The organism is Rhodoferax sp. (genome assembly GCF_013297935.1).
GTDB lineage: Bacteria > Pseudomonadota > Gammaproteobacteria > Burkholderiales > Burkholderiaceae_C > Allorhodoferax.
Genome location: NZ_JAAFIX010000006.1, coordinates 1 through 53,113 on the forward strand (window position 1 = coordinate 1; position 53,113 = coordinate 53,113).

At 62.4% G+C, this 53,113-nt stretch carries 64 protein-coding genes and 1 riboswitch (1 of these 65 cut by a window edge); of the genes, 29 read left to right on the forward strand and 35 right to left on the reverse strand.

The genetic code is table 11. The features are described 5' to 3' along the window. On the reverse strand, window positions 1-225 hold a 225-nt coding region (locus QZW03_RS09960; RefSeq protein WP_296509853.1), incomplete at its 3' end, for a tripartite tricarboxylate transporter TctB family protein. 149 nt (window positions 226-374) lie between these two features. Further along, the gene (locus QZW03_RS09965; protein ID WP_296509854.1) at window positions 375-1,400 is read right to left on the reverse strand and encodes a TRAP transporter substrate-binding protein; all 1,026 of its coding nucleotides are present in this window, start codon (window positions 1,398-1,400) and stop codon (window positions 375-377) included. 40 nt (window positions 1,401-1,440) lie between these two features. On the opposite strand from QZW03_RS09965, the gene QZW03_RS09970 reads away from it, so the two are divergent. The 8 genes from QZW03_RS09970 (at window position 1,441) to QZW03_RS10005 (ending at window position 9,131) form a co-directional block, all read left to right on the forward strand. Next, window positions 1,441-3,366 (forward strand): ATP-binding protein, encoded by a 1,926-nt coding sequence (locus QZW03_RS09970; RefSeq protein WP_296509855.1) that lies wholly within the window; start codon window positions 1,441-1,443, stop codon window positions 3,364-3,366. A gap of 20 nt (window positions 3,367-3,386) precedes the next feature. Further along, complete coding sequence (locus QZW03_RS09975) at window positions 3,387-4,028, forward strand: response regulator (RefSeq protein WP_296509856.1); 642 nt, start codon at window positions 3,387-3,389, stop codon at window positions 4,026-4,028. A 149-nt stretch (window positions 4,029-4,177) separates the two neighbouring features. Beyond that, window positions 4,178-4,996, forward strand: a complete 819-nt coding sequence (locus QZW03_RS09980) for an ABC transporter ATP-binding protein (RefSeq protein WP_296509857.1) — start codon at window positions 4,178-4,180, stop codon at window positions 4,994-4,996. Continuing rightward, window positions 4,983-5,876 (forward strand): ABC transporter permease, encoded by an 894-nt coding sequence (locus QZW03_RS09985; protein ID WP_296509858.1) that lies wholly within the window; start codon window positions 4,983-4,985, stop codon window positions 5,874-5,876. Before QZW03_RS09980 ends, QZW03_RS09985 begins: the two co-directional genes overlap by 14 nt. Then, window positions 5,873-6,766 carry an ABC transporter permease gene (locus QZW03_RS09990; protein WP_296509859.1) on the forward strand — a complete coding sequence of 298 codons (894 nt, stop codon included), beginning with the start codon at window positions 5,873-5,875 and terminating at the stop codon, window positions 6,764-6,766. Before QZW03_RS09985 ends, QZW03_RS09990 begins: the two co-directional genes overlap by 4 nt. 52 nt (window positions 6,767-6,818) lie before the next feature. Beyond that, window positions 6,819-7,823, forward strand: coding sequence for an ABC transporter substrate-binding protein (locus tag QZW03_RS09995; RefSeq protein WP_296509860.1), 1,005 nt, complete (start codon window positions 6,819-6,821; stop codon window positions 7,821-7,823). 100 nt (window positions 7,824-7,923) lie between these two features. Further along, window positions 7,924-8,550 (forward strand): TetR/AcrR family transcriptional regulator, encoded by a 627-nt coding sequence (locus QZW03_RS10000; protein ID WP_296509861.1) that lies wholly within the window; start codon window positions 7,924-7,926, stop codon window positions 8,548-8,550. Window positions 8,551-8,714: 164 nt separating this feature from the next. Next, complete coding sequence (locus QZW03_RS10005) at window positions 8,715-9,131, forward strand: hypothetical protein (protein WP_296509862.1); 417 nt, start codon at window positions 8,715-8,717, stop codon at window positions 9,129-9,131. On the opposite strand, the gene QZW03_RS10010 is transcribed toward QZW03_RS10005, so the two are convergent. Continuing rightward, window positions 9,128-10,060, reverse strand: a complete 933-nt coding sequence (locus QZW03_RS10010) for a LysR family transcriptional regulator (protein WP_296510075.1) — start codon at window positions 10,058-10,060, stop codon at window positions 9,128-9,130. The genes QZW03_RS10005 and QZW03_RS10010 overlap by 4 nt on opposite strands. A 109-nt stretch (window positions 10,061-10,169) precedes the next feature. Here QZW03_RS10010 and QZW03_RS10015 point away from each other — a divergent pair, with 109 nt between their 5' ends. Together QZW03_RS10015 and QZW03_RS10020 are read left to right on the forward strand one after the other, a co-directional pair. Next, window positions 10,170-11,006 carry a pirin family protein gene (locus QZW03_RS10015; RefSeq protein ID WP_296509863.1) on the forward strand — a complete coding sequence of 279 codons (837 nt, stop codon included), beginning with the start codon at window positions 10,170-10,172 and terminating at the stop codon, window positions 11,004-11,006. A gap of 97 nt (window positions 11,007-11,103) precedes the next feature. Continuing rightward, on the forward strand, window positions 11,104-11,748 hold the full coding sequence (locus tag QZW03_RS10020) for an NAD(P)-binding domain-containing protein (protein ID WP_296509864.1): 645 nt from the start codon (window positions 11,104-11,106) through the stop codon (window positions 11,746-11,748). Between the two features lie 109 nt (window positions 11,749-11,857). Here the strand turns inward: QZW03_RS10020 and QZW03_RS10025 are convergent, their stop codons facing one another. From QZW03_RS10025 to nhaR, 7 genes are all read right to left on the reverse strand, one after another. Beyond that, the gene (locus QZW03_RS10025) at window positions 11,858-12,949 is read right to left on the reverse strand and encodes a sulfate ABC transporter ATP-binding protein (protein ID WP_296509865.1); all 1,092 of its coding nucleotides are present in this window, start codon (window positions 12,947-12,949) and stop codon (window positions 11,858-11,860) included. Beyond that, window positions 12,946-13,833, reverse strand: coding sequence for a sulfate ABC transporter permease subunit CysW (cysW, locus tag QZW03_RS10030; RefSeq protein ID WP_296509866.1), 888 nt, complete (start codon window positions 13,831-13,833; stop codon window positions 12,946-12,948). The genes QZW03_RS10025 and cysW overlap by 4 nt, the downstream gene beginning before the upstream one ends. Before the next feature lie 2 nt (window positions 13,834-13,835). Then, complete coding sequence (gene cysT, locus QZW03_RS10035) at window positions 13,836-14,693, reverse strand: sulfate ABC transporter permease subunit CysT (RefSeq protein ID WP_296509867.1); 858 nt, start codon at window positions 14,691-14,693, stop codon at window positions 13,836-13,838. Beyond that, entirely contained in the window at window positions 14,694-15,695 is a 1,002-nt protein-coding gene (locus tag QZW03_RS10040; RefSeq protein ID WP_296509868.1) for a sulfate ABC transporter substrate-binding protein, read from the reverse strand. 158 nt (window positions 15,696-15,853) lie between these two features. Further along, complete coding sequence (locus QZW03_RS10045; protein ID WP_296509869.1) at window positions 15,854-16,741, reverse strand: MipA/OmpV family protein; 888 nt, start codon at window positions 16,739-16,741, stop codon at window positions 15,854-15,856. A 47-nt stretch (window positions 16,742-16,788) separates the two neighbouring features. Then, window positions 16,789-17,256 (reverse strand): hypothetical protein, encoded by a 468-nt coding sequence (locus tag QZW03_RS10050; protein WP_296509870.1) that lies wholly within the window; start codon window positions 17,254-17,256, stop codon window positions 16,789-16,791. 64 nt (window positions 17,257-17,320) lie between these two features. Further along, on the reverse strand, window positions 17,321-18,214 hold the full coding sequence (nhaR, locus tag QZW03_RS10055; protein WP_296509871.1) for a transcriptional activator NhaR: 894 nt from the start codon (window positions 18,212-18,214) through the stop codon (window positions 17,321-17,323). Between the two features lie 136 nt (window positions 18,215-18,350). On the opposite strand from nhaR, the gene QZW03_RS10060 reads away from it, so the two are divergent. Next, window positions 18,351-18,881, forward strand: a complete 531-nt coding sequence (locus QZW03_RS10060) for an Rrf2 family transcriptional regulator (RefSeq protein ID WP_296509872.1) — start codon at window positions 18,351-18,353, stop codon at window positions 18,879-18,881. 62 nt (window positions 18,882-18,943) lie between these two features. On the opposite strand, the gene QZW03_RS10065 is transcribed toward QZW03_RS10060, so the two are convergent. The 4 genes from QZW03_RS10065 to QZW03_RS10080 are packed head-to-tail and all read right to left on the reverse strand — an operon-like array spanning window position 18,944 to window position 20,517. Further along, window positions 18,944-19,288, reverse strand: coding sequence for a TIGR01244 family sulfur transferase (locus QZW03_RS10065; protein ID WP_296509873.1), 345 nt, complete (start codon window positions 19,286-19,288; stop codon window positions 18,944-18,946). Between the two features lies 1 nt (window position 19,289). Continuing rightward, a complete protein-coding gene (locus QZW03_RS10070) occupies window positions 19,290-19,733 on the reverse strand; it encodes a YeeE/YedE family protein (RefSeq protein ID WP_296509874.1) in 444 nt (147 codons plus the stop codon). Between the two features lie 14 nt (window positions 19,734-19,747). Then, on the reverse strand, window positions 19,748-20,179 hold the full coding sequence (locus QZW03_RS10075; RefSeq protein WP_296509875.1) for a YeeE/YedE thiosulfate transporter family protein: 432 nt from the start codon (window positions 20,177-20,179) through the stop codon (window positions 19,748-19,750). Then, window positions 20,176-20,517 carry a metalloregulator ArsR/SmtB family transcription factor gene (locus tag QZW03_RS10080; protein WP_296509876.1) on the reverse strand — a complete coding sequence of 114 codons (342 nt, stop codon included), beginning with the start codon at window positions 20,515-20,517 and terminating at the stop codon, window positions 20,176-20,178. The genes QZW03_RS10075 and QZW03_RS10080 overlap by 4 nt, the downstream gene beginning before the upstream one ends. A gap of 100 nt (window positions 20,518-20,617) precedes the next feature. Between QZW03_RS10080 and QZW03_RS10085 the strand changes: the two genes are divergently transcribed. Further along, entirely contained in the window at window positions 20,618-21,481 is an 864-nt protein-coding gene (locus tag QZW03_RS10085) for an MBL fold metallo-hydrolase (protein ID WP_296509877.1), read from the forward strand. Window positions 21,482-21,486: 5 nt separating this feature from the next. Here QZW03_RS10085 and QZW03_RS10090 read toward each other — a convergent pair whose 3' ends face one another. The 8 genes from QZW03_RS10090 to cydP form a co-directional block, all read right to left on the reverse strand. Next, window positions 21,487-21,981, reverse strand: coding sequence for a Dps family protein (locus QZW03_RS10090; RefSeq protein ID WP_296509878.1), 495 nt, complete (start codon window positions 21,979-21,981; stop codon window positions 21,487-21,489). Window positions 21,982-22,022: 41 nt separating this feature from the next. Continuing rightward, window positions 22,023-22,379 (reverse strand): rhodanese-like domain-containing protein, encoded by a 357-nt coding sequence (locus QZW03_RS10095; protein WP_296509879.1) that lies wholly within the window; start codon window positions 22,377-22,379, stop codon window positions 22,023-22,025. Further along, window positions 22,376-23,035 carry a hypothetical protein gene (locus QZW03_RS10100; RefSeq protein WP_296509880.1) on the reverse strand — a complete coding sequence of 220 codons (660 nt, stop codon included), beginning with the start codon at window positions 23,033-23,035 and terminating at the stop codon, window positions 22,376-22,378. The genes QZW03_RS10095 and QZW03_RS10100 overlap by 4 nt, the downstream gene beginning before the upstream one ends. Before the next feature lies 1 nt (window position 23,036). Continuing rightward, window positions 23,037-23,330, reverse strand: a complete 294-nt coding sequence (locus QZW03_RS10105; RefSeq protein ID WP_296509881.1) for a cyd operon YbgE family protein — start codon at window positions 23,328-23,330, stop codon at window positions 23,037-23,039. Then, window positions 23,327-23,446 (reverse strand): cytochrome bd-I oxidase subunit CydX, encoded by a 120-nt coding sequence (cydX, locus tag QZW03_RS10110; RefSeq protein ID WP_296509882.1) that lies wholly within the window; start codon window positions 23,444-23,446, stop codon window positions 23,327-23,329. The genes QZW03_RS10105 and cydX overlap by 4 nt, the downstream gene beginning before the upstream one ends. Before the next feature lie 63 nt (window positions 23,447-23,509). Next, window positions 23,510-24,646, reverse strand: coding sequence for a cytochrome d ubiquinol oxidase subunit II (cydB, locus tag QZW03_RS10115; protein ID WP_296509883.1), 1,137 nt, complete (start codon window positions 24,644-24,646; stop codon window positions 23,510-23,512). An 11-nt stretch (window positions 24,647-24,657) separates the two neighbouring features. Further along, window positions 24,658-26,229 carry a cytochrome ubiquinol oxidase subunit I gene (locus QZW03_RS10120; RefSeq protein WP_296509884.1) on the reverse strand — a complete coding sequence of 524 codons (1,572 nt, stop codon included), beginning with the start codon at window positions 26,227-26,229 and terminating at the stop codon, window positions 24,658-24,660. Then, entirely contained in the window at window positions 26,226-26,408 is a 183-nt protein-coding gene (cydP, locus tag QZW03_RS10125; RefSeq protein ID WP_296509885.1) for a cytochrome oxidase putative small subunit CydP, read from the reverse strand. Before cydP ends, QZW03_RS10120 begins: the two co-directional genes overlap by 4 nt. A 204-nt stretch (window positions 26,409-26,612) precedes the next feature. Between cydP and QZW03_RS10130 the strand changes: the two genes are divergently transcribed. The 4 genes from QZW03_RS10130 to QZW03_RS10145 all read left to right on the forward strand — a co-directional run bounded on the left by QZW03_RS10130 (window position 26,613) and on the right by QZW03_RS10145 (window position 30,624). After that, entirely contained in the window at window positions 26,613-27,896 is a 1,284-nt protein-coding gene (locus QZW03_RS10130; RefSeq protein ID WP_296510076.1) for a sigma-54-dependent Fis family transcriptional regulator, read from the forward strand. Window positions 27,897-27,963: 67 nt separating this feature from the next. Continuing rightward, on the forward strand, window positions 27,964-28,107 hold the full coding sequence (locus QZW03_RS10135) for a hypothetical protein (RefSeq protein WP_296509886.1): 144 nt from the start codon (window positions 27,964-27,966) through the stop codon (window positions 28,105-28,107). A gap of 6 nt (window positions 28,108-28,113) precedes the next feature. Beyond that, entirely contained in the window at window positions 28,114-28,806 is a 693-nt protein-coding gene (locus QZW03_RS10140; protein WP_296509887.1) for a phosphate/phosphite/phosphonate ABC transporter substrate-binding protein, read from the forward strand. An 18-nt stretch (window positions 28,807-28,824) separates the two neighbouring features. Then, window positions 28,825-30,624, forward strand: a complete 1,800-nt coding sequence (locus QZW03_RS10145; RefSeq protein ID WP_296509888.1) for a HAMP domain-containing sensor histidine kinase — start codon at window positions 28,825-28,827, stop codon at window positions 30,622-30,624. A 9-nt stretch (window positions 30,625-30,633) separates the two neighbouring features. On the opposite strand, the gene QZW03_RS10150 is transcribed toward QZW03_RS10145, so the two are convergent. Together QZW03_RS10150 and ccoG are read right to left on the reverse strand one after the other, a co-directional pair. Then, a complete protein-coding gene (locus tag QZW03_RS10150; protein WP_296509889.1) occupies window positions 30,634-30,894 on the reverse strand; it encodes a hypothetical protein in 261 nt (86 codons plus the stop codon). A gap of 9 nt (window positions 30,895-30,903) precedes the next feature. Next, a complete protein-coding gene (ccoG, locus tag QZW03_RS10155) occupies window positions 30,904-32,373 on the reverse strand; it encodes a cytochrome c oxidase accessory protein CcoG (RefSeq protein WP_296509890.1) in 1,470 nt (489 codons plus the stop codon). Between the two features lie 257 nt (window positions 32,374-32,630). Here ccoG and QZW03_RS10160 point away from each other — a divergent pair, with 257 nt between their 5' ends. The 7 genes from QZW03_RS10160 (at window position 32,631) to QZW03_RS10190 (ending at window position 40,609) form a co-directional block, all read left to right on the forward strand. Then, window positions 32,631-33,728 carry an efflux RND transporter periplasmic adaptor subunit gene (locus tag QZW03_RS10160; protein WP_296509891.1) on the forward strand — a complete coding sequence of 366 codons (1,098 nt, stop codon included), beginning with the start codon at window positions 32,631-32,633 and terminating at the stop codon, window positions 33,726-33,728. A gap of 26 nt (window positions 33,729-33,754) precedes the next feature. Next, complete coding sequence (locus QZW03_RS10165; RefSeq protein WP_296509892.1) at window positions 33,755-37,060, forward strand: efflux RND transporter permease subunit; 3,306 nt, start codon at window positions 33,755-33,757, stop codon at window positions 37,058-37,060. Window positions 37,061-37,085: 25 nt separating this feature from the next. Then, a complete protein-coding gene (locus QZW03_RS10170; protein ID WP_296509893.1) occupies window positions 37,086-38,384 on the forward strand; it encodes an FAD/NAD(P)-binding oxidoreductase in 1,299 nt (432 codons plus the stop codon). A 32-nt stretch (window positions 38,385-38,416) separates the two neighbouring features. Beyond that, the gene (locus QZW03_RS10175; RefSeq protein WP_296509894.1) at window positions 38,417-38,641 is read left to right on the forward strand and encodes a DUF2892 domain-containing protein; all 225 of its coding nucleotides are present in this window, start codon (window positions 38,417-38,419) and stop codon (window positions 38,639-38,641) included. Between the two features lie 72 nt (window positions 38,642-38,713). Continuing rightward, entirely contained in the window at window positions 38,714-39,007 is a 294-nt protein-coding gene (locus QZW03_RS10180) for a metal-sensing transcriptional repressor (protein WP_296509895.1), read from the forward strand. Between the two features lie 94 nt (window positions 39,008-39,101). Continuing rightward, window positions 39,102-40,361 carry a TolC family outer membrane protein gene (locus tag QZW03_RS10185; protein ID WP_296510077.1) on the forward strand — a complete coding sequence of 420 codons (1,260 nt, stop codon included), beginning with the start codon at window positions 39,102-39,104 and terminating at the stop codon, window positions 40,359-40,361. Continuing rightward, entirely contained in the window at window positions 40,358-40,609 is a 252-nt protein-coding gene (locus QZW03_RS10190; RefSeq protein WP_296509896.1) for a hypothetical protein, read from the forward strand. The genes QZW03_RS10185 and QZW03_RS10190 overlap by 4 nt, the downstream gene beginning before the upstream one ends. 25 nt (window positions 40,610-40,634) lie before the next feature. Here QZW03_RS10190 and QZW03_RS10195 read toward each other — a convergent pair whose 3' ends face one another. The 9 genes from QZW03_RS10195 to QZW03_RS10235 form a co-directional block, all read right to left on the reverse strand. Continuing rightward, window positions 40,635-40,943 carry a copper-binding protein gene (locus tag QZW03_RS10195; protein ID WP_296509897.1) on the reverse strand — a complete coding sequence of 103 codons (309 nt, stop codon included), beginning with the start codon at window positions 40,941-40,943 and terminating at the stop codon, window positions 40,635-40,637. 12 nt (window positions 40,944-40,955) lie between these two features. Continuing rightward, a complete protein-coding gene (locus QZW03_RS10200; protein ID WP_296510078.1) occupies window positions 40,956-41,411 on the reverse strand; it encodes a DUF411 domain-containing protein in 456 nt (151 codons plus the stop codon). Then, window positions 41,411-41,887 (reverse strand): cupredoxin family protein, encoded by a 477-nt coding sequence (locus tag QZW03_RS10205; RefSeq protein ID WP_296509898.1) that lies wholly within the window; start codon window positions 41,885-41,887, stop codon window positions 41,411-41,413. The genes QZW03_RS10200 and QZW03_RS10205 overlap by 1 nt, the downstream gene beginning before the upstream one ends. A 31-nt stretch (window positions 41,888-41,918) precedes the next feature. Continuing rightward, entirely contained in the window at window positions 41,919-43,331 is a 1,413-nt protein-coding gene (locus tag QZW03_RS10210) for a copper oxidase (protein WP_296509899.1), read from the reverse strand. 24 nt (window positions 43,332-43,355) lie between these two features. Further along, the gene (locus QZW03_RS10215; protein ID WP_296509900.1) at window positions 43,356-44,537 is read right to left on the reverse strand and encodes a hypothetical protein; all 1,182 of its coding nucleotides are present in this window, start codon (window positions 44,535-44,537) and stop codon (window positions 43,356-43,358) included. Then, the gene (locus QZW03_RS10220; RefSeq protein WP_296509901.1) at window positions 44,534-44,860 is read right to left on the reverse strand and encodes a hypothetical protein; all 327 of its coding nucleotides are present in this window, start codon (window positions 44,858-44,860) and stop codon (window positions 44,534-44,536) included. Before QZW03_RS10220 ends, QZW03_RS10215 begins: the two co-directional genes overlap by 4 nt. A 92-nt stretch (window positions 44,861-44,952) precedes the next feature. After that, on the reverse strand, window positions 44,953-45,381 hold the full coding sequence (locus QZW03_RS10225; RefSeq protein ID WP_296509902.1) for a hypothetical protein: 429 nt from the start codon (window positions 45,379-45,381) through the stop codon (window positions 44,953-44,955). Window positions 45,382-45,493: 112 nt separating this feature from the next. Continuing rightward, window positions 45,494-45,757 carry a hypothetical protein gene (locus QZW03_RS10230; RefSeq protein WP_296509903.1) on the reverse strand — a complete coding sequence of 88 codons (264 nt, stop codon included), beginning with the start codon at window positions 45,755-45,757 and terminating at the stop codon, window positions 45,494-45,496. Window positions 45,758-45,761: 4 nt separating this feature from the next. Further along, window positions 45,762-45,980 carry a hypothetical protein gene (locus QZW03_RS10235; protein ID WP_296509904.1) on the reverse strand — a complete coding sequence of 73 codons (219 nt, stop codon included), beginning with the start codon at window positions 45,978-45,980 and terminating at the stop codon, window positions 45,762-45,764. 61 nt (window positions 45,981-46,041) lie between these two features. On the opposite strand from QZW03_RS10235, the gene QZW03_RS10240 reads away from it, so the two are divergent. Beyond that, window positions 46,042-46,932, forward strand: coding sequence for a DMT family transporter (locus QZW03_RS10240; RefSeq protein ID WP_296509905.1), 891 nt, complete (start codon window positions 46,042-46,044; stop codon window positions 46,930-46,932). Window positions 46,933-47,001: 69 nt separating this feature from the next. Here the strand turns inward: QZW03_RS10240 and QZW03_RS10245 are convergent, their stop codons facing one another. Both QZW03_RS10245 and QZW03_RS10250 read right to left on the reverse strand, forming a co-directional pair. Beyond that, window positions 47,002-48,054 carry a sulfate ABC transporter substrate-binding protein gene (locus QZW03_RS10245; RefSeq protein ID WP_296509906.1) on the reverse strand — a complete coding sequence of 351 codons (1,053 nt, stop codon included), beginning with the start codon at window positions 48,052-48,054 and terminating at the stop codon, window positions 47,002-47,004. A 104-nt stretch (window positions 48,055-48,158) separates the two neighbouring features. Next, the gene (locus QZW03_RS10250; RefSeq protein WP_296509907.1) at window positions 48,159-48,956 is read right to left on the reverse strand and encodes a helix-turn-helix transcriptional regulator; all 798 of its coding nucleotides are present in this window, start codon (window positions 48,954-48,956) and stop codon (window positions 48,159-48,161) included. Between the two features lie 94 nt (window positions 48,957-49,050). Between QZW03_RS10250 and QZW03_RS10255 the strand changes: the two genes are divergently transcribed. The 5 genes from QZW03_RS10255 to QZW03_RS10275 form a co-directional block, all read left to right on the forward strand. Next, entirely contained in the window at window positions 49,051-49,992 is a 942-nt protein-coding gene (locus tag QZW03_RS10255) for a DMT family transporter (protein WP_296509908.1), read from the forward strand. A gap of 100 nt (window positions 49,993-50,092) precedes the next feature. Then, window positions 50,093-50,210: riboswitch (guanidine-I (ykkC/yxkD leader) on the forward strand. Window positions 50,211-50,265: 55 nt separating this feature from the next. Beyond that, window positions 50,266-51,273, forward strand: coding sequence for an ABC transporter substrate-binding protein (locus QZW03_RS10260; protein ID WP_296509909.1), 1,008 nt, complete (start codon window positions 50,266-50,268; stop codon window positions 51,271-51,273). A gap of 10 nt (window positions 51,274-51,283) precedes the next feature. Further along, window positions 51,284-52,063 (forward strand): ABC transporter permease, encoded by a 780-nt coding sequence (locus tag QZW03_RS10265; protein ID WP_296509910.1) that lies wholly within the window; start codon window positions 51,284-51,286, stop codon window positions 52,061-52,063. Between the two features lie 8 nt (window positions 52,064-52,071). Further along, window positions 52,072-52,902: an ABC transporter ATP-binding protein gene (locus tag QZW03_RS10270; RefSeq protein ID WP_296510079.1), complete on the forward strand. Its 831-nt coding sequence runs from the start codon at window positions 52,072-52,074 to the stop codon at window positions 52,900-52,902. Beyond that, window positions 52,899-53,113: the beginning of an urea amidolyase associated protein UAAP1 gene (locus tag QZW03_RS10275; protein ID WP_296509911.1), read on the forward strand. Its footprint extends 520 nt past the window's final position; the window shows 215 of its 735 coding nt (coding positions 1-215); its start codon is at window positions 52,899-52,901; the stop codon falls past the right edge of the window. The genes QZW03_RS10270 and QZW03_RS10275 overlap by 4 nt, the downstream gene beginning before the upstream one ends.

Genomic DNA, 53,113 nt, shown 5'->3' on the forward strand with positions numbered 1-53,113 from the left:
GAAGCGGCCAATCTTGTCGCCATCTTCGGTTTCCACCACCATCGAGGTGAAGGTGATGGCAACGCCCAGGATGGCGAGCAATACACCCAGCACCAGGGGGAAGTAGCCCGGGCCCATGCGGGCTCCGGTGCCTACTGCGTAGTCGCTGGCGCCCAGCGCGAAACTTCCGCCCACGATGGTGAACATCAGGCCGGAGTAGAAGTCTTTTTGACTTTGGATTTTCAAGAAATGCCCCTCGTTTTTGTTACGACGTGAGGGAGTCGGTGGGGCATGAAAACCCCGCATCCGGACTCCGCGGGGCGAAGGTTATCGACAGGCGCTCCCACCGGTAACTGTGGCCTTCAACAGCTCGGGAAAACCCTTCGGTAAAAACCCTAGGAGGTCTTTTGGAGTGCGTTGTGCACTGTCCGGAGCCAGTCGTGGCCGATACGGGCGGCCAGTTCGCCATGCACCGGGAGGGCTGCGTTTTTCAGAAGACGTGTCTGCGCAGCCGTCGGGCTGTTCAGGTGTGCCGCCCCGGTAAGGTGCAGGGCAGCGAGTGCCTTGTCGTTCTGGGCGTCGGCGATTTCGTTGCCGAACACCAGCGCGTCTTCGAGCGCACCTTGCAGGAGGCGGCGGTCCGCAGCGGGCAGGCTCTCCCAAAAGCGCTGGTGGGTCACTACCGCATAGCCCAGGTAACCATGAGCGGTGAGACTCAGGTCGCTTTGCACGGCCTGCATTCCCTGGGTCCAGAAGTTGGACACCGGGTTTTCGGTTCCGTCCACCACGCCCCTCTCCAGGGCTCTGCGGGTTTCGCTGAAGGGCAGGGTCACCGGCCAGGCGCCCCATGCGCGCATTTGCTGTGCAATGACGCGGGAGGCCTGCACCCGTATCCGCAGGCCGACAAAATCCCGGGGCTCCAACAGCGGGCGGTTGGCGCTCATGTGCTTGAAGCCATTGTCAAAAAACCCCAGTCCGGTGAGCCGCTGCCGCTGCAGACTTTGCAGGAGCGTCTGGCCCACGCGACCGCGTGTCAGGCGGCGAACGGCCTCCAGGCTGTCAAACAAAAACGGCAAGTCGAACAGTTCAAACTCCGGAAACCCGATAGGGCCGAACTTCGACAGAGACGGAGCCACCATGTCGACGGCACCCAGTTGCAGGGCTTGCATTTCGTCGTGATCGCCATAGAGCTGCCCTTGCGGATACACCTGCACCCGGATACGGCCCTGGCTGCGCTCTTCCGTCAGTGTGCGGAACCGCTCCAGCGCCATTCCTTTGGGGGTGTCGCGGGCCACCACGTGGGACAGCCGGACTGTGGTGGAAGGTGCTCCCCATGTTCGCGCAGCGAGAGGTACCAGCCCGCCTGCAGCCAGCTGCAAACAGCGGCGGCGTGTCGGGGCGGGAGTGGAGGGCGGGGGCATGGCCGCTATTATGCGAGTGCCCCCCGACTCCCCTCGTCCCATGCCAGAGCGCAACCCCCCTCCTGCCGAGAATTTTGCTGCCCTGCGCGAAGGCGGCGCATTGGCTGCCCATCGCAGCCTGTGGCCCGGTGCCTGGCTCCTGGGCTTTTTGGCGCTGGTAGTGGGGTCTGTGATTGCGTTGGTGCTGTATCTCCAGCATTTCGAGGCCGAGGAGGACACCCGCCGCCAGGCCGCAGATGCACAGTGGCTGGAGCAGAGCGTGCAGTTTCACTTTCGCCGTCTTGAAGAGGATCTGCGGGTCGCCGCGCGGCAGTCGGCCGATGTGCAGGGCGGCCTCTTGTGGCGTGAGCCCGGCGTCTTGCTGGCGCAAGGTTGGGTCGGTGCGCCCTTGAGTGCGGCCCCCGGCTTATGGCAAGTGGACGAGTCCCGCCACCCCCTGAACGCGCAGTCTTTGGCCACCATGAATGACACGGCGCGGGGCCTGCGCCGATCAGCCTATGGCGGCCCCATGCGCACAGCAGATGGTGCCCTCATGCCGCTCGTGTGGTTGGCGGTGCCCTATTTTGAGCGAGGCTATTTTGTTGGCAACTATGTGGCGGCGCTGTCCTTGGACACGGCAGTCCAGAGCCTGGTGCCCGAGTGGTTTGCCCGCGCGCACCGCGTCCGCCTGGTGCTCGACGAAGGGGCCGTGGCCGCGGAGCCCGGCTCGCGCAAGCCATTTCGCGCAGCCATGAACCTTGCAGGTACGGACGTGTACCTGCAAGTCACGCCCGTGCAAGAGCAGGCTGCCATGGTCCCGCGTATTTTTCTGCTGGTGGCGATGGTGTTTCTGGGCGGCATGCTGGTGAGCTTGTGGGCGCTGCGGCGCGACATCAAGAAGCGCCAGCAGGTGCAAGCCCGGCTGCAGGCGGAAGTCGCGCTGCGCACCGCCATGGAGAACTCGGTCACCATCGGCCTGCGGGCGTGGGACATGGCAGGCCGGGTGTTGTATGTGAACGAAGCTTTTTGCCGGCTGGTGGGCTACCCGGCGCAGGCCCTGCTGGGGGTGTCGGCACCCATGCCGTATTGGCCGCAAGGCAACGACAGCCACATCGAGCAAGTGCACCGGGACATTCTGGCCCACGGCACCCAGGTGGACGGGGTAGAGGTGCAGTTCCAGCACCGCGATGGCCATCTACTTGATGTGCTGATCCACGAGGCTCCTTTGCACACCGCGACCGGCGAGCACATCGGGTGGATGAGTTCGGTGCTGGACATCAGCGAGCGCAAGCGCGCGCAAGCGGTGGCTTTGCAACAGCAAGAGCGGCTGGAGGCCACCGGTCGCCTGGTCGCGGTAGGCGAAGTGGCATCGACCCTGGCCCACGAACTCAACCAGCCACTGGGCGCGCTCAGCAGTTTTGCAACTGGTCTCTTGAATCGCCTGAAAGCCGGTCGCATCAGCCCCGAGGAAACGGCCCCCGTGGTGCAACGCATTGCCGGCCTGGCGGAGCGCGCAGGGCGAATCATCCAGCGCGTGAATGCCATTGCGCGGCGGCGCGAAATTTCGCTGCAGAGGCTTGATCTGGTGCCCGTGCTCCAGAGCATGGCGCCCCACACCATGCCCGACATGTCGCCGGTGTGGGTCAAGGCCGATGAGCTGCTCATCGAGCATTTACTCAACAACCTGCTTACCAACGCCCAGGAGGCCGCCCAAGCCCATTCGGATACGCCCCAAGTGCATATGGCTTTGATGGTGGAAGGGGCCTGCGCCCTGCTGAGCGTTTCGGACAATGGCCCCGGTGTGCCGGAAGAAAACCAGGCGCATATTTTTGATGCCTTTTACAGCAGCAAAGAAGGTGGCATGGGCATGGGCTTGCCGATCTGCCGGTCCATCGTCGAGGCGCACCACGGCCGCATTGTGGTGGACCGGGCCCCGGAGCTGGGCGGCGCCCGCTTCACCGTCAGTCTGCCTCTGGCGGCACAATAGGCACCCCAGAAAGGCCCCCCGTGAGTACCGCAGCCATTTACATAGTTGATGACGATGCCGACATGCGCGAAGGCCTGGCATGGCTGTTTGACTCGCGCGGCCACAAGGCCACCACCTGGGACAGCGGGCCGCCGTTTCTGGAGTCGGTGAAGTCGCGGGCCGGCGTCTGGGAGCAGGCGGTGGTGTTGCTCGACATCCGCATGGTGCCCATGACCGGGCTGCAAATTTTTGATCAGCTCAAGGCGCTGGCGTGCCCTTGGCCAGTGCTGTTTCTGACCGGCAATGGCGATGTCGGCATGGCGGTGGCCGCCGTGAAAAACGGCGCTTGGGATTTTCTGGAAAAACCCTTTCAAGACAATGTGCTGGTCGACCGCGTAGAGCAAGCCCTGGCCGCCGCCGCGGCCGATGGCAACGCAAACCAGGAGGCGCACCGTTTGCGTTTCGCGCTGGCCTCTCTCAGCCCGCGGGAGCGCGAGGTGTTGGACCAGCTCATTTTGGGCCACTACAACAAGAACATTGCCGATCACTTGGGCATCACTCCGCGCACCGTGGAGTTTCACCGCGCCAACATTTTTGAAAAAATGGGCGTGAGCTCCGCCATTGAGCTGGCGCACAAGCTCGGGCGACTGCAGCCTATTGGCACCCCGCCGGACAAGGCCTGACAAGGCAGCCCCGTACAAACCCCGTGGTGGGACTGGCACGGAACTGGCTAGCATGGGTCCGTAACTTGACCGTTTGGTTAACTTGTGACGGTTGAATCGGCGGCTGTGCCCCTCCTTGGTGCAGCCATGACTCCTGCTACTGTGTGCCAATGAACCATTCCGAAGCATCAGGCCTCCGGGCCACTCCCGTTTCCACGGGCCGTACCGCGGTCGCGGTGCGCCGTGCGAGCGTCGTCTATCAGACGGCCGATACGCCTGTCCACGCTCTCTCTGACATTGATCTGGACATCGGTGAGGGCGAGTTTGTCTCGCTGATCGGCCCGTCCGGATGCGGCAAAACCACCCTCATGCGGGTGATTGCCGACCTGGAGCACATCAGTGCCGGCGAGGTGCTGGTCAATGGGGTGAGTCCGCACGATGCGCGTCTGGCCCGGGCCTATGGTTATGTGTTTCAGGCCCCGGCGCTGTTTCCGTGGCGCAATGTGTTGGCAAATGTGACGCTGCCGCTGCAGATACAGGGCAAAGGCAAGGCCGAGGCCAAGGCCATTGCGCTGGAGCACCTGGAGCGTGTGGGCCTGAAAGGCTTTGAGGGCAAGTACCCCTGGCAGCTCTCGGGTGGCATGCAACAGCGCGTGTCGATTGCACGTGCCCTGTCGTTTGAGCCCAAGATTTTGATGATGGATGAGCCCTTTGGTGCGCTGGACGAAATCACCCGCGACCGGCTCAACGAGCAGCTGCAGCAGCTCTGGCAGCGCGAGCGGCGCACCGTGGTGTTTGTGACGCACAGCATTGCCGAGGCGGTGTACCTGTCCACCAAGATTGTGGTCATGTCGCCGCGTCCCGGGCGCATCGTCAAAGTGATTGACTCCACGCTGCCTGACGAGCGCCACTTGGGCTTGCGCGACACGCCCGAGTTTGTTGCCCTTGCCCACGAAGTCCGGGAAGCTCTCGCTGATGGCCACCACTAGAACACTTTCACAACGCCTCGCCCACGACTGGTTTCCGGTCGCCGTCGTGCTGCTGGCGGTGGTACTGGCCTGGTATGGCGCTGCCTGGGGCATGAATGCGCAGGGCGCGATTGAACGGGTGCTCGATGAAGAAGCGGGCTACACGCAGCGCGAGTTGTTTGAAGCCACCATGACCATGGAGCGCCCACTGGTGCCCGCACCGCACCAGGTGGCGGCGGACTTCTACGAGAGCCTGACCGAGTGGCCCATAGACTCGCCCCGCAACCTGATGTACCACGTAGCCGTGACCGGCCAATCGACCCTGCTGGGCTTCGTCATGGGTACGGCGCTGGGGCTCTTGCTCTCGGTACTTATCGTGCACAGCCGCACCCTCGACAAGGCCTTGCTGCCCTGGATCGTGGCATCGCAGACCGTGCCGGTGCTGGCCATTGCGCCCATCGTGCTGGTGGTGCTGGGCAGCCTGGGTTTTTCGGGCACGGCGCCCAAGGCTTTTATTGCCATGTACCTGTGCTTCTTTCCGGTCACGGTGGCGATGGTGCAAGGGCTGCGCTCGCCCCAAAAGATAGAGACTGAAATGATGTACACCTATGCCGCCTCGCGCTGGCAGGCACTCTGGCTGCTGCGCTTGCCGGCCGCGTTGCCTTTCTTGTTCCCTGCGCTACGAGTGGGTGTGGCGGCCGGGCTGGTGGGGGCCATGGTGGCGGAGTTGCCCACCGGCGCCCAGGCGGGCTTGGGTGCCCGCTTGCTCACTGGTTCTTACTATGGGCAAACCACGCAAATTTGGTCTGCCTTGGTCATGTCAGCCCTGTTGGGTCTGGCGCTCACCGGTATCGTGGCCGGTGTGGAGCGCTGGGTGTTGCGAAGCCGAGGTGTGAAATGAGTGATTCCGCCGCAATCGAAGCCGTCGCGGGTGCTACGGGCCTGGCCCCGTGGTTCTGGCCCTGCATGTTGCTGCTAGCTCTGGTGGCGGGCTACAGCGTCTACCGCATGGCCGCAGTGCAGGGTGCCCGCTGGGTGGGCATGGCTACGGCAGCCCTGTTCGGGGCTTGGGTCGTGCTGTTCTGGGAAATTCTGGTGCGCGCGCTCGATGTGCCGCGCGTGCTACTGCCCGCGCCCAGCCTGGTGCTGGGCTCGCTGATGGACCACGCACCCAAGCTCTGGGGTGACTTTGTGCAAACCGTGGGCAAAGCGGTGCTCATCGGCTGGGCGTTGGGTTGCGGCCTGGGCTTTGCAGTAGCCGTGGCGATTGACCGCATGCCGTTTTTGCAGCGCGGCCTGCTGCCGGTGGCCTCGCTCACCAGCGCTATCCCGCTGGTCGGTGTGGCGCCCATTGCGGTGATGTGGTTCGGGTTTGAGTGGCCCTCCAAAGCGGCGGTGGTGGTGCTCATGACCTTCTTCCCCATGCTGGTGTCTACCTTGGCGGGCCTGCAGGCTGCGGGCAAGCTGGAGCGTGAGCTGATGTACAGCTACGCCGCCAGCTACCCGCGCACGCTGCTGGCGCTGCGCCTGCCGGCGGCGCTGCCTTTCATCTTTGGCGCGCTCAAGGTCAATGCCACCTTGGCCCTCATTGGTGCCATCGTGGCCGAGTTTTTTGGCTCGCCCACGTCGGGCTTGGGTTTTCGCATCAGCACCGAGGCCGCGCGCATGAACATGCCGCTGGTCTGGGGCGCGATTGTGGTGGCGGCGGTAACCGGATCGGTGGCCTACGCCTTGCTTGTACAGCTGGAGCGCCGCGCGGCGTTCTGGCATCCCTCAGTGCGCGAAGGGTGAGCCCGCGCTTGGTCTGTGTTGCATTTTCATTAACCCGTAGAAGGAGCTTTCCATGATTCGTTCTTCCCAGTTCACCAAGGGCCTGCTGGCCTTGGCGATGGCTGCTGCCGGCTTTGGTGCCGCTGCTGCTGACAAGGTCACTGTGCAGCTCAAGTGGGTGCCGCAAGCCCAGTTTGCCGGCTACTACATGGCCGCGGCCAAGGGCTTCTACAAAGACGCCGGCTTGGACGTGACCATCAAGCCCGGTGGCCCCGACATTGCCCCCACCCAGGTGATTGCCGGCAAGCAAGCCGACATCGTGGTGGACTGGATGCCCTCTGCCCTGGCCGCGCGTGAAGCCGGCGTGCCCTTGGTCAACGTGGCCCAGGTGTTCAACCAATCCGGCCTGATGCTCACCTGTAAAAAGGCCAGCGGAGTGACCACGCCTAAAGACTTCAAGGGCAAGACCCTGGGCGTCTGGTACGGTGGCAACGAGTACCCCTTCTTGAACTGGATGGGCAAGCTCGGCTTGAAGACCGACTCTGACATCAAGATCCTGAAGCAAGGCTTCAACGTTGACCCGCTGTTGCAAAACCAGGCCGCTTGTATCTCCACCATGATTTACAACGAGTACTGGCAAGTGGTGGACGCGGGTGTGAAGGAAAAAGACCTGGTCACCTTCTTCTATGAAAAAGAAGGCGTTGCTACCCTCGAAGACGGCTTGTATGTCCTCGAAGGCAACCTGAAGGACCCCGCCTTCGTGGCCAAGATGGGCAAGTTCCTGAAAGCCACGCTCAAGGGCTGGGACGCTGCGGTTAAAGACCCAGAAGGTGCCGCCAAAGCGGTGGTGGCAGCCGACACATCGGGCAGCGCCAGCCTGAAGGTGCAAAAGCGCCAGATGGAGAACGTGGCCAAGCTGATTACCAATGCCGGCACACCCAAGATTGGGTACCTGGAACCCGCCGCCTACGAGCGCACCGTCAAGGTGTTGCTGGCCGGTGGCAGCGACCCGGTGATCAAGAAAGACCCGGGCAAGGCCGCGTATTCGCACGCCATTTACGACGCTGCGCAGAAGTGATGACGTTTCGCCGCCGGGCCGCCCCAAGGCGTAACGCGGCCCCTAGTGGGGCAGCGACCCGCGCAGCGGTGGAGCGTGGGGGCGTTTATAGTTCGGCGACATGACCCACGTTGCCGAAGTACCCAAAGGCCTCATTCGCCGCGCGAATGAGGCCCTTATTTTGTCTGCCGCCGAAAAAGTGTTTGCGCGCGCCGGTTTTGGCGGCGCCACCATGGCCGCCATTGCCGAGGCCAGCGGCCTGCCCAAGGCCAATCTGCACTACTATTTCGGTAGCAAAGAAGTGCTGTACCGCGCCGTACTGGCCCAAATTTTGAGCGACTGGCTGGTGCCCACCCACGGCATCACGGTCGACGCCGACCCGCGCACCGCGCTGGAGCAATACATACGGGCCAAGATGGAGCTCTCCGCCCAGCGGCCCGACGGCTCCAAAGTGTGGGCCAACGAACTGCTGCACGGCGCGCCGGTGGTGAAAGAGTTGCTGGCGACCGACCTGCGCCAACTCACCCTAGAGAAAACTGCGGTAGTGCAAGCCTGGGCCGATGCCGGGCGCATCGCCCCGGTGGATGGCATGCACCTCTTCTTCACCATCTGGGCCGCCACTCAAACTTATGCCGACTTCGACGTGCAAATCTGCGCGGTGCTGGATCAGAATGCGCTGGGCCCGAAGGACTTCGAGCGCGCGACCGAGCATGCGGTGTCGTTCATTTTGCGGGGGTGTGGTCTGTAGTTTTAAGTCAAATGCGGCACTAGCCCCTATGAAGACTGCGCGACCAGCTATAGTTTTAATAGCGAAATGACGGCTTGGTGCCCCTACCGCTTCCGATGAAAACGGGCCCTCCCGCACAATCAACGGTGACACGCAGGATCCGTTAACCCCTGAAGGAGATTTTCATGGCCGCAGGAACCATCATCGCTGTGCTTTCCAATGTGCCTTGGGGCCAAGTGATCGACGCTGCGCCCAAAGTGGCGGAGGGCGCTACCAAATTGTGGGGTGCCGTCACCCGAAGGAAGAAGAACGACGCTGACTTGGCACCCCAAGCCGGGGCCGGCGCTACGGAGGGTGATGTGGCGGACGATTCCCTCCAGCGCCTGCGTGCAGATGTCCAGGTGCTGCAGGCCTCGGTCAGAGATGTGCGGGAGGAGTTGCTCACTGCCACCGAGCTGATCAAACAGTTGGCCGACCAGAACACCGTCTTGGTGCAACGCGTGGAGCTCCATCGCCGCAGATTGGCGCTGCTGTCTTACCTAACTGCGGGCGGCTTCACGATGTTGGTGTCTGCAGTTGTTTATCTACTGACCACGCGCTAAGCCCCTGCACCCCCCGAAACGTCGTCGACTGGCTCGTCAGTGGCTCCCATTTTTTGCACCACCAGTTCAATAAAGCGCGAAACCGCCAGCGGCAGATAGCGCCTGCTGGGGTAGACCAGGCTCACACCATGCCCCAGCCGGTGATAAGAGGGCAGCACGGGCAGCAGCAGGCCCGCACGCATGTCGCGCTTGGTCAAGGCTGACGGTAGCAGCGCAATCCCGAGTCCGGCCAATGCCGCTTTGCGCAACGCTTGCGCCGTGTTGCCACTGAAGTGCCCGGTCACTTGCACTTCAGACTCCTCGCCATCAGGTCCGGTAACCCGCCAGCTTGCTTTGCCACTGGGGTGGCTGAAGCCTAGGCAATCGTGCGTCACCAAGTCTTGCAGCATCGTCGGTACACCGCGCCGTGCGATGTAGGCCGGGCTTGCCACCAAGCTATCGGTACCCGCATCCACGACCTTGCGAGCAAAAAAGCCGGAGTCCTCCAAAACGCCGCCCCGAAACGCCACATCAATGCGGTCCGCAATCAGGTCCGCGCGCCCGTCACTCAGCACAAAGTCCAAACGCACCTTGGGGTAGGTGGTCAGGAACTCGGAGAGCCAGTCCATCGAAAAAAAGTCGAAAAAGTCAGCCGGAGCGGCTACCCGGACCAAGCCACGGGGTTCCTGGTTTACCGCTTGAAGCTCCTGGCTCGCGTCAATCAGCCCGTCTACCGCACCGCCGCACCGCTCCAGAAACACCTCGCCTGCGCTGGTCAGTGCCAGATTACGGGTAGATCGCTGCATCAACCGGATACCCAGCTGGGCCTCCAGCAATTGAACCCTGCGGCTCAACGTGTTCGCCGGCACACCCATTCGGCGTGAGGCTTCCGCAAAGCTGCCGTAGCGCACCACTTGCACAAAGGTAGCGATGTCATTCAAGTCGGTCATGGCTGATTGCTTCAATTTTTGGATGAGTGCAATCATATTGCGCCATCTAGTCAATCAATCAAGGAATTTTTAAGCTACAGGCATTCATTCAAGCACGCAAGGTTTCTCCATGACAGCACCCGCATCTGCCCCCCGCGCCATCGTGTACCGCACCCGTGGTACCACCCACGGTCCGATTACCCGGCTCATGAGCCCCAGTGACTTGGGGCAGGTGCTCAAGCCTTTCATCTTCTTGGACTTGGTGAATTTCAAAGCCGGCGGGCTCAACCAAGGTTTTGGCATGCACCCGCACTCGGGCATCGCTACCGTGACCTTTTTGTCGCAAGGCGATGTGCGCTACGAGGACAGCACCGGTCAATCCGGCCTACTGCCTGCCGGTGGCGTGGAGTGGATGCGCGCTGGCAATGGTGTGTGGCACAGCGGTAGCCCGGTGGGCGAAGCGCCCGGCCTGGGTTTCCAGTTGTGGGTAGCGCTGCCGGCCGATCTGGAAAACGCTGCTGCGCAAAGCCAATACCTGGCACCCGAGTTGGTGCCTCACATCGGGCCGGTCAGGGTTTTGCTGGGTAACTATGACGCAGCGCGCAGCCCCGTAGCGGCACCCGCGGGCATGACGTATCTGTCAGTCAACCTCGCCAAAGGCGAGCGCTGGACCTACACCCCACCAATCGGACACACCGTGGCTTGGTTAGCCGTGGCCGCAGGCCAGCTGGAGGCCTCCGAAACCGTCGACGCCGGTGAGCTCGTAGCCTTCGCCGACTCAAGCGCCGGCATTGAGTTGCTCGCCACGGAGGCCACCAGTTTGGTGCTGGGCTCGGCCGTGCCCCACCCGCACGAGTTGGTGATGGGCCACTACTCGGTGCACACCAGCCGGGAAGCCTTGAACCAGGGCGAGACCGAAATCCGTCGCATCCGGCAGCAGCTGCGCGAAGCCGGGCGACTCGGCTAAGCACTTCATCCACTTTCTATTTCATACGACCCATCAGCTCCGGGGGCGATGAGGGTTGGTACACGCAATGCCCCCGTTACTTTCAAAGGAAAACATCATGAACATCGGCATCATCGGATCAGGCGGCCTGGGCTCCAACGTAGCGCGCGCTTTGGCGAACAAGGGGCTCTCAGCCACCATTTCCAATCGGCGTGGTCCGGATTCGCTGGCCGCACTCGTGGCCGATCTGGGCCCCACCATCAAAGCCGGTACGGTGGCAGAAGCGGCTGCCGCTGACATGGTGCTCATCGCCGTGCGCTGGTCGGACTTGGGTGAAGCGCTGGGCAGCCTGCCTGCCTGGAAAGGTCGCATCGTGATTGACGGCACCAACCCCGTCGAGTTTCTGGACCCCAACTCGCCAGACGCCCAAGACCCCAGCAACCCGCTGGCGGCCTACGGCATCAAAGCCATCGACCTCGGCGGCCGCTCATCCAGTGAAGTGTTCAGCGAGTTCGTGCCCGGCGCTCGCGTCGTCAAGGCTTTGAATCATCTGGATGTGAACGTCCTGGCGCAGCCCGAAGTCTCTGGCGGCCAACGCGCCATGTTTTACGCAGGTGACGATACCGCCGCCAAAGCCGAAGTCCGCCAGCTGTTGGGCGCTATGGGTTACTTTCCCGTAGACCTTGGAACGCTGGAAACCGGCGGGCGCTTGTCAGAACTGCCATTCGGCGCTTTGTCGGCCAGCAACTTCATCAAGGTCTGAGTCATTGGTGGTGAAAATCAGCAACACAAGTAAAAAGAGCTGCTAGCGCTGGTGGAATATGCGCTAGCAGCTCCTGTTTTGATAGCGCTTTCGCGCTTTTCATTTCACCTCAAGCCGTAAACACCCGCGCCTTGCGCGGCGTCAGCACCACCACATCGCCTTCTTTCAGCTCCAGCGCCTTGTACTCCTGCGCGCCGATCTGGGCTTCGATGATGTCGCCGCTGCCTGCCGCGCTGCGGTCCTCGGGCAGCAGCTCCAGGCGGGCAATCGGGCCGACCACGATGGCGCGCACCAGCTTGGCCACAATGCCGCCTGCTGGCTGGCCGGCCTGGTAGGGCTGCACATCCAGGTCGTGCGGGCGCACATAGGCAAAGGCTTTGGCGTTTTGCGCTTCGCTGTGCTCGGGGCTGGTCAGGCGCACGCCGTGGTGGTCTTCACCGATCAGCATTTCGCCTTCGTGGGCACGGCCATGGAACAGGTTCACGTCGCCCAAAAATCCATACACAAACGGGCTGGCGGGGTGGTCCCACACCTGCTGGGGCGAGCCGATCTGCTCGATCTTGCCGCTGTTCATCAGCACCACGCGGTCGGCCACTTCGAGGGCCTCTTCCTGATCGTGGGTCACAAAAATGCTGGTCACATGCAGCTCATCATGCAGGCGGCGCAGCCAGCGGCGCAGCTCTTTGCGCACCTTGGCGTCCAGCGCGCCAAAGGGCTCGTCGAGTAGCAGCACTTTGGGCTCTACCGCCAGAGCGCGGGCCAGGGCAATACGCTGGCGTTGGCCGCCCGAGAGTTGGGCGGGAAAGCGGTCGGCCAGCCAGTCGAGCTGAACCAGGCCCAGCAGGTCGTGCACCTTTTGCTTGATAACGGCTTCTGAGGGGCGCAGGGCCCGCGGCTTCATGCGCAGGCCGAAGGCCACGTTGTCAAACACGCTCATGTGGCGGAACAGGGCGTAGTGCTGGAACACAAAGCCCACATTGCGGTCGCGCACATGCACGTCGGTGGTGTCTTCGCCGCTGAACAAAATGTTGCCGTGGTCAGCGGTTTCCAAGCCGGCAATGATGCGCAGCAGCGTGGTTTTGCCACAGCCCGAGGGTCCGAGCAGGGCGACGAGTTCGCCGGACTCGATGTCCAGGTTCACGTCCTGCAGGGCCTTGAAGCTGCCGAAGTCTTTGCTGACGTTGCGGATTGCGATGCTCATGGTGTGGGTTTCTCCGGGGGCAGGGCAGCAGCGGCCTTCTGGTCGCGCTCGAACTGCCATTCGACAAATGATTTGATCACCAGGGTGACGAGAGCCAGCAAGGCCAACAGCGAAGCCACGGCAAAGGCTGCTACCGACTGGTATTCGTTGTACAAAATTTCAACATGCAGCGGCATGGTGTTGGTCTGGCCACGGATATGACCCGACACCACGGACACTGCACCGAACTCGCCCATGGCGCGCGCGTTGCACAAGATGACGCCGTAAATCAGGCCCCACTTAATGTTGGGCAGCGTCACGTGCCAGAAGGTTTGCCAGCCGCTGGCGCCCAGCACCTGGGCGGCCTGCTCTTCGTCGGTGCCTTGGGCCTGCATGAGCGGGATCAGCTCGCGGGCGATGAAGGGGACCGTCACAAAGATCGTGGCCAGCACAATGCCGGGCACGGCGAACACGATCTTGATGTCATGGGCCATCAGCCACGGGCCGAACCAGCCGTGCGCCCCGAACATCAGCACATAAATCAGCCCTGCCACCACCGGCGACACCGAGAACGGCAGGTCGACCAACGTCGTCAAAAAGGCCTTGCCCTTGAACTCGTACTTGGCAATGCACCAGGCGGCGGCAATGCCGAACACCAGGTTCATCGGCACCGTAATGGCAGCGACGAGCAGGGTCAGGCGGATGGCGCTCCAGGCATCGGGCTCTTGCAGGGCGAGCCAGAACTCCTGGCCTCCCTTGCGCAAGGCCTCGGTAAACACCGCCGCCAGCGGCAACACCAGAAACAGGAAAACAAAGCCCAGCGCAATGCTGATGAGTGTCCACTTCACCCAGGCGGGCTCGGTGGTACCGGCTTGGGCCCGGCGAATCGTGCGTGTGTTGCTCATGCTCAGGCTCCTGCGCGCTTGCGCTGCCAGGATTGCAGGCCGTTGATCACCATCAGCATGGCAAACGAGGCCAACAGCATGACCGTGGCCACGGCGGTGGCGCCGGCATAGTCGTATTGCTCCAGCTTGCCGATGATGATGAGCGGGGTGATTTCAGAAATCATGGGCATGTTGCCAGCGATAAAAATGACCGAGCCGTACTCCCCCACGCCGCGGGCAAACGCCATCGCAAAGCCGGTGAGTAGCGCAGGCCCGATGGTCGGGAAAATCACATACCGGAAGGTCTGCCACCGGGTAGCCCCCAGGCACGTGGCGGCTTCTTCGAGTTCTTTTTCAGCGTCTTCGAGCACGGGCTGCACCGTGCGCACCACAAAGGGCAGGCCGATGAACAGCAGCGCAATCACCACTCCATTGCGGTTGAAAGCGAGCTGGATGCCATAAGGCTCCAGCAGGCTGCCGACCCAGCCGTTACCAGCCAGCAGCGCGGTGAGCGAGATACCGGCCACCGCGGTGGGCAGGGCAAAGGGCAAGTCCACCAGCGCATCCACCACGCGCTTGCCGGGGAACTGGTAGCGCACCAGCACCCAAGCGATCAGCAGGCCGAACACCGCGTTCAACAAGGCCGCCAGAAACGAGGCGCCGAAGGTGAGCTGGTACGAGGCTACCACCCGCGGGCTGGCCACGGCGGCCCAGAACTGGTCCCAGGTCAGCGTGAAGGTTTTGAACACCAGCGCGGACAAAGGAATCAGCACAATCAGCGCGAGATACACCAGGGTGTAACCCAGCGTGAGCCGGAAGCCGGGCAAGACCCGTTTGGGCGTCCGCTTGGGAGCAGACGCCTGCAGAGCAGCAGCAGTCATTTACTTGACGGTGTAGAGCTTGTCGAACTGGCCGCCGTCATTGAAGTGCACTTTCTGCGCTTCAGCAAACGAGCCGAAAAACTCTTCGGCACGGAACAGCGTAATGGGCTTGAAGGTGCTGGGGTACTTCTTCAGAATGGCCGGGTTGCTCGGGCGGATGGCGTGTTGGGCGGCAATCTCCTGGCCCTCGTCGGTGTACAAGAAGTTCAGGTAGGCGCGGGCCTGCTCAGCAGTGCCTTTTTTGGCCACGGTGCGCTCGACCACGGCCACCGGGTTTTCTGCCACGATGGAAATTCCGGGGTGAATCGCGTCTACTTTATTGGCTCCGAATTCGCGGTCCACCGACACCACTTCAGACTCGAAGGTGATCAGCACATCGCCGATATTGCGCTGCAAAAAGATGGTGGTGGCATCGCGGCCGCCCTTGGCGAGCACGGGCACGTTTTTGTAGAGCTTGCTCACAAAGTCAGCGGCTTGGGCATCGGTGCCACCCTTTTTGCGCACTTGGCCCCAGGCGGCCAAATAGGCCATGCGGCCGTTGCCGCCGGTTTTGGGGTTGACCACAATCACCTGGATGCCGGGCTTGACCAGGTCATCCCAGTCCTTGATGCCCTTGGGGTTGCCGTTGCGCACCAGAAACAGCATGGTGGAGCTGGTGGGCGCGGCGTTGCTCGGAAACTTCTTGGTCCAATCTTTGGCCACGACGCCGGTGCCAGCCAGAAAGTCGATGTCGGTGGTGGTGTTCATGGTGACCACGTCGGCCTCCAGGCCGTCGTTCACGGCCCGGGCTTGGGCGCTGGAGCCGGCGTGGCTCTGGTCGATCTTGATGTCTTTGCCGGTCGTTTTCTTGTAGTTGGCAATAAAGGCCGTGTTGATGTCTTTGTAAAACTCACGCGCCACGTCGTAAGACACATTGAGCAGCGCGGTCTGGGCTGCTACTAAATTGCTAGCTGTCAGCGCAATGGCGGCGAGGGCTAGAGTGGTTTTTTGCTTGAAATTCATGGCAAGTCCTGTGAAAAGTGGTTGCGCGCAAAACGGCATCGGGTGCGTTGGTAGAGTCTGATTTTGGGGACGCGGGGGGCAAACCACAACGAATACTTCGTTGTTTGTTTATATGCAAAAGTGTCTAACAGCAGTAGACCCTACTGCTGTTTTGGTTATTAGCGGGCCCGTGCTTCGGAGCGGCGCAGTGTCCAGTTCAGGCCGATACCAGCCGAGGTGCCGGTGCTGCGCAGGTGCAGAGGGCTGCCGGTGTTGGCATTGCCGGCGTAGTTTTCGGCCCGTACAAAGCCGAAGATGCGCACGTCCGGCGTCAAGGCCCGCGAGGCGCTCGCTGACAGGCGGGTGGCAATCAGGCCGCTCTGGGCGTCGTAGGCGGGGCGCTGGGCGGTCGCCAGGTCGGCGGGCACGCCGTAGAAATAGCGATTGAGCCGTGCATCCCCAAAAATCAAGCTGGCGCTGGTGGCGAAGCGCCATGCCGAAGCGGGCGCGCGGGTTTCCCAAATCAGCTCCGGCTCCGCCGCAAAGCCCTGGGTGCGCAGTCCGCCCTGCACCTCAATGACGCTGCGCAAGGGCAACTCCAGCCGCACCTGGCTCCGTGCGTCCGGCCGGGCCAGCACGGTTTTGAGCCGCGGGCCGAACTCCACCAGCGTGCCCAGGTCGGGCATGCCCTGGCGGGCGGCAATGTCGTTGGAGCTGGCGGGCAGCGAGGCAGCAAAGCCGATGTCGAACTCGGTGTCCTCGGTGTGTACCAGTCGCGCACCCACGCTACCGCGCTCCGCACGGAACACCTCGCCGCGGTACACCAGCACCGGCAACACCAGCCCGAGGCCGCTGCGCTCTATCGACGCGGGATACGCCGGCGTCGACACGGCGCCGGCAAACACGCCGAGCTCCCACAGCGGCAAGCCATCGCTGGCGGTGTCGGCGAGTGCGGGGGCGAGCCACAGCGGGCTTGTCAGCGCCACCGCGGCAGCCAGCAGGGCGCGGGCAGACCATTGCTGGAGACTGCGGGTGGACGGTGGGGTGGAGCGGGTAGTGACAGGCATGGGGCAAAGCACAGTGGTGCGCACAGGGCAGGCGTGTGAACGCGGGTTCAGAGCAGTTTGACGGCGGCAATCGCAGCCCAGCCGAGCACAAAGTTGGTCACCACCAGCAAGTGGATTTGCCCGGCGGCCTTGGCGGCCACCGGCCACTCGGCGGCTGCCACCGCACGGCGGAACTTGGCAAAGCCCGCAAAGTAGATGTGCCCGAAGATCAAAAACATCAGTCCGCCCAGAGCAGTCATGATCGTCCAGCCCAAGGGCACCACCGCATGGCCGGTGGCCTCGCGGGCGGCCTTCATGGCGCCGCCGAACATGGTGCCGCCGGTGGCCAGCAACACCACGATGGCGATCAGTACCGCCACAAAAAAGCGTTGCCACACGGCGGCCATCAGGCGGGCGCGGGGCTGGGCTTCCATCACCGCCAGGGTGGCCGGGCGCAGCGCGATCAGCATGAAGGTCATGCCCCCCATCCAGACGATGGCGGCAATCAGGTGCAGGAGTTTGGACAGGTCGTACATCAGGGGGCTTTCAGAGGTGGTGAGGTCAGGTGCGCATTGTCTACGCCCCATGGCTTTGCGAGCTTCAGCTGAACAATTGCCCCCGCGCAGTTTTGGTAATCGCCACCACGCAGGGGTGGGTAATGCGTCGCTCCACCGAGACCGCAAAGAACTCTTCCACCAGCTCCTCGCTGCGGCCTATGACCTCCACGCCGAACTGCTCCACAATGTCGGCCTCCATCACCGAGGGCGCCATAAACACCCCCCGTCCTTTGCGTCCGAAGGCAGTCATGAGCGCGCCATCGTCAAACTCGCCGATGGTGCGCGGGTGCAGCTGGTGGCGGCTCAACCAACCTTCCCACTGCTGCCGCACCGAGGCCTGCGCGCCCTGGATGAGCATGGGGGCATCGTTCAGGCACTGAGGGAAGTCGCCTTGGAGGGTTTTGCGCAGCGCGGGCGCGCAAAAAAAGCTCATGGGCGTGCTGCCCAGCTCGTGGTTGAACGCTTTCACGCTCATGCGCTTGGACATAGGCTCGTCGGCAATCACCAGATCCAGCTGGTTGAGTGCCAGCTTGGCTAGCAGGTCGGGGAACTTGCCTTCGCTGCAAATCATGCGCACCGGGTCTTCCAGGTTCAGTGCGGGCTCCAGCAAACGGTAGGCCAGCGACTTGGTCACCGAGTCGGCCACGCCCACTTTGAAGTCCAGCACCCGGTTGGCACCGCGCGGCAGGCGCACCGCGTTTTCCAGCTCAGCGCCCAGGGTAAATATCTGGTCGGCATAGCCTAGGGCCATGCGGCCGTCTTCTGTGAGCTCCAGGTTACGCCCGCTTTTCTGGAAAAGCTTGCGCCCCAGCCAGTCTTCGAGCAGCTTGATCTGGCCCGATAGCGTTTGCGGCGTGGTGTGAAGCTGCTCGCCGGCACGCATGATGCCGCCGGCCTTGGCCGTAACCCAGAAATAGTGGAGGTGCTTGAAGTTCATGGGGTAGGTGTCCTACAGAAACAAAGCGAAATACTTCGAAATAATCGCAGTAAAAATTTACAAAATACGAATTTACGCGAAGCATAACCTTGCCTACAGTACACACCTATCAGTCGTTCACCAAAGGAGACCTTGTATGCGACTCAGTACCCGCGGACGTTTTGCCATCACTGCCATGATTGACCTGGCCCTGCGCGAAAGCGGCCAGCCGGTGCCCTTGCAGGACATCGCGCTCCGGCACCGGATTTCGCTGTCCTACCTCGAGCAGGTATTTGCCAAGTTGCGCCAGCACGGTCTGGTCGAGAGCACCCGTGGCCCCGGCGGCGGCTATTCCCTCGGTTTCCGGGGCGACGGCATCTCGGTGGCCGACATCATTGGCGCCATCGAAGAGAAAGAGGAGTCCAGCCGCGAGACATCGCAAAGCGCGCAGGACATGACCCGCGATCTGTGGGCAGCGTTGCAAGGTACCGTGGTCGCGCACATGCGCACCATCACCCTGCGCAGCCTGGCCGAAGAGCAGCGCGCCAAGGGCTTTGCGGTCAAAGAACGCAAGATCACCAAGAAGGGTGTGCTGCAAAAGCTCAAGCCCCAGTCGGTGGTGCGCACGACGGCGCCGAACTCGGTGTTCGCTTTGGGCCAGTCGTTCGCTTTCAACAGCGGACGCTAAGTGCCCAAAGTGCTGGTAGCGCTCATATCGTGTGCGCTACCAGCTATTAAAGTTATAGCAAATTAGCCCTGCGCCAAGGCCAGATCGTGCATCTGGCCTGCGCGCATGCCGGAGCGGCAGAACGCCAGAATCGGCTTAGGCAAGGTATCGAGTGCGTGGCGCATGGCCGCCACATCATCGGGGCCGTACGCCCCACTCACCACGGGAATATGCACATAGGCCGCGCCTGCTGCCTCTGCCGCGGCGGCAATGGTGCTGCTGGCGGGCTGCTCAGGGCCGCCTTCCATGTCGGGGCGGTTGTTGATGATGGACTTGAAGCCTTGCGCCACGGCAAAGGCTACATCAGCGGGGGTGATTTGTGCAGCGACGGCAAAGCTGTCGGTAATCGCGCGGGTTGGAATAGACATATCAATCTCCTGAAGAAAGTCGGCGCCCGGAGAAACGCTCCAGGCATTCAAAAAGCACCATGCCTGCCAGCATGGCCGCCACAAAAATGTAGACACCGGTGCCACCGATAGCCAGCGACACCACGGCCGGGCCAGGGCAGAAGCCGGCCAGTCCCCAGCCCGCGCCGAACAGCAAGCTGCCCAGCACCAGGCGGCGGTCGATGCGGCTAGCTCGGGGCCAGCGCATGGCCTGCCCCAACAGACTGCGGGCGCGGCCCTTGGCGGCGGCGAAGGCAAGCACACCCACCGCAATTCCACCGCCCATCACCAGCGCGAGGGAAGGGTCCCAGGCGCCAGCCAGATCGAGAAACGCCAGCACTTTGGCCGGGTTGGTCATTCCGGCGAGTATCAGGCCCAGGCCGAAGAGCAGGCCGGCAACAAATTCAGCCAATCGTTGTTTCCACATGGTCGACACGTCCTTCAAGCCAGCGCGTGGCGCACCAGATACACCGTCACAAAGCCCGCCGCCATGAAGCTGAGGGTGGCGACCAGCGAGCGTGGCGAACCGCGCGAGAGCCCGCACACGCCATGGCCGCTGGTGCAGCCCGCGCCGTAGCGGGTGCCAAGCCCGACCAGAAGACCGGCCAGCACGAGCACCGGCCAGCTTGCGTCAATATCAACCGGCGGCAGCGGTGCAAATCGGCTGTACACCCAGGGCGCGCACAACAGGCCCAGCACAAAGGTCAAACGCCAGAGCCAGTCGGCGCGCGGGCTCCGCAAAGCGTCGCCCACAATGCTGCTGATACCCAGTACCCGGCCGTTGAGTAACAAAAACAAGGCGGTGGCAACGCCGAGCACCAGCCCGCCGGCCAGCGCGCTCCAGGGGGTAAAGGCAGACCAAGCGATGTTCATGCGCGCACCTCCTGGGGCTGGCAAAACTGCGCGTACAGCACTTCGAGCAAGGCCAGCACCTGGGGGTTGGCAATGCAGTAATAAATGGACTTGCCGTCCCGGCGGGTGCTGACCAGCCCTTCTTCGCGCAGCACGCCGAGCTGTTGCGACAGCGTGGGCTGCAGCACGCCGACGTGCTCCTCCAGCTCGCCCACCCGCATTTCACCCTGCGCCAACTGGCACAAGAGCAACAAACGGTCGGGGTTGGAGAGGGCTTTCATCATCCGGCAGGCGCTGTCCGCGGAGGCGCGCAGCATCGCCAGGCCGGGGGCAGTGGGGGAGGTCATTTCAACGGACATGGGCAGACTCGGGGTGGACAAGAGACGTCATTCTATTGACTAACAATATATAAATCAATAAACTGTATGTAACTTAAGTGTTTCCGACAGAAAGTTATCGATGCAAGCTCCTCTCGTTCAAGCGTTTTTTGATCCGGCGACCTGGACCGTCAGCTATGTTGTCAGTGATCCGGCCACGCAGCAGTGCGCGATCATCGACCCCGTGTTGGACTTCGATGCCAAGTCCGGCCGCACCAGCACGGCGTCGGCGCAAAAGCTGATCGACTATGTGCGGGCGCAGGGGCTGGAGGTGGCTTGGATTCTCGAAACCCACGCCCATGCAGACCACCTGTCGTCGGCCCACTACCTGCGCGGCAAGTTGGGTGGCAGGTTGGCGGTGGGCGCCCGCATTACCCAGGTGCAAAAGGTCTTCAAAGGCATATTCCACTTGGAACCGGCCTTCCAGGCCGACGGTAGCCAGTTCGACGTGTTGCTGGAAGACCAGCAGACCTTGCCTCTGGGCACTCTCGAACTGCAGGCGCTGTCGGTGCCCGGCCACACGCCCGCCTGCATGGCCTACCAGGTGGGCGACGCGGTCTTTGTCGGTGACACCTTGTTCATGCCCGATGTGGGCACGGCGCGGTGTGACTTTCCGGGGGGCGATGCGCACCAGCTCTACCGCAGCGTGCAGCGCTTGCTGGCCCTGCCTGATGCCACCCGCCTATTCATGTGCCACGACTACCCGCCCGAAGGCCGCGAGCCGGTGTGGGAGGCCTCGGTGGCGCAGCAGCGCGCAGCCAATATTCATGTGCACGCCGGGGTGAGTGAAGAAGCGTTTGTTGCCATGCGCCAGGCACGGGACGCCACATTGGCCATGCCCAACCTGATTCTCCCGTCGGTGCAAATCAACATCCGCGCAGGCGCCATGCCGCCGCCGGAGGCCAACGGTGTGGCCTACCTCAAGATTCCGCTCAACGCGTTGTAGGTCGATTACTCCGACACTAGGCTGCGCAACATCCAAGCGGTCTTTTCGTGCAGGTCAATGCGCTGGGTCAGCACATCGGCGGTGGGCTGGTCGTTGGCGGCGTCTACCACCGGAAACAGCTTGCGCGCAGTGCGGGCAGTTGCTTCCTGGGCCGCCAGCAGGTGGTGAATCATCTGGGTGGCGTTGGGCACGCCTTCCACCTCTTTGATGCTGGCGAGTTTCACGAACTCTTTGTAGGTGCCCGGTGCCGGAAAGCCCAGCGAGCGGATGCGCTCCGCAATGATGTCCAGCGCCGCCCACTGCTCGGTGTACTGGGCCATGAACATCGCGTGCAGGCTGTTGAACTGCGGGCCGGTCACGTTCCAGTGGAAGTTGTGTGTCATCAGGTACAGGGTGTAGCTGTCGGCCAGCAGACCCGAGAGGCCGTCGGCAATTTTTTTGCGGTCGCGGTCGTTGATGCCGATGTCGATTGCCACTTTCTTCACCAATGCTTTTGCCATAACCGGGTTCTCCTTCGAAGTGATGTGTGTCAGGGTGGTAATCAGTCTACCAATTGGGTCCACGATCCGGCGTTCAACACGCGGGCGAAGCCATTTTTCTTTAAAAGCAGCAAGGCCATAGCGCTGCGCGTTCCACTGGCGCAGCACACGACGACGGGCTGGCTTCGCGGAATTTCCGACAGGCGCGCGCCTAACTGCTGCAAAGGAATGTTGATGGTGCCGGGGGCATGGGCTTGTAGGTACTCCTGGGCGGAGCGCACGTCGACCAAGGTCGCGCCTTGTTGTTTCAGGCCGGGCAATCCGGCTTTGACGCGCTGCGCGCTCCACCACCGGTACGCGAACCAGGCGAGCAATACAGCAAACGGGGCATAGGGTTCGAGCTGAGACAAGGTATTCATGAGGACAGGGTTGGGGTGAAGGCGTGGGATGCATCCGGATGACAACGCTCCGGCAACGCAGCCACATTCAGTAAAAACTCATCGCGGGACGCATTCCCGAAGTACGGGTTCAACCTCCGTTGGTCTGACAGGCTGGTAACGGACGCTACATCTTGTGCATGTCCCGAAAAAAGCAGTGTCTCCGGCGGGTGATTCAACAGGGCCCGGCGGCTGTCCCACAACTGCTCTGGTTGCAGAGCGAAGGGTTGGTACGGGCATTGGGCCACGTCGACCAGGCCGCCGCAGTACAGCCGGTCTCTCCACTGAAAGCTCAGGCAGTGGGCCGTGTGGCCCGGGGTATGGAGGGCGACGACCCATTCTGTACCGAAGTGAAAGCGCTCCCCGTCGCGGGGTGCATAGGCTCCATCGCGCGGGTCGCCTTGGACGATAGGTGCCCCCCAAGCGAGCAGAGCATTCCATTCACCCACTTTGCGGCTGTCGTGGTGGTGTGTGCGCAAAATCCAGCGCAGGGTGAGCTGATGCTCTGAAAGCAATGCCCGCATGAGCGCAGAGTCCGGGGCGCGGGGGTCAATCAGGACAGCCTCTCTCCGGCGCATGTCCGCCAGCAGGTAGCTCACCTCGCCACTGGCTTCGTCGCGGAGGTTGCGGATGTACACCTCAGCCTCCCCAGCGCAACCACGCAGCCAATACGCAGCCGAAGGCGCACGCCCAGCCTGAAAAGATGACTCTCCAGACCAGGTGGTTCGGAATGAAGCCAACCCCCCTCACCAGGCCGGCGCTCATGGCCCAGAAAAGGGTAAACGCCAGGGTGTGGTCCGCCTTGCCGGCGTGGTCGGCAAAGATGAGTGGGTAGATGGTTCCCGCGCCCATGATTGCAAGTGCTGTCATCAAACTGGGCAGCTGCAGGCTTGCGGAGACGCTGTTCTCCGCTTCAATCGGTTCTTGTTTCACCGGTGTGAGTCCTTGCGCGCTTCTGCACGCGATGCTTCGCTTTCTCCCCACATGGCGTTGAGAATTGCCAGGAGCACTGCAAAGCCGACACCTAATACCCAAGCGAAATACCACATAGCAAACCTTTCGCAGCGCAGCGCTGCCTCGATGGAAAAAATCCAGAACCCCCGCGATGCGGACTAGTACGCCGCATGGTCGTTCTCGCGGATGTAGGCGGCGGTGACCTTGCCCCGCATCACGCTGTAAGCCCAAGAGGTGTAGCCGATGATGAGGGGCATAAAAATCATGGTCGCCCAGAACATCAGGCCCAGTGTCAGGTGGCTGGAGGCGCTGTCCCACACCGTCAGGCTGGCTGCGGGCATGGAGCTGGACGGCATGATGAACGGGAACATGGATGCGCCTGCAGTACCGATGACCCCTGTCAGTGACAACGACGAGGTGACAAAGGCGGTCAAGGTGAAGCCAATGCGCAGCAGCAAGGCGGTGAGAAGCGCACCCGCAACGCCCAAGGCCGGCAAGAGCCAGAGTAGCGGCCAGAGCGTGTAGTTCGACATCCACGCCCCCGCTTCGCGGACCACGGTTTTGGACAAGGGGTCAGGCAGCGCATTCATGTCGATTGCCGACGTGATGCGGTAGCCCTCCATGCTCTGTAGCCACACTCCTGCGGCAACGAAGGCGAGGACCATCACCACGGCAGCGGCGCTGGCCGCCTTGATCGTCCGAGCCTGGATCACGCCTTCCGTGCGGTGCGCCAGATAGGCGCCCCCCTGCATGGTGATCATGGCGCTGCTCACCACCCCAGACAGCAAGGCAAAGGGGTTGAGCAGTTCCCAGAAGCTACCGGTGTAGGTGGAGATCAGGTATTGGTCAAACTGAAATGGCACGCCTTGCAGCAAATTGCCAAAGGCCACGCCGAAGATGAGCGGTGGAACCGACCCACCCACGAACAGGCCCCAGTCCCATGTGCTTCGCCAAGTGGCGTTGTGAATCTTGCTCCGGTAGTCAAATCCGACAGGTCTGAAAAACAAGGCCCACAACACGATCAACATGGCCCAATAAAAGCCGCTGAACGCCGTGGCATAGACCAGAGGCCAGGCCGCGAAAATGGCACCACCCCCGGTGATGAACCAGACCTGGTTGCCGTCCCAATGCGGGCCGACGGTGTTGATGACCACGCGGCGCTCCACATCGTCCCGGCCCACAAAGGGGAGTAGGGTGCCTACGCCCATGTCATGGCCATCCATGATGGCAAAGCCCACCAACAGCACTCCGACCAGGAGCCACCAGATGATCTTCAGGGTTGCATAGTCAAACATTGTGTTTCCTCTCAGGCGTGTGCCACGTGGTGGTGCGGGGCTTCATGGGCATAGCGTCCGGTGCCCAGGCTCCCGGGACCCATGCGGGCGAACTTAACCATCAGGTACATCTCCACGATCAGGAGCACGGTGTAGAAACCGATGAAGCCCGCCAGTGAACCGTAGAGACTGTTCACGCTCAAGGTGGACACGCTCAGGTGTGTGGGCAATACCCCGTAAATGGTCCATGGCTGGCGACCGTATTCCGCGACGAACCAGCCCAGCTCACAGGCGATCCAGGGTGCAGGCAGCATCCAGAGGGCGGACTTGAGCAACCATGTTTTCTGCATGCAGGCCGACTTCAGCGTGCTCCAGAATGCCAGCGCAAACAGCAACAGCATGGCAAAGCCCAGACCCACCATGGCCCGGAACGCCCAAAACATCGGGGTCACACGGGGCACGGTGTCGTTCACGGCTTTTTCAATAATGTCCGGTGTGGCGGTGTTCACATCGACCACGTATTTTTTGAGTAGCAGCCCGAAGCCCAAATCTGCTTTATGACGCTCGAAGACCTGTTTGGCGACAGCGTCTTCCCGGTTCGCGCGCAATGCATCTAAAGCATTGACAGCAACGATTCCTTGGTAAATGCGCTCCCGATTTTTGGCCTTGATCTCATGAATCCCGGGAATCTCTTTCGTGAGAGAGCGGGTGCCAATGAGGCCCATGACCCAGGGAATTTCGACTTCCCAGTCGTTGCGCTGTTCCGTTTCGTTGATGTCGGCGATCAAGGTCAAGCCTGCCGGTGCCGGCTTGGTTTCCCACATGGCTTCAATGGCGGCCATTTTGGTTTGTTGTGCTTCGCCTACGGTGTAACCTGACTCGTCACCCAGCACGATCACGCTCATCACAGAGGCCAGCCCGAAGGCTGCCGCAACCCGGAAGCTGCGCTTGGCGAATTCGATATCGCGCTTTTTCAGCAGATACCAACTGGAGATAGACAACACGAACATGGCCCCGGTGACGTAACCTGCCGATACGGTGTGTACGAATTTGGCTTGCGCGTCCGGGTTGAACAAAATGGCCCAGAAGTCAGTCATCTCCATGCGCATGGTCTGGTAGCTGAACTCTGCACCCACCGGGTTTTGCATCCAACCATTGGCGATCAAAATCCACAAGGCCGAGAGGTTGGTGCCGACCGCCATCAGGGTCGTTACCAAAAGGTGTTGCGTCCTGCTCAGCCGGTCCCAGCCGAAGAAAAACAGGCCGATCATGGTGGACTCGAGAAAAAAGGCCATCAGCCCTTCGATAGCCAAGGGGGCGCCGAAGATGTCACCCACGTAATGGGAGTAATAGGCCCAGTTGGTGCCGAACTGAAACTCCAGGGTGATGCCGGTGGTCACGCCAAGTGCGAAATTGATACCGAAGAGCTTGCCCCAAAAGCGGGTCATGTCTTTCCAGATCACATTGCCGGTCATGACGAACACGCTCTCCATAATCACCAGCAACCAGACCATGCCAACGGTCAGCGGGACAAATAGAAAGTGGTACATCGCCGTGGCTGCAAATTGCAGCCGGGACAAGTCCACCAGTTGTTCAGAAATCATGGTCGGGTTCCTTTGGCCCCTGCCGGGGCCGGTGCGAGAAATTGGCTTGCAACGCTGTTGCCGTCTACGGTTACCCGTTGGTCACGGACAAAAAACCACCACAAGGCCACCAGAACGGCGAGCTTGACGAGCAGCACTATGGTGAGTTTCCGAAGGAGTTTTTTGTCGAGAAGGTTCATGGCGAGCCAGGGAGGGTGCAAGAAACAGTCAATTTCTGTGCCATCCGGCCGCTCACTGAAATAGCTATACAAATCAACAGCTTAGGTATTTCATAACCTGCCGCTGTGCCTCTTGCTTGTGCCATAAATGGCGCAACACTGCCACTGCTGGCACAATGCAATTTTGTGACGGATGGAGCCAACGTGGCCTTGCTACCTGAGTTAATGTCGTATCTGGAAGGGCTCAGCGAACCGCACATACTGTTTGATAAGCAGTATCGGATCTTGGCTGCCAATCAGGCGTATCGAAGGCAGTTCAGCCCGGCACACAGCGTTGTAGGACGCACCTGTTACGAGGTGTCGCACCATTTCCATGTTCCGTGCGACCAGGCGGGTGAGTCGTGCCCGCTGGCGAGAGCGCGGGAGTCCGGACAGCGCGAGCGGGTAGTGCACCTGCACCATACGCCGCGTGGTGAAGAGTACGTGAACATTGAACTCGTACCCTTGGTGGATGCCGGTGGCGAGCAAGCCTTTTATGTGGAGAAGATGCAAGCCCTCCCGATGGCGCACGGTCGGCCGGTTGCCAAGGGTTTAATTGGTCGCTCCCATGCATTCCAATCCATGCTGGAGCTGGTGGCGAGAGTGGCCCCGTCTATGGCTGCTGTCATTCTCTTAGGCGAGTCCGGAACCGGCAAAGAGTTGGTTGCCCAGGCGCTCCACGACGCCAGTGACCGGGCGCAGAAGCCTTTTGTCGTGGTGGATTGCGCCAGTATTCCGGAGAGCCTGTTCGAGTCGGAGCTGTTCGGGCACGAGCGGGGTGCGTTTACCGGCGCTAACTTCGCGCGCGGCGGGCTTGTGGAAGCCGCAAGCGGAGGGACGCTCTTTCTGGACGAGGCGGGCGATATTCCCCTCACGATGCAAGTCAAGTTGCTGCGGCTTCTGGAGTCCGGGACTTACCGTCGGGTCGGGAGTACAGACCTGCGCCACGCCGATATCCGTGTCGTGTCCGCCACCCACCGGGATTTGCCGGGCATGGTGGCCGGGGGCAGCTTTCGCGAAGATTTGTACTACCGGCTGGCCACTTTCCCCATTCATTTGCCTGCGCTCAGGGAGCGCCGGGACGACATACCTTTGCTGAGTGCAGCACTGCTGACCCGCATTAACCCGAAGCGCAAGCTCGCCATCAGCCCCGACGCAGCGGCGTTTTTGCAGCAACAGCCCTTTTCGGGGAATGTGCGCGAGCTTCGTAATTTGCTGGAGCGTGCATCCATACTGTGTGACGGTGACACGCTGGAGCCCGCGCACTTGTCGCAAAGTGTGAGGGCCGGGGTAAGCGTCTCGCCGGGGCCTACAACGCCAGCGCCGTCCCAGCCCTTGCGGGCTGCTGAGATCGATGCGTTCAAACAACTCGTCCAATCGCACACCGGTACCCGCGCCGCGCTCGCCCGCAGTTTGGGAATAAGCACCCGTTCTCTGTACCGCAAATTGAAAGAGCTGGGCATGTCCTGATGGATACCGTGCCATACTGAATCGGCAAGCGGACCGCACGCCGTGGTCCGGCAAATGGAGCTCCACCATGCTGAAACTCGCTCTCGCCCGCCATGGCATTTCTCGTGTCCTGCTGCTGGGCTTGCTGACCACGGTGCTGGGTGCCCGGGCTGAAACCTACAGCTTTGCGGTGGTGCCGCAGTTCCCGGTGGTCGAGGTTTTCCGGACCTGAAGACCTGTGCTGGATGCGCTTGAGGCGGAGACCGGCCACAAGTTCGAGCTGAAAACCTCGGACACCATTCCGAAGTTTGAGGCCTCGTTCATGGCCGCCGAGCCCGACTTCGCGTACATGAACCCTTACCACGCGGTCATGGCGCGCCGCGGTGCAGGCTACATCCCCCTGGTGCGCAGCAAAGATTCTTTGTCCGGCATTCTGGTCGTGCGCAGCGACAGCGCCATTCGTGAGCTGGCAGAGCTGCGGGGCAGCACCATTGCTTACCCGGCTCCCAACGCTTTCGGTGCGTCGCTCTACATGCGCGCGCTGCTGGGTGAGCGCTTCAAAATTCCTACCGAGGCCACGTATGTGCAAACGCACGTCAATGCCTACCGCGCCGTCATCCGCAACGACAACCCGGCGGCAGGCGGCATCCGCTCGACCCTGGAGCGCGAGCCCGCCGAGGTCCGCGACAAACTGCGGGTGCTGTACGAGACCCCGGCCACCGCATCGCACCCTGTGGCGGCGCACCCTCGGGTCAGTGCCGCAACCCGCACTGCCGTGCGCGCGGCCTTGCTGAAGCTGGCCAAAACCGAAGCGGGCAACAAAATGCTGGACGCAGTGTCCCTGGATGGCGTGGTCGAGGCCGACTACGCCAAGGACTACGCGCCCCTGGAGGCGCTACGCCTCGAACGGTTTGTGGTGCAGCCCAAGTAAGCCGAGCGCCGCGACAGCATGGCTCCTCACCCGCCCACGAAAAAACCGCTTGCAAAGGCACCGTGGTCCCTGCTGGCGCAGGTGTCCTGGTTGACGATTGCGGTCACCTTGCTCTCCATGCTGGCGTACGGGTTGTGGTTCGAATCGCGCATTGCGCGTACCAACCTTGAAGCTGCGCAAAACCAGGCCCGCACCTTGGCTGCCACGGTGGCCACCGCCGCGGAGCGCGCGGTCATTGCCCGTGACAGTGGCGAATTGGAAACTCTGCTTATCAACATGCGCAACGCTCCGCATCTGGTGCAACTGGCGGTGTTGGACCCCCTCGGTAAGCCACGCGCGGTGGTCGATGTGTCTGCAGACCGGGAGCCGCGCTTGAACTTTGAACTCGGGACCCAGACACCGCCTGCGGTGGCGGCCGTGGACTTGCGCTTGATCGGCAGCGATGACAGCGGCCGCATTGAGGTGTGGGCACCGATCCAGGTCGGCACGCTGGTGGGCTGGACGCGCATTACCCTGGATAGGCGCGGCGAGGCAGACGCCCGTGCACTGGTGCGGCAGCAGACCGTGGTGTCCGCGCTGCTCACTGCCGCCGTGACGGTGCTGGCCTTGTTTGTTTTCTTGCGGACACGATTGCGCCCTGTGGCGCAGTGTGCTGCCTTTGCGGAAGGCATTGCCAGGAACTTCGGTGCGACCCTGGCGGTGCCGGCGCGCAGCCGCGAGGTGGCGATGCTCCAGAGCTCGCTCAACGAAGCCTCACTGCAGTTAGAGCAGCAATACCACGACATCGTAGAACGCAACGAGCGTCTGGACGCGATCTTCTCCCTCAGCTCCGATGGCTTGGTGGTGTTCGGCGCTGACGGCGTGCTGGCCTATGCCAACCCCGCCATGGTGGCCCTGGCCGGCATGGCCGTGTTCACCGGCCAAACCAAGGCGGACTTTGACGCGGGGTGGGAGCACCAATGCGAGTGTCCGCAAGACTACAGGGCGGCCAACGCCACCAACACCGACACCGTGACCGAGATACTGACGGTCCGGCCGGTGCGTCGCCTCTTGCGGCGCGAGCACCGGGTCAACCAGCGCGGGCAGATGGTGCTCTATTTCCGGGACATCACGGCCGAGTCGGATGTAGCTCGCATGAAGAGCGAGTTTTTGACCACCGCAGCCCATGAGCTGCGCACGCCCATGGTGAGCGTGTTCGGCTTTGTGGAGCTGTTGCTCAACCGCAAGTACCCCGAGGAAACCCAGCGCAACATGCTGCAGGTCATCCATCGCCAGTCGAAGCTGCTCATCAGCATGGTGACTGAACTGCTGGACCTCGCCCGCATCGAGGCCCGCGCGGGTAAAGACTTTGAACTGGCTGTGCAGCCGCTGGCAGGGCTGATAGAAGAAACCTGCGCTGCCATCTCCTTCCCGGAGGGGACCCACACGCTGGCGCTTGAGCTACCGCCGGCAGATTTGCTGGCGGAATTCGATGCCGCCAAAATGCGTCAGGCGCTGGGCAATGTGGTGGCCAACGCCGTGAAGTACTCGCCCCAGGGCGGGCTGGTGCAGGTCATGGTGCTATGCCTTCCCGCACAAGGCGGCGTGCGCGAAGCCGGTATTGCGGTGCGGGACCACGGCATCGGCATGACGCCCGAGCAGTGTGCCCATGCGTTTGAGCGTTTTTACCGCGCGGATGCGTCGGGCAACATCCCCGGCACCGGCTTGGGCCTCTCGTTGGTGAAAGAAATTGTGGAACTGCATGCCGGCCGGGTGGAGCTGCAAAGCAGCCCCGGCGCCGGCACCACCGTCACGCTGTGGCTGCCGCTCAAAGACTAGCGTGCCGGTTCAGTGGCCGGCCTCCGGTGCGTCGGTTTCTGTGTTCAGGTCCGCAGCGGAAAGCCCCAGCGTTTGTGTCATCCAGCAGCAGGCACCGGTAATAGCCCAGAACGCGAAAAAGCTCAGGCTGTAGGTGCCTGCGTCGCTCAGGTGCAGGTTGTGCCCGAACCAGCGCAGATCGTGCGGGTCGAACAGCCCGAAAATCAAGAGTTCCATGGCAGCGGCTCCCAGAAAAGCGGGCCAGACGATTTGCATCCAGGTTTTTTGCATGGCGGCTCCTTAGCGGGGGACGATGAAGATCGATTTTTCGACCACGCGGGCTGCGCCCTGCCGGGTACCGATCTCAAAGGTGAACGGGTGTGACCCCGGTGGCAAGGCGTCGTAGGGAACCTGCACCCGCACCGCGACCCAGCGCGACTCGGTAGAGGCCACCGGCACCGACGGGGTATCCATCTCCACGCTGACCCCGTTCAGGCCACTGGCGGAGATCACAAAGTCCTGGTCCTGCTCCATCACGTTCATGATTTGCAGGCGGTACACGTTTTCAATTTTGCCGCCGGCGGCAATCCGGGCGAGTGCACCGCGGTCCCGCACCACATCGACTTTGAACGGGTCGCGCAGCGCCAGGCTCACGCCCATGGCCACCATGACTGCCAGCAAGATACCGCTGTAAATCAGCACCCGCGGACGCAGCACATGGCGCAAGGTTTGCGCAGAAGTCCAGTGCTGGTTCACTGCGTTTTCGGTGGAGTATTTGACGAGGCCACGGGCGTAGCCCACCTTGTCCATCACCGAGTCACACACATCGGCGCAAGCGCCGCAGCCGATGCACTCGTACTGCAAGCCCTTGCGGATATCGATACCGGTGGGGCAGACCTGCACGCACAAGCTGCAGTCCACACACGAACCCAGGTTCAAGGCGGCAGGGTCTGCTTTTTTGCTGCGCGGGCCACGGGGCTCGCCGCGGTCCCGGTCGTAGGTCACGATCAGGGTGTCCTTGTCAAACATGGCGCTCTGGAATCGGGCATACGGGCACATGTATTTGCACACCTGCTCACGCATGTGGCCCGCAAAGCCATAGGTCGCAAAGGCATAAAAGAAGATCCAGAAAATTTCCCAGGCGCCCAGCGTCCAGCCGGCCACCGCGCTGCTCAGCGCGTGAATCGGCGTGAAGTAGCCCACAAAGGTAAACCCGGTCCAGAGCGCCAATGCCACCCACATGGCTTGTTTGGCGGACTTCCTCCAGAGCTTGTCCCAGCTCCAGGGAGCCGCGTCGCGTCGCATACGGGCCGAGCGGTCACCCTCGGCCAGTTTCTCCAGCCAGAGAAAAATCTCGGTGTACACCGTTTGCGGGCAGGCATAGCCGCACCACAAACGGCCGGCCACGGCGGTAAACAGAAACAGGGAAAAAGCAGAAATCACCAGCAGGCCGGTGAGGTAAATGAAGTCTTGCGGATACAGCACCAGGTTGAAGATGTAAAAGCGCCGCGCGCCCAGATCAAACAACACTGCCTGGCGTTGCCCCCATTCCAACCACGGGGTGAAATAGAACACCAGCTGGGTGATGAACACAATTGCCCAGCGCCACTTGGCGAAATATCCCGTGACGCTGCGCGGATAGATCTTTTTGTGGGCCTGGTACAGGGCGACCATTTCCGCATCGGCACCCGGCGGCGGCTCGATGGGGCTGCGATCCGGGTTCGGTGCGATCGGGATCACTTTGTGCGGTCTGTCAGACGGAGTGCTCATAAACATACTCTCAAGTGAAATGCGGAATTCCGACGCTCATGGTAGGGGTATGTAATTTTCTTTTGATGATCTAGGTCAAGAATCGGCGCGCTTTATGCCGAAAACCGGGGTTTCGTGAGTCGCAGACCTCCGCGTCGACTGCGTTGAATTTCCTTTTTTTGTTCCATCCGCTCCTTGTGAGCGATACCTTCATTGCGAAAGTGCTTGCATACCCTATGGGGTATTAAATATACTATGCGGGGTATCAAGGAAAACTCATGACACACACCGCACTCCACCTCCGCTCCACTTTCCGCCCCGGGACCATCGCGCTGGCTTCCCTCGTCGGTATCGCTCTGGCCTGGTCGGCCGTCGGCCCGGTGCGGGCGCAAGGGGCCTCTGCGCCAGTGCCCACGGCGACAGTGGGAGTCAAACAGGCCGCTGCCGCCAGTTATCTGGATGGGGTTATTCAGCCGGTCAAGCAAAGCACGGTGTCGGCCCAAGCGTCCGGGCGCATTGCCAGCTTTCTGGTGAAGGCGGGCGACAAGGTCCGGGCCGGTCAACTGATTGCCACCATTGACGACCGCGAGGCCGCAGTCGGGCAGCAGCGCAGCCAGGCCCAGATGGACCAGGCGGAGGCCGATCTGCGCAACGCCAAAGCCCACTTTGAGCGCACCCGGGACCTGCAGACCAAGGGCTTTATCAGCCGTGCGGCCCTGGATACGGCCGATGCCCAGCTCAAAAGCGCCCAGGCGCAACGCGACCAGGCCAACGCAGCCACCCGGCAGACCAGCCTGGCCCAAAGCTACACCCGCGTGACCGCTCCCTTTGACGGTTGGGTGCTCCAGACCGATGCGCAAGCCGGTGACCTGGCCGTGCCCGGCAAAGCCCTGGCGGTGATTTACGCACCCTTGCCCCTCCGTGCGGTGGTGCAAGTACCGGCCTCCCGTAGCAGCCAGCTTGGCCAGGCCGCGGACGTGCAAGTGCAAGCCGGCGACGCAGACACCGGTCCCTGGGTCACACCGACGTCTAAAAGCTTGATTCCGTCGTCCGACCCGGTGTCCCAAACCATCGAATGGCGGCTGGACCTGCCTGCCGCCCAGAGCACCGGTTGGGTGCCCGGCCAGCAGGTGCGTGTGCGCTTGGGCACCCCCAAGGGCGCAGACCGCACCGCCCTGGCTGTGCCGGAGCAGGCCATTGTTCGCCGGGGGGAGTTGACGGCGGTGTATGTGCAGGTCGGCCCCCAATTCAGCCTGCGCGCCGTGCGCTTGGGGGAAAAGCTGGGCGCGGAGGGCACGGTGGTGCTTGCAGGGCTCAAGTCCGGTGACGTGGTGGCGCTCGACCCGGTCCGCGCTGCACAACCCGCAACCCGTTGATCTGCACCCGCACCCACGAGGCCGTCATGAACGACAACCACTCTCCCCACACCCTGCTTGGCGCATCCGGGCGCATGGCAGCAGCCTTCCAAGCCAACGCGCTCACGCCGCTGCTGGCCTTGGTTGCTTTGTTGCTCGGCCTGTTTGCCGTGCTCGTGACTCCCCGTGAAGAGGAGCCGCAGATCAACGTCACCATGGCCAATGTGCTGATCCCATTCCCCGGGGCCAGCAGCGCCGATGTGCAAAACATGGTGGCCAAACCTGCCGAGCAGGTACTGGGCCAAATCGCCGGTATTGAGCACACCTACTCGGTGTCCCGCCCCGGCGTGGCCGTGCTCACGGTGCAGTTCAAGGTCGGTGTGCCCCGCACCGAGGCGCTGGTGCGCCTGTACGACGTGCTCAATGCCAACCAGGACTGGCTGCCCCGCGACTTGGGCACGCTCACGCCCATCGTCAAACCCAAAGGTATTGACGATGTGCCGGTGGTCGGCATCACCTTGTGGAGCCCCGAGGGCACCCCAGCCAGCGAACTGGAAGCGGTGGCCCACACGCTCGAAGGCGAGCTCAAGTCGGTGCCCGGGGTGCGCGAAGTCAGCACCATCGGCGCACCCGGCCGGTCTATCCAGATCGACCTCGACCCGACCCGTATGCGCGAGCGCGGCGTGGACCTGTTGAGCCTGCAAAAAACCATTGCTGCGGCCAACTTCGGCATGCCGGCCGGCGCCGTGCTGGAGCCCGGTGCGGGCAAAACAGGCACCCGGATGCTGAACGTGCAAGCCGGCGAGTTCCTGCGCAGTGCCGACGATGTGGCCGACATGGTGGTGGGTGTAAGCCAGGGCAAACCTGTCTTCTTGCGTGAAGTGGCCCGCATCAGCACCGGCGCTAAACAGGCGGGCAGTTACGTGTGGTTTGCGCAGGGGGCCGCACATGCGGCGACCTCCGGCGAAGCCAACGCATCTGCCGGCCAAGCGCTGCCCGCCGTGACTCTGCAAATCACCAAAAAACCCGGCGAAAACGCGGTGGACGTGTCCCGCGCCGTGGGTGAGCGCTTGAAGGCATTGCAAAACACCGTGATCCCCGGCGACATGCAGGCCACCGTGACCCGCGACTATGGCGAAACCGCTGCCGAAAAAGCCAACAAGCTGATCCAGAAGCTCGCCTTTGCCACGGGCTCCGTCATTCTGCTGGTGGGCTTTGCGCTGGGTCGCCGCGAGGCACTGATTGTGGGCGCTGCCGTGATCCTGACGCTCACCGCCACGCTGTTTGCGAGCTGGGCCTGGGGCTTCACGCTCAACCGCGTGTCGCTGTTCGCCCTGATTTTCTCTATCGGCATTCTGGTGGACGATGCGATTGTGGTGGTGGAAAACATCCACCGCCATCAGCAACTCACGCCCCATGACGCGCTCAAGGACATCATTCCCCGCGCGGTGGACGAGGTGGGTGGCCCCACGATTCTGGCCACACTGACCGTGATTGCGGCTCTGCTGCCCATGGCCTTTGTGTCCGGCCTCATGGGCCCGTACATGAGCCCCATTCCCATCAACTCCAGCCTCGGCATGGCGATCTCGCTCGCCATTGCTTTCACGGTCACGCCCTGGTTGGCGCTCAAGTTCATGCGCGAGCACAGCGGCAGCCACGCCGGCCATGCCCCTGTTGCCCAACAGCCCGGCAAGGTGCAGCGTATTTTTGACCGCCTGTTGATGCCCCTGCTGCAAAGCGCCCGCAAGCGCTGGTATTTGCTGGGGGGCATTGTGGGTGCCTTGTTGATCTCGGTCAGTCTGACCCTGGTGCCCGGTTCCATGTTGGGGGTGGTGCTCAAGATGCTGCCCTTTGACAACAAGAGCGAGTTCCAGGTGGTAGTGGACATGCCCGCCGGCACCCCGCTGGAGGACACGGCCGCCGCCCTGCAAGACTTGAGTGCGTATCTGGCTCAGCAGCCCGAGGTGCTCAACCTGCAAGGCTACGCCGGTACCGCCTCGCCCATCACCTTCAACGGCCTGGTGCGGCAGTACTACCTGCGTGCCGATGCCGAGCAAGGCGACCTGCAGGTGAACTTGGTCGACAAAAAGCACCGCAGTGAGAAGAGCCACGCTATTGCCCAGCGCATGCGCCCCGCGCTGGAAGACATTGGCGCAAAACACGGCGCCCGCATCAAGGTGGTGGAAGTGCCACCCGGCCCGCCCGTCATGTCGCCTTTGGTGGCTGAAGTCTATGGCCCCGACGAAGCCGGCCGCCAGGCGCTGGCCGCCGAGATTGCCCGCTCGTTTGACGCGACCGACGACATCGTGGGTGTCGACACCAGCCTGCGTGAAGACGCGCCGCGCGCCTTCCTCAAAGTGCGCCGCCAACGCGCGGAGTCGCTGGGCATCCCTGTGGCCGCCATCGCGCAAACGGTGTCGGGCGCGCTCAGCGGGGCGGACGCGGCTTACCTGCACGACGGTCAAAGCAAGTACCCCGTGCCGGTGCGCCTGCAATTGCCCCTTGAGAGCCAGGTGGGGCTGGAGCGCATTTTGGGCCTGTCGCTGCGCGCCGCCAACGGGCAACTGGTGCCGCTCTCCGAGCTGGTGACGGTGGAGCGCGGAATCATCGACAAGCCCTTGTTTACCAAAGACCTGCAGGGCGTGAGCTATGTGTTCGGCGACATGGCCGGCAAGCTCGACTCGCCTCTGTATGGCTTGGCTGCCATTCGCAGCACCATGGACAAAGCCGCCAAAGAAAGCGATGCCAAGGTAGGCGAATACTGGATTCACCAGCCCACCGACACCTACCGTGGCTATGCCCTCAAGTGGGATGGCGAGTCGCAAATCACCTACGACACCTTCCGTGACATGGGCGCCGCCTATGGGGTGGGCCTCATCCTTATCTACCTGTTGGTGGTGGCGCAGTTCAAGAGCTACCTCACCCCACTGGTCATCATGGCGCCCATTCCGCTCACCATCATCGGGGTGATGCCCGGTCACGCCCTGCTGAACGCGCAGTTCACGGCCACCAGCATGATCGGCATGATCGCGCTGGCCGGCATCATCGTGCGCAACTCCATCCTGCTGGTGGACTTTATTGAGCTGCAGGTGCGCCAAGGCATGGCCTTCCAAACAGCGGTGCTGCAGTCGGCCGCCGTGCGGGCGCAACCCATTGCGCTCACCGGTGTGGCCGCCATGATCGGCGCCTTCTTTATCTTGGACGACCCCATCTTCAACGGCCTGGCCGTGTCGCTCATCTTCGGCATTCTGGTGTCCACCCTGCTCACGTTGGTGGTGATACCGGTCTTGTATTACGCGCTGTACCGGCGCCGTATGGAGTCGCGCGAAGACGCGACCCTGTCAGGTACGTAAACCCCATCCCCTAGGAGACAAAACCATGGCCCATATCGTTATTGTTGGTGCAGGCATAGGCGGCATGCCCGCTGCGTACGAAATCCGCGAGCTGCTCGGCAAAGAGCATCGCATTACGGTGGTTAACAACACCGACTACTTCCAGTTTGTGCCCAGCAATCCGTGGATCGCGGTCGGCTGGCGCCAGCGTGAAGACATCACCCTGCCCATCGCGCCCTACCTCACCCGCAAGGGCATTGGCTTCATCCCCAAAGGTGTGGAAAAAATCGACGCTGATGCCAACCAGCTCACGCTGGCGGGCGGCGAAACGCTGGCCTACGACTACTTGGTCATCACCACCGGTCCCAAGCTTTCGTTCAGCGAAGTGCCCGGTGCCGGCCCTGCCGCCCACGGTGGCGGCGGCTTTACCCACTCGGTGTGTAGCGTGGACCACGCGCAGGCCTTCTGGGCCGACTACGAGAACTTCCTCAAAAACCCCGGCCCCCTCGTTATCGGCGCTATGCCGGGGGCCAGCTGTTTTGGCCCGGCTTACGAGTTTGCGTTCATCTTGGACACCGACCTGCGCCGCCGCAAGCTGCGCCACCTGGTGCCCATTACCTATGTGAGCAGCGAGCCCTACATCGGTCACCTGGGCCTGGGCGGTGTGGGCGACAGCAAGTCCATGCTGGAGTCCGAAATGCGCAACCGCGACATGAAGTGGATCACCAACGCCAAGACCACCAAGGTCGAAGAAGGCAAGATGTTTGTGACCCAGCTCGACGATTTGGGCAACGTCTACAAAGAGCACGAGCTCAGCTTCAAGCTGTCGATGATGTTGCCCGCCTTCAAGGGGGTAGATGCCGTGGCGGCGGTGCCCAATTTGTGCAACCCCCGTGGTTTTGTGCTCATCGACGAGTACCAGCGCAGCAAGGCCTACAAAAACATCTACTCCGCAGGCGTGTGTGTCGCCATTCCGCCGGTGGAAGTGACCCCTGTGCCCACCGGCACGCCCAAGACCGGCTACATGATCGAGAGCATGGTGGGCGCCATTGCCCACAACCTGGCCGACGACATCAACGGCGGCCCCGCCAACGCCAAAGGCACCTGGAACGCCATCTGTCTGGCTGACATGGGTGACACCGGCGCGGCCTTTGTGGCGCTGCCGCAGATTCCGCCGCGCAACGTCAACTGGTTCAAAAAAGGCAAGTGGGTGCACCTGGCCAAGATAGCGTTTGAAAAGTACTTCATGCGCAAAATCAAAAAAGGCAACTCCGAGCCGGTGTACGAGAAATACGTGCTCAAGGCGCTGGGCATCGCCCGCCTAGCCGACACCCACAAACCCTGATCCTCGTTTTCATTCACCTACTGGAGAACACCATGACCGTCGCACGCTACATCCACCTCTTTGCAGGCACCTTCATCCTCTTGTCGCTGGCGCTGGGCGTGCAAGGGAGCCCGATCTTTGTGTCGCAGTGGTGGCTGGCTTTTACCGCCTTTGTGGGGGCCAACTTGTTCCAGTTCGGCATAACCGATGTGTGCCCCATGGGCTGGGTGCTCAAGAAGCTGGGCGTGCCCGAGTCCAAGGTGGCTTGCAGCCGCTGAAGGCAAAGCCCCGTGAATGCGCAGGTGCCGCACTCCGAAGACAATACCCCCCAGACTATTCCGGAGGTTTGTATGAAGAGTGCATTGAACGATGAGTCCGCCCGCACCGATGTGTTGAACCGCCTGCGCCGCGCCGAAGGGCAGCTGCGTGGCATTCAGCGCATGGTGGAGGAGGGTGAGGACTGCATGAAGATCGGCCAGCAATTCTCCGCCGTGCGCAAGGCGCTCGACAGCACCTACCTGCGCATGACACTGTGTTTTCTGGAGCAAGAGCTCCAAACCCGCATGCCCGCCGATGCCGCCCGCAAAGACGACATGGACGGCATGTTCAAAGACCTTGAAACCATGCTGGCGCGCATGCGCTAGCAGCCTGTACCGGAGATCCTATATGCAACGCCCCCGTTTGTCCTTGTGGTGGAAGTCCCTGAGCGCGGCTCTGGTGCTGGGGGGCGGTGCGTCCATGCTTCATGCCCAAAGCCTGCAAGACCTCTACACCGCAGCCCGCGGCTACGACGCCAGCTACCAGTCGGCCAAGAGCCTGTATGACGCCAACCTCGCCAAAGCCGAGCAAGCCAAAGCCGTGTTGTTGCCCAGTGCCAACTTCGCGCTGGGTGCGAGCCGCTCCAACCAGGAAGTCCTGCCCAACCCCGACCGCAGCTATGGTGCCCAGACGGCCACCATCAGCGCCTCCCAGCCTCTGTACCGCCCTGTCAACAAAGCCAATTACGACCAAGGCATGAAGAGTGTGGAAGCCGCCAAGGCCCAGCTGCTCGCCGCTGAGCAAGATCTGATCGTGCGGGTGAGCCAAGCCTACTTTGATGTGCTGGCCTCCACCGACAGCCTGACCTTCGTCAAAGCCCAGAAGGCCGCCGTGGCGGAGCAGCTGGCTTCTGCCAAGCGCAACTTCGAGGTAGGTACCTCCACCATCACCGACACCCGCGAGGCCCAGGCCCGTTTCGATCTGGTGGTGGCCCAGGAGCTGGCCGCTGAGAACGACCTGCGCGTCAAATCCATCGCGCTGAACCAGTTGGTGGGCGTGAGCAATGCATCACCTAAGCCACTGGCAGCCCCTATCGTGCTGGCACCGGTAGAACCCGCAGACCCTGAAGCCTGGGTGCAGCAGTCTGCTGCCCGGCACCCCGCCTTGGCGCAGCTGCAAGTGGCGCTGGACGTGGCCCAACTCGAAACCGCCAAAGCCGAAGCCGGCCACAAACCCACTCTGGACCTCACCGGCAGCTACTCTGCGGTGAACAACAACGGTACCAACCAAGCGGTCGGTGACAGCCGGGTGAACGTGGCCACCATCGGTGTGAACTTCAACCTGCCCTTGTTCGCCGGCTTTGCGACCCAGAACCGCATCAAGGAAACCCTGGCGCTGGAAGAGAAAGCCCGCACCGACCTGGAAGCCAGCCGCCGCACCATTGCCCAAGCCACCCGCACGGCTTACTTCGGGGTGCAAAGCGGCCAAGCCCAGGTCAAGGCCTATGAGGCTGCCGAAGCCTCCAGCCAGAGCGCGCTCGACGCCAACAAGCTGGGCTACCAGGTGGGTGTGCGCATTAACATCGATGTGCTCAACAGCCAGAGCCAGCTCTACAGCACCAAGGCCACGCTCGCCAAGGCGCGTTACGACGTACTGGTGGGAGGCCTGAAGCTCAAGCAGGCGGCGGGTACCTTGGCGGTGGAAGACTTGGCGCCTATCAATGCGCAGTTGGTGCCGTGAAACCTGTATCTCGCGTGTTCGCTTGGCTTGACCGGGTTCCCCTGCACTGGATCGTGCTGTTGGCGCTCGGACTGGGCCTTGCGCCTTTCACTCCTGAGCCACATCTGGTGGAGAAAGTCCGCATGCTGATGCAAGGCAAGCTGACGCGCCTATTGGATATCTGGGATCTCTTGATGCACGGAGCACCTCTGCTCTTACTGCTGCTGAAAGTGGCGCGCAGTATTAGGCTGCGCAACCACCGGCCCTAGGGTGAGAGCCCACGCTGCTTGCGCGCTATGGGGCGGCTTCGAGGCGGGTGACAATGTACTTGCCTCCCTCTTGGACGACATCGAAGCGAACTTTGTCACCGGCCTTGGCAGCATCGAGCAGGGCGGGGTCCCTCACGGTAAACACCATGGTCATGGGCGGCATCTCGATGGAGGGAATGTCGCCATGCTTGATGGTGATCTTGGCCGCTGCCTTGTCGATCTTGCGGATTTCACCGTGGGCCAGCCCGGCGCTTGTTTGGGCCAACACGGAAGTCGCGCACATCAGCGCGGCAAGGGTGATTCCGGCCCGGTGTGCAAGTTGAGAGAAAGTCATGGTGCAGTCCTTTCAGCGGTAGCTCTGAAACACGGTGCTGCTGCCATTGGCGGCCACCAGCAGCACATTGAACGGGTCTTTGCGGCCCTTGTAAATCGCACCGTCCATGCCCGGTGAGCCAATGGGCATGCCCGGCACCGACAGGCCCAGCGCCTTGGGCTTCTCGCGCAGCAGGCGTTGGATGTCTTTGGCGGGCACATGGCCCTCAATGGCATAGCCACCGACCACGCCGGAGTGGCAGGAGCCCAGGGTCTGCGGCATGCCGAGCGCGGCGCGCTTGGCTTCGTTGCCGATGTCGTGCACGCGCACGGCAAAGCCCGCTTGCTCTAGGTGTTTCACCCAGTCTTTGCAACAGCCGCAGTTCGGGTCTTTCCAGACATCCATCGGTATTGCTGGTGGTTTGGCAGCCCATGCAGGAGCGGCCAACAGGGCGCCCAGGGAAGCGAGGACGGTTCGGCGGGTGTTCATCATTTGGCAGCTCCTACTTTCACAGCGCCCTTCATGCCGGCCTCATAGTGGCCGGGGTGCAGGCAGGCAAAGTTCACGGTGCCTGCTTTGGTGAACTGCCAAATGACCTCACCCGTTTTGCCGGGCTCAACGCTGGCGATGTTGGGTTCGTCGTGCTCCATCTCGGGGAACTTCTTCATCAGCTCGTAATGCTCTTTCAGGTCCTTCTCGGTACCGAGGTTGAACTCGTGTTTGAGCTGCCCGGAGTTTTTGACGACAAAGCGCACCGTCTCGCCTTTGCGCACGGAGACGGTGGAGGGCGTGAAGCGCATGGCGTCGCTCATGTCGATCTGCACCGTGCGGCTCACCTTGGCAGCCACACCGGGCTTGCCGATGGCCTCGGTGCCGTGGCCACCGGCATGGTTTCCTGCGGCAAAAGTGCCGCTAGCCAGCGCCAATAGTGCGCAAACAGCTATGAAATTGATAGTATTTTTCATGGTGTTGTCCTTTGGTTGAAGTGAAAAAGGCTCAGTGCTTCATGCTGCCCGTGGACTTGCGTACCTGAACCTGGGTGTCGTGGTGGGGCGGTTGTGCCAGCGGCATGCTGCCTTTGCTTTCGGCTTGAAAGCGTGCGGGCTCGGGCAGGGCACCGGTCCACTCAAAGGCGCGGGTGCCAGGGGGCTGCGGGTACCAGCCCGGGTCTTTGTAGTCCCCCGGCTTCTGGTCTTTGCGCACCTTGAGGATGCTGAACATACCGCCCATCTCCACCCCGCCATAAGGGCCGCTGCCCGTCATCATGGGTGCGGTGTTGTCGGGCAGGGGCATTTCCATCTCGCCCATGTCGGCCATGCCGCGCTCGCCCATCACCATGTAGTCGGGCATGGAGCTCTGCAGCTTGCCCACCAGCCCGCGGTGGTCCACGCCGATCATGGTGGGCACGTTGTGGCCCATGGCGTTCATGGTGTGGTGGCTCTTGTGGCAGTGGAAGGCCCAGTCGCCTTCTTCGTCGGCCACAAACTCAAATTGACGCATCTGCCCCACCGCAACATCCGTGGTGATTTCGGGCACGCGGGCCGCCAGCGGCCAGGGCCCGCCGTCGCTGCCAGTCACCATGAACTCGTGGCCGTGCAGGTGGATCGGGTGGTTGGTCATGGTGAGGTTGCCCACGCGAATGCGCACTTTGTCCATCTTGCGCACATTGAGCGTGTCAATGCCGGGGAAGACCCGGCTGTTCCAGCTCCAGAGATTGAAGTCCAGCATGGTCATGATTTTGGGCGTCATGCTGCCGGGGTCGATGTCGTAGGCATTGAGCAGAAAGCAAAAGTCCCGGTCCACTTCGCTGATGAGCGGGTGCTTGGTCTTGGGGTGCGTGACCCAAAAGCCCATCATGCCCATGGCCATTTGCGTCATCTCGTCAGCGTGCGGGTGGTACATAAACGTACCCGGGCGCCGCGCCACAAACTCATACACAAAGGTCTTGCCCACGGGTATCGGCGCTTGGTTCAGACCCGACACGCCGTCCATGCCGTTGGGCAGACGCTGGCCGTGCCAGTGCACGCTGGTGTGCTCGGGCAGCTTGTTGGTCACAAACACGCGCACCCGGTCGCCCTCCACCACCTCGATGGTGGGGCCGGGGCTCTGGCCGTTGTAGCCCCACATATTGGCTTTGAAGCCGGGCGCCATTTCGCGCACCACCGGCTCTGCCACCAAATGGAATTCCTTCACGCCCTGGTTCATGCGCCAGGGCAGGGTCCAGCCATTGAGGGTGACCACCGGGTTGTAGGGCCGGCCGGTGCCGGGCACCAGCGGCGGCATGGTGGCGGGCGAGCTTTGCAGCACCGGCTCGGGCAGGGCGGCCATGGCCACGCGGCTCACCGAGGCTGCCGCCACTGCGCCCATGGCAGTGGCGGCAGCACCGTTGAAAAAGTTACGTCGGTTCATACAGGTCCTTGAAGGGGGGCGCGATCAATGCGCGGGCTTGGCATCGGTGCCGGTTGCGGCACCGGTGCGGGCGGGGGCACTGCCTTCGGGCGACACACCAGCCAGCACGGCCTGCACATCGGCAAACGCCAGCCAGTAGTCACGCAGCGCTTCGGCTGCGGCCAGACCACTGAGCGTGCGGGTGCGGCTGTCGGACATGACCTCGAACACGCTGGTCAGCATGCCGTTGTAGCGCAGGGTCAGCTCGTCGTGAATGAATTGCCGCAGCGGCAGCACCTCGGTCTGCAGGTGGTGGGCCATGTCCCACTGGGTGCGCAGGTTGAAGGCTGCCTCGCGCGCCTCGCTGCGCACCAGCACCGCTTGGGCGCGTACTTTGGCCGCGTCGCCCAGCGCGTCCCAGCGCTCGTCGATGTTGGACGGCACGGTGCTGGCTTGCTTGCGCTGCCAACTCAAGCGTTCGGCTTGCAGGCCACTGCGGGCGGCTAGGGCGCGGGACTCTGTGTCGGCAGTGTCTGCGGGGCTGGCGGGCAACGCGGGCAATGCGCTGGCCAAAGTGAACTGTGTTTGCGCACCCCACAAGCCCAGCACCCGGATGAGCTGCTCACGCGCGGCAAACGCCGCTTGCTCGCCCCGCGCCAGTGCCACCGCCGCGTCGGACAGCGTGGCTTGGCTTTGGGCTTGGGTGAGGCGGCTCACATTGCCGGCGCGCACCATGCGGCGGGTGAGTTCGTCGGCAGTCTCTGCGGTAGTCTTGGCTTCGCGAAGCAGCTGGGCGTTGCGCTCTGCGGCCACCGCGTTCACCCACGCCTTGTAGGCGCGCAGTGCCAGGCGGGTGGCCTCGTCGCGGGCGCGCAGTCGGGCCGGAAAGGCGGGGCTTTGCATGTCGGTGATGTTGCTGCCCTCCGCGCCCTGCGCCATCTGCAGCTCGGGGCTGTTGAGCAGGGCGATGCGCATGGCAGCAGGTCCATCCACCGAGGCTTGGAGCAGCCGGGTCAGCTCATAGTCGCCCGCAAAGGTCGGGCTGGCCATGCGCAGGGGCGCGGCCGACGGGCCCAGCAGGCCACTTAGCCGGGTCTGCACGTCGGTTTGCAAGCCTTGCACGCCACCATCCGGCGGTGCTGCGTGGGCGTGGGAGAGCAGCAGCGCCAACCCGAGCGAGCACATCATGGGTCCGGCGAACCGGTGTGCGGTACGCGGGCTGCTCATGGCTTTTCCTTCAGTGCCGCAGCGCGGGCTTTTTCCCACTGCAGCAGGTCGATATGGCCGCGCGGGAATTGGGCGACTGCCTTGTTGGCAGCCTTCCAGTCGGTGCTGCCTTCTTCGACGCCCTTGGGCAAGTCGGCAAACACCGAGCGGTAGGGCAGTGCGGGCACGGGGCTGGCGGCATCACTGGCTTGAAGGGTGCGCGCGGGCTCGGTCAACACGGCTGCACCTGTCTGGGCGTGCGCGGGCGCCGTCAGCAGAGGCGCTATGGCCAGCCAGAAGCTAAAGGCCCCGACCGACCGCAAAAGCGGAGGCAAAAAGTACATGGATAGTTTCCTGATTCAAGGTGAAAACACCCCGCCCACTGGCTGCGCAAGGCAGCGAGGGGCGGACTACAGACCCACTACGGGCCTTGGAATCAGGAAATGGGTGGTTTTTGGGCCAACGCCGCCAAGGCGCTGGCAAAGTGGTCGGCGTGCGCCGGCAGGGGCATTTGCGGACCGAATACCGGTAGCGCGACCTGCAAATCAGCCGGCATGGCGGTAGCAGCACACATCTGACACAGGGAGCAGTTCTCGCAGCCATCGTGTGATGCCACCGTGGCGGTCGGGCTGGCGTGGTGCGTGGATGCGGCCTCTGCCAAGGTGGCCGTGTGCTCTGTCATGGCGCTGGCGGCCATGTCCTCGCAGTCGTGGCCACCCGCTTGCGCAGCAGCCGGTGTGCCGTGGTGCGCGTTGGTTGCCATGCTGGCGGTCAGCGCAGCGGCCATGCGGGTTGCCATCAGCTCATTGGCCATGCCGCGCAGGGGCGCCAAGGTAATGAGGAGGATGAGAACAAAGACTCGCATGAAAGGATGATACGCCGCAGGCCCCGGAAGTTCCATAAGCACGCGATTTGAGTGCCAAATCGGTCTCTAGCCCTTGTGAAATATGCGCAAACAGCTATGAAAAAAGGAGCGCCTAGCCGCCGCTCTGCCAGTGCACCCAGGCAGCAATCGCCGCAATCACCAGCGCCATGGAGCCGCCCAGCCAGCGCTGGATTTTGCGGGTCAGCAGGCAGTCGTTGCAGATGCGGCCATGTTTGTCGGTGGTGTGGGGCACGGCGCCACAGCTGTAGCACAGCCCGGCGCGCTCCCACTTCTCCCGCCGCTTGGTGCGCCAGACAAACACCACCACCAGCACTAGCAGCACCACGATCAAAAAGTTGAAACCGAGCTTGAGCATGGTGTTAGCGCCCCGCCATGACTTTGCGGATGCGCTCAATCGTCTCGGGCATACGCGCCTTGCGCGACACATCCAAGCCCAGCTCGCGGGCAATGTGGTTCACCACCGCCACGTTTAGCGGCAGGCCCCCCGCATCCACGGCGCGCAGCAGGTCGCGCGCCCGCTGCTCGGCGGTGCGGGGTTGAGGGCGAAAGAGTGTGGAGAGGGCGGTGAACCAGTTCATGCGTGTCCTGTGGGATGAGGGGACTGTACCGCCTCGCAAGGTGGGTCTTTAAGATCGGTGCATGACTTCGCGCTCCACCCCTTCTGCTTCCCGTTTGGTCGCCCTGTACCCGCTCTTGTTCGTGGCCTTGTGGAGCACCGGTTTCATCGGGGCCAAGTTCGGTTTGCCCTATGTGGAGCCGCTCACCTTTCTGGCGGTGCGCTACGCCGCGGTGCTGGTGCTGATGGGGCTGGTGGTGTGGCGCACGCGGGCGCCCTGGCCGGCCACGCTGCGCGAGTGCGGGCACATTGCCGTGACCGGCGTGCTGGTGCATGCGGTGTATCTGGGGGGCGTGTTCATGGCCATCGGCCATGGGTTGCCCGCCGGAGTAGCGGCCATTGTGGTGGGACTGCAGCCCTTGCTTACCGCGTTGGGTGCCGGCTGGCTGCTGCGCGAAAAAGTACGCGCCACGCAATGGGCGGGCCTGGCGGCAGGCTTTGCGGGCGTGGCGCTGGTGGTGGCGCACAAGGTGGCCGCCGGTGCGGGGCTGGCTACGTTGTGGACGCTGCTGTTCCCCGTGGCGGTGGCCTTGCTCGCCATCACCGCCGGCACGCTGTACCAGAAGCGCTATTGCCCAAGCTTTGATTTGCGCACGGGCTCGCTCATTCAGTTCATTCCCAGCCTCGTGTTGACGGGCTTGGCAGCCGCTGCCACCGAGACCATGCATATTGAGTGGACCGCATCCTTCGTGTTTGCGCTGGCTTGGCTGGTGCTGGTGTTGTCGCTGGGCGCGGTCACGCTACTCAATGTGCTGATCCGCAGTGGCAGTGCCGTCAACGTGGCCAGCCTGTTTTATCTGGTGCCGCCGTGCACGGCGCTGGTGGCGTGGGCCCTGTTCGGCGAGACCCTGACCGGCCTCGCCTTGGCAGGCATGGGCCTCACTGTGTTCGGGGTGTGGCTGGCCCGCAAGTAGGCGGCAAGCAGGCGCTATATTTTTAGGAGCCGCTCGCTCATATTCCATATGGGCTAGCGGCCTATTTGACTACTTTTTTACGTAGATCTGGTCAAAGCTGGCACCGTCGGCAAAGTGGGCTTTGTCGGCCTTGTCCCAGCCGCCGAAGGCCTGGTCGATGGTGAACAGCTTGATCCTGGGGAACTGCTTGGCGTATTTGGCCTGTGCTTGGGTGGAGACGGCGGGGCGGTAGAAGTGTTTGCCCGCAAGGTCCTGGCCTTCTTCGCTGTACAGGTACTTCAGGTATTCCTCTGCCACCGCACGGGTGCCTTTTTTGTCCACGTTCTTGTCGACCACCGACACCGCAGGCTCTGCCAGGATGGATAGGCTGGGTACCACCACATCAAACTTGCTGCCGAACTCTTTTTCCAGCAAATAGGCTTCGTTTTCCCACGCAATCAGCACGTCGCCCTGGTTGCGCTGGGCAAAGGTGATGGTGGAGCCGCGCGCACCGGTGTCCAGAACCGGCACGTTGCCGTACAGCTTGGCGACGAACTCTTTGGCCTGGGCATCGCTGCCGAACTTGCGCTTGGCAAACTCCCAGGCGGCCAGGTAGTTCCAGCGGGCGCCACCGCTGGTTTTGGGGTTGGCGGTGATGACTTTCAGATCGGGGCGGATCAGGTCGTCCCAGTCTTTAATGGCTTTGGGGTTGCCCGCGCGTACTGCCAGCACGATGGTGGAGGTGTAGGGCGATGCGTTGAGCGGCAAGCGCTTTTGCCAGTCGGCGTTGATCCAGCCGCCGTTCTTGGCGATGGCGTCGGTGTCGCCTGCCAAAGCCAGGGTCACTACGTCAGCGTCCAGCCCGTCGATCACTGAGCGGGCCTGCTTGCCCGAGCCGCCGTGGCTCTGCTTGACGGTCACCGTCTGGCCGGTTTTAGCTTTCCAGTACTTGGCAAACGCGGCGTTGAATTCCACATACAGCTCGCGGGTCGGGTCGTACGACACATTGAGCAGGGTGATGTTTTGTTGCGCAAAGGCCTGGCCGGTAGCGGCGGCCAACGCGCCAGCGAGTACCAGCGTACCGAAGCCGCGGCGGGAGAGGGCGGCGTTACGGGGTGCGGTGGCTATAGATGCAAAGGGCATATCAACTCCAGAAATCAACGCGTTAGTGCGATAAGGGAGATTCTGGAAGCTGTTCGTTAAAGCTGGAAATACCGAATTCTTGGTTCTAAATAACTAAAACATCCTTAGGGTTGAGGTGCGATGCCTCGGCGCAGCTCGTCCGGGGTGCTGCCGGTCATCTTCTTGAACATGGTGATGAAGGCGGACGCACTGCCGTACCCAAGGTCCAGTGCGATCGTCTCCACCGTTTGCCCGGCCTCCAGGAGCGGCATGGCGCGCACCACTCGCAGGCGCTGGCGCCACTCGGCAAAAGTCATCCCCAGGTCCCGCTGGCAGCGGCGCATCAGGGTGCGCTCCGTAGTGTGGGTGGCTGCGGCCAATTCGGGTAGAGAGCGGTTATCACCGGGGTGCACTTCCAGCAGACCTAATACCGCGCCCAGCGCCGGGTCGTCCGAGCCGGGCAGGTAGCTCCCGGCCCGTGGCGCCGTGGCGAGCTGGTCCAGCAGCACCCGCAGCAGCCGGGTTTCAGCACCGGCCGAAGGAATGCCGGCTGGCTGCAGGCGCAAATGCTCCAGCAGGGCCCGCACCAGCGGGCTCACCGTGAGCGCGCAGGGCTCGGTCGGCAAGGGCGGGCACAGCGGGGTAGAGACATACAGAGAGCAGTGGTGGGCGGCTTTGCGGTTCAGCCCCACATGTTCCAGGTGGGGCGGTAGCCAGATGCCGTATTGCGGTGGCGCCATGTAGTGGTGACCGGCTACCTTGACCTCCATCACCCCGCTGAACGAATACACAAATTCGCCCCATGCATGCTGGTGCTCCGGGTACAGGCCGTGGTCCGGCACATAGGCGCTACGGAACATCACCGGGGCCGGAAGGCTGGGGCTGGAGAGGGGGACTTCCAGTTTCGGACGCAAGATGGGCATGGGTGTCTGCTATGGCGTATGGCTTGTCTGTTTTTCACTATATCAAGGAAAGCCGTCAGTTGAATAATCGGGGCTTCAATCGGATCGGAGTGCTATGGATACGCGCAAAGCGGTGGACGGCTCAGCTGTCTTGTTGATGATGGTCTTGTGTGCCACCTGGGGCATGCAACAAGTGGTGCTCAAGGCCACGGCGGCAGACATTGCCCCGGTGATGCAAATTGCCTTGCGCTCCGGCGTGGCCGCCTTGCTGGTGGGCTTGGTGATGTGGTGGCGCGGAGAGTCGATGTCGCTGCGCGACGGCACGTTGGTGCCCGGCATCGCGGTGGGGGTGTTTTTTGCCACCGAGTTTTTACTCGTGGCCGAGGGCTTGCGTCACACCAGCGCCTCGCACATGGTGGTGTTTTTGTACACCGCGCCCATTTTTGCAGCGCTGGGTTTGCATTGGCGCATTCCGGCGGAGCGCCTGAGTGCGCTGCAGTGGAGCGGTATTGCCATTGCCTTTGCCGGCATTGCCATGACATTTTTGGGGCGGGGCCATGGCGCGGGTGCGGCAGAGCAGGCCAGCACGCTGTGGGGCGACTTTCTGGGCGTGTTGGCAGCCGTATCGTGGGCGGCAACCACGGTGGTGGTGCGCTGCTCCAGCCTGGCCACCGCCCAGCCGTCTAAAACGCTGCAGTACCAGTTGGTCATGGCCTTCGGTGTGCTGCTGGTCGCCTCCTGGGCGAGCGGGCAGGCCCATGTGAACTTCACGCCGCAAGTGTGGGCCAGCTTGGCCTTCCATGCGGTGGTGGTCTCGTTTGCCAGTTTCCTGGCGTGGTTCTGGTTGCTGCGCCACTACCTGGCGTCGCGCCTGGGCGTCTTTTCATTCATGACACCTTTGTTCGGCATGGTGTTTGGTGCCTGGCTGCTGGACGAGCCCATTGAGGCGGGTTTTCTGGTCGGGGCTATTCCGGTGCTGATCGGCATCGTTCTGGTGAGCGCGGGCCCTTGGTTGGGGCAAGCCTTCAAAAGGCAGGCCAGCGGCAACGCGGCCTGAGCCCCCGTGCCAGCCTGATTTGCACAGCTATGGTGCAAATCAGGCTGGCATAACACTTGCATAGCTGTACACGCGGGGCAGCCACTTCGGTTTGCTTCTTCACAATGGACGCTAGGGTTCCGGTTGCCTCTCACAGGGCAATGTCTGGTCCGAGAGCAGCCGGCCGGTAGTGGCTTTCACCACTGCGGGCTCCACGGCGGGACAAAAGCCCGGGAGGTTCACTTCAGGATTGAAGTGGTCTCCCGCATTTGTTCAACAACCTGGAGTCTCGCGATGTCTTTTTCTCTCCTTTCGATCTCCCGTGCGTTCCGGCGCAGTGTGGCCGGTACCTGTGTGGCACTGGCCGGTGCCGCAGCCCTCAGCTTTTCCGCACCCGCGGTAGCCGAAGTCAAGGTCGGTGTCTCTGACTGGCCGGGCTGGGTCGCCTGGTATGTGGCTGAACAAAAAGGCTTCTTCAAAAAGCACGGGGCCGACGTCAAGCTCGTCTGGTTTGCCAACTACACCGACTCCATTTCCGCCTTGTCTTCCGGCCAGCTGGACGCCAACTCCCAGACCTGGTCGGACACCCTGGGCCCCTTGGCCAAAGGCCTACCCCTGAAGACCATTTTGGTCAACGACAACTCTGCCGGTAACGACGCCCTGATGGTCGGCCCCAAGATCACCTCGTTTGCCCAACTCAAGGGCAAAAAAGTGGCGCTGGAGCAGTTCAGCATTTCCCACTTTGTGCTGGCCACGGCGCTCGCCAAAAACAGCATGAAGCTCAGTGACGTGAAGATCGTCAATTTGTCTGCCGGCGATGCGGCAGCGGCCTTCATCAGCGGCAAGGTCGATGCGGCAGTGCTCTGGAACCCGTGGGTGAACCAGATCGAGAAGAGCGGCAAGGGAAAGCCTCTGTTCACCTCCAAAGACATGCCCGGCCTGGTGCCCGACTTGCTGGTGGCACAAGAGAAAGCTATCAAGGCCAAGCGCAAAGACCTGGTCGGCATGATCAAAGCCTGGTTTGACACCGAAAAGTTCATCCGCGAGCAACCCGCCGAGGCCGCCAAAATCATGGCCAAGGTGGTGAGCATGTCGCCCGAGGAATACGCGGTGTTCATGCCCGGCACCAAGTTCTTTGATGCCGCTGCCAACACGGCTGCGTTTGACGCCAAGCAGCCCCAGTCTCTGGCCGCTACGGCGCCCACCATCGCCGCCTTCCTGACCGAACACAAGCTCATCGAAGGCAAGCCTGACGCTGCAAAGGGGCTGGACGGCAGCCTGCTGCAAGAAGCCCTCAAGTAAGGAGCCTGCCATGTGGTCCATCCGGTTGGCGATCCCTCGCCGCACCTATGGCTTGCTGGCACTGTGCGGGCTGGTGCTGCCCCTGATTGCCTGGGGCCTGCTCAGTCTGTTCGGTGGAGTGAGCCCGGTCTTCTTGCCCGGCCCGGAGAAGGTGCTGCTGCGCATCGTCTCCTGGGCCACGGAAGACGACCTCTTGGGCGATGCGCTCATCAGCACCATGCGGGTTGTTGCCGGTTGGGCCTTGTCGGCCTTGATTGCCGTGCCGCTGGGATTGTTCATCGGCAGCTGGCGGGCGGTGCAAGCCCTGCTGGAGCCCTTGACCGACTTCATCCGCTACATGCCGGCGGTGGCCTTTATTCCGCTGGTCATGCTGTGGGTGGGCATCGACGAGGGCGCCAAGGTGGCCATTATTTTCATCGGCACCTTTTTTCAGATGGTGCTTATGGTGGCGGAAGACGTGCGCCGTGTGCCGATGGCGCAGATCGAAGCCGCCCAGACTATGGGCGCTACCCGGAGCGAGGTAGTGGAAAAAGTCATCTTCCCGTCGGCCAAACCTGCGCTGTTGGACACCTTGCGCGTCACCATGGGCTGGGCCTGGACCTACCTGGTGGTGGCGGAGCTGGTGGCGGCTAATTCGGGTCTGGGCTTTGCCATTTTGAAAGCCCAGCGCTTCTTGCAAACCGACAAGATCTTTGCCGGCATTCTGCTGATCGGCTTCATCGGCTTGGCCATCGACCAGCTGTTCCGCCTGCTGCACCGCAAGGCCTTCCCTTGGATGCACACACGGTGAACCCTATGATGAAAATTGAATGCAAGAACGTCTTCAAGACCTTTGGCACCACCACCGCCCTGCAGGATGTGAACCTGGGCATTGCCGACAACGAGTTCGTGACGCTGGTCGGCGCCTCGGGCTGCGGCAAGTCCACCCTGTTGCGCACGCTTGCTGGGCTGGAAACCCACAGCGCGGGTGACGTGCTGGTCAATGGCAAACCGGTCACCGGCCCCGGCCAGGACCGCGCCATGGTGTTCCAGCACTACAGCCTCTACCCCTGGTTGCGGGTGGAAGACAACATCCGCTTTTGCCGGCAGCTCAGCGCCCACACCGCAGAGCGCAGCAGTGCGGATGTAGAAGCCGCCTCCGGCCGTGCGGATGCGCTTTTGCGCTTGATGGGCCTGACCGCCTCGGCCAAGGCCTACCCGAACCAGCTCTCCGGCGGCATGCAGCAGCGCGTGGCGATTGCCCGTGCGCTGATGGGCCGGCCCGACATGCTGCTGATGGACGAGCCCTTCGGCGCACTGGACGCCCAGACCCGCGAGGTCATGCACGACCTGATCTTGTATGTGCACCGCCTGGAGCGCACCACGATCGTGTTTGTGACCCATGACGTGGAGGAAGCCATTTACCTCGGCCACCGCGTGGTGCTCATGGCGCCGCGCCCCGGCCGCATTGACTCCATCTACGACGTACCCCTGCCGGCGCAGCGGACGCAGGACATGAAACTCGCGCCCGAGTTCACCCGACTCAAGCGCCAGCTGCTGGACCGTATCCGCGAGACCTCCGGCATGAAGACCGACCTTGACCAACTCCAGCGCCTGAGCGGCGCTGTCGAAGAAGGAAGCCCTGTATGACGACCCCTCTCTCTGAATCGCTGTTGTGGGAAGAACACCTGCCCGGCGGTAACCACTGGTCCGGCCGCCTGCGCCGGGGCACCGCCCTGCGACTGACCGACCTCCAAGGCGGCGCCAATGTGTCGGCTCTGTTCTTCAATGCCGAGCAGCCGCTGGAGCGTTACAACATGCCCGACACCCTGAAGTCGCAGCACACCGCCTACCTGGCGGC

Bases quoted from the DNA above. Each gene is read 5' to 3' on its own strand.
- QZW03_RS09965 (WP_296509854.1), bottom strand. From the start codon at position 1,400: ATGCCCCCGCCCTCCACTCCCGCCCCGACACGCCGCCGCTGTTTGCAG.
- QZW03_RS09970 (WP_296509855.1), top strand. From the start codon at position 1,441: ATGCCAGAGCGCAACCCCCCTCCTGCCGAGAATTTTGCTGCCCTGCGC.
- QZW03_RS09980 (WP_296509857.1), top strand. From the start codon at position 4,178: ATGAACCATTCCGAAGCATCAGGCCTCCGGGCCACTCCCGTTTCCACG.
- QZW03_RS09985 (WP_296509858.1), top strand. From the start codon at position 4,983: ATGGCCACCACTAGAACACTTTCACAACGCCTCGCCCACGACTGGTTT.
- QZW03_RS09990 (WP_296509859.1), top strand. From the start codon at position 5,873: ATGAGTGATTCCGCCGCAATCGAAGCCGTCGCGGGTGCTACGGGCCTG.
- QZW03_RS09995 (WP_296509860.1), top strand. From the start codon at position 6,819: ATGATTCGTTCTTCCCAGTTCACCAAGGGCCTGCTGGCCTTGGCGATG.
- QZW03_RS10000 (WP_296509861.1), top strand. From the start codon at position 7,924: ATGACCCACGTTGCCGAAGTACCCAAAGGCCTCATTCGCCGCGCGAAT.
- QZW03_RS10005 (WP_296509862.1), top strand. From the start codon at position 8,715: ATGGCCGCAGGAACCATCATCGCTGTGCTTTCCAATGTGCCTTGGGGC.
- QZW03_RS10010 (WP_296510075.1), bottom strand. From the start codon at position 10,060: ATGACCGACTTGAATGACATCGCTACCTTTGTGCAAGTGGTGCGCTAC.
- QZW03_RS10015 (WP_296509863.1), top strand. From the start codon at position 10,170: ATGACAGCACCCGCATCTGCCCCCCGCGCCATCGTGTACCGCACCCGT.
- QZW03_RS10020 (WP_296509864.1), top strand. From the start codon at position 11,104: ATGAACATCGGCATCATCGGATCAGGCGGCCTGGGCTCCAACGTAGCG.
- QZW03_RS10025 (WP_296509865.1), bottom strand. From the start codon at position 12,949: ATGAGCATCGCAATCCGCAACGTCAGCAAAGACTTCGGCAGCTTCAAG.
- cysW (WP_296509866.1), bottom strand. From the start codon at position 13,833: ATGAGCAACACACGCACGATTCGCCGGGCCCAAGCCGGTACCACCGAG.
- cysT (WP_296509867.1), bottom strand. From the start codon at position 14,693: ATGACTGCTGCTGCTCTGCAGGCGTCTGCTCCCAAGCGGACGCCCAAA.
- QZW03_RS10040 (WP_296509868.1), bottom strand. From the start codon at position 15,695: ATGAATTTCAAGCAAAAAACCACTCTAGCCCTCGCCGCCATTGCGCTG.
- QZW03_RS10045 (WP_296509869.1), bottom strand. From the start codon at position 16,741: ATGCCTGTCACTACCCGCTCCACCCCACCGTCCACCCGCAGTCTCCAG.
- QZW03_RS10050 (WP_296509870.1), bottom strand. From the start codon at position 17,256: ATGTACGACCTGTCCAAACTCCTGCACCTGATTGCCGCCATCGTCTGG.
- nhaR (WP_296509871.1), bottom strand. From the start codon at position 18,214: ATGAACTTCAAGCACCTCCACTATTTCTGGGTTACGGCCAAGGCCGGC.
- QZW03_RS10060 (WP_296509872.1), top strand. From the start codon at position 18,351: ATGCGACTCAGTACCCGCGGACGTTTTGCCATCACTGCCATGATTGAC.
- QZW03_RS10065 (WP_296509873.1), bottom strand. From the start codon at position 19,288: ATGTCTATTCCAACCCGCGCGATTACCGACAGCTTTGCCGTCGCTGCA.
- QZW03_RS10070 (WP_296509874.1), bottom strand. From the start codon at position 19,733: ATGTGGAAACAACGATTGGCTGAATTTGTTGCCGGCCTGCTCTTCGGC.
- QZW03_RS10075 (WP_296509875.1), bottom strand. From the start codon at position 20,179: ATGAACATCGCTTGGTCTGCCTTTACCCCCTGGAGCGCGCTGGCCGGC.
- QZW03_RS10080 (WP_296509876.1), bottom strand. From the start codon at position 20,517: ATGTCCGTTGAAATGACCTCCCCCACTGCCCCCGGCCTGGCGATGCTG.
- QZW03_RS10085 (WP_296509877.1), top strand. From the start codon at position 20,618: ATGCAAGCTCCTCTCGTTCAAGCGTTTTTTGATCCGGCGACCTGGACC.
- QZW03_RS10090 (WP_296509878.1), bottom strand. From the start codon at position 21,981: ATGGCAAAAGCATTGGTGAAGAAAGTGGCAATCGACATCGGCATCAAC.
- QZW03_RS10095 (WP_296509879.1), bottom strand. From the start codon at position 22,379: ATGAATACCTTGTCTCAGCTCGAACCCTATGCCCCGTTTGCTGTATTG.
- cydX (WP_296509882.1), bottom strand. From the start codon at position 23,446: ATGTGGTATTTCGCTTGGGTATTAGGTGTCGGCTTTGCAGTGCTCCTG.
- cydB (WP_296509883.1), bottom strand. From the start codon at position 24,646: ATGTTTGACTATGCAACCCTGAAGATCATCTGGTGGCTCCTGGTCGGA.
- QZW03_RS10120 (WP_296509884.1), bottom strand. From the start codon at position 26,229: ATGATTTCTGAACAACTGGTGGACTTGTCCCGGCTGCAATTTGCAGCC.
- cydP (WP_296509885.1), bottom strand. From the start codon at position 26,408: ATGAACCTTCTCGACAAAAAACTCCTTCGGAAACTCACCATAGTGCTG.
- QZW03_RS10130 (WP_296510076.1), top strand. From the start codon at position 26,613: ATGTCGTATCTGGAAGGGCTCAGCGAACCGCACATACTGTTTGATAAG.
- QZW03_RS10135 (WP_296509886.1), top strand. From the start codon at position 27,964: ATGCTGAAACTCGCTCTCGCCCGCCATGGCATTTCTCGTGTCCTGCTG.
- QZW03_RS10145 (WP_296509888.1), top strand. From the start codon at position 28,825: ATGGCTCCTCACCCGCCCACGAAAAAACCGCTTGCAAAGGCACCGTGG.
- QZW03_RS10150 (WP_296509889.1), bottom strand. From the start codon at position 30,894: ATGCAAAAAACCTGGATGCAAATCGTCTGGCCCGCTTTTCTGGGAGCC.
- ccoG (WP_296509890.1), bottom strand. From the start codon at position 32,373: ATGAGCACTCCGTCTGACAGACCGCACAAAGTGATCCCGATCGCACCG.
- QZW03_RS10160 (WP_296509891.1), top strand. From the start codon at position 32,631: ATGACACACACCGCACTCCACCTCCGCTCCACTTTCCGCCCCGGGACC.
- QZW03_RS10165 (WP_296509892.1), top strand. From the start codon at position 33,755: ATGAACGACAACCACTCTCCCCACACCCTGCTTGGCGCATCCGGGCGC.
- QZW03_RS10170 (WP_296509893.1), top strand. From the start codon at position 37,086: ATGGCCCATATCGTTATTGTTGGTGCAGGCATAGGCGGCATGCCCGCT.
- QZW03_RS10175 (WP_296509894.1), top strand. From the start codon at position 38,417: ATGACCGTCGCACGCTACATCCACCTCTTTGCAGGCACCTTCATCCTC.
- QZW03_RS10180 (WP_296509895.1), top strand. From the start codon at position 38,714: ATGAAGAGTGCATTGAACGATGAGTCCGCCCGCACCGATGTGTTGAAC.
- QZW03_RS10185 (WP_296510077.1), top strand. From the start codon at position 39,102: ATGCTTCATGCCCAAAGCCTGCAAGACCTCTACACCGCAGCCCGCGGC.
- QZW03_RS10195 (WP_296509897.1), bottom strand. From the start codon at position 40,943: ATGACTTTCTCTCAACTTGCACACCGGGCCGGAATCACCCTTGCCGCG.
- QZW03_RS10200 (WP_296510078.1), bottom strand. From the start codon at position 41,411: ATGAACACCCGCCGAACCGTCCTCGCTTCCCTGGGCGCCCTGTTGGCC.
- QZW03_RS10205 (WP_296509898.1), bottom strand. From the start codon at position 41,887: ATGAAAAATACTATCAATTTCATAGCTGTTTGCGCACTATTGGCGCTG.
- QZW03_RS10210 (WP_296509899.1), bottom strand. From the start codon at position 43,331: ATGAACCGACGTAACTTTTTCAACGGTGCTGCCGCCACTGCCATGGGC.
- QZW03_RS10215 (WP_296509900.1), bottom strand. From the start codon at position 44,537: ATGAGCAGCCCGCGTACCGCACACCGGTTCGCCGGACCCATGATGTGC.
- QZW03_RS10220 (WP_296509901.1), bottom strand. From the start codon at position 44,860: ATGTACTTTTTGCCTCCGCTTTTGCGGTCGGTCGGGGCCTTTAGCTTC.
- QZW03_RS10225 (WP_296509902.1), bottom strand. From the start codon at position 45,381: ATGCGAGTCTTTGTTCTCATCCTCCTCATTACCTTGGCGCCCCTGCGC.
- QZW03_RS10230 (WP_296509903.1), bottom strand. From the start codon at position 45,757: ATGCTCAAGCTCGGTTTCAACTTTTTGATCGTGGTGCTGCTAGTGCTG.
- QZW03_RS10235 (WP_296509904.1), bottom strand. From the start codon at position 45,980: ATGAACTGGTTCACCGCCCTCTCCACACTCTTTCGCCCTCAACCCCGC.
- QZW03_RS10240 (WP_296509905.1), top strand. From the start codon at position 46,042: ATGACTTCGCGCTCCACCCCTTCTGCTTCCCGTTTGGTCGCCCTGTAC.
- QZW03_RS10245 (WP_296509906.1), bottom strand. From the start codon at position 48,054: ATGCCCTTTGCATCTATAGCCACCGCACCCCGTAACGCCGCCCTCTCC.
- QZW03_RS10250 (WP_296509907.1), bottom strand. From the start codon at position 48,956: ATGCCCATCTTGCGTCCGAAACTGGAAGTCCCCCTCTCCAGCCCCAGC.
- QZW03_RS10255 (WP_296509908.1), top strand. From the start codon at position 49,051: ATGGATACGCGCAAAGCGGTGGACGGCTCAGCTGTCTTGTTGATGATG.
- QZW03_RS10260 (WP_296509909.1), top strand. From the start codon at position 50,266: ATGTCTTTTTCTCTCCTTTCGATCTCCCGTGCGTTCCGGCGCAGTGTG.
- QZW03_RS10265 (WP_296509910.1), top strand. From the start codon at position 51,284: ATGTGGTCCATCCGGTTGGCGATCCCTCGCCGCACCTATGGCTTGCTG.
- QZW03_RS10270 (WP_296510079.1), top strand. From the start codon at position 52,072: ATGAAAATTGAATGCAAGAACGTCTTCAAGACCTTTGGCACCACCACC.